The sequence below is a fragment of the Bacillus cereus group sp. BfR-BA-01408 genome (assembly GCF_022663305.1).
Lineage (GTDB): Bacteria > Bacillota > Bacilli > Bacillales > Bacillaceae_G > Bacillus_A > Bacillus_A pacificus.
In genome coordinates, this window is the sequence record NZ_JAKUFF010000008.1 from 1 (window position 1) to 57,671 (window position 57,671).

A 57,671-nucleotide genomic window follows, 5' to 3' on the forward strand; every position below is an offset into this window, starting at 1 on the left:
CATACGATTGTTCCCATTTTTCATTTCCCCCTAAGTTTATAATCCCAAAAACTTTTTGTAACCGCTTAACTTTCTGTCTTTATTTTAATATGTTATACTTTTTACGTCAATAGGTTTTTAGTATAACACATTAAATATTTTTATTTTAAATTAGTATGCGATATTCAAACAAAAAAAACAGCCATATTTATACGTACGACTGTTTTACATTATTTATTCTTCGTATTCCGCATGCAAAGATGTAGATGGAACTAGAAATGAGAAAAACTGAGCTAACTCAGCTGCTTCCTCTTCTGAACCTAATTTGAACACTTCCTGCAAATGTTGAACATTCTCTACATCATCTCGTCCAAGTAAAGTAGACCTTCCTGTTTGCATGCAAACAATAAGTGGCTTTCCAAAAAACATATTTGTATAAATAACACCAAAATCATAACGAGTATCATGTGTCATAAACCCCAAAAATCGTACCTTCACACTTTCATGCTCATCATACAATTTTTCAAACATCGGTTTCCACCTTTCTACATCACCTTTCATTAGTATATTAAACAAAAAAAGGAATACTCCTTTTAATTGTCAAAAAATTCAGTAGGATGTAGAATGAGAGTATTCTACTAAGTTAGGGGGAACTTATATGCAACATGCCTTTATTACGCTTGTACCTAAATCCAATCAACAATCTGTTTCAATAGATGATATAAAACAACTTTTTCATTATTATAAAACAGTTACTTCCAAAACTGGTGTTCAAATTAATTACGCTTATACAAATACCGCTTTTCCGTATGAAATTTTAGATACATCAGCAACAACATTCAAACTACAATCTACGCACGATCGATATGACTCCATTTATGTTGGTGTCGGTATAGAAAAGGAACAAACTTATATTCAAGTTTCTTTACCACCTAATGCAACATTTGGTGATAAAGGAAAAGCAAATGAATTTTGCCGTTTTCTAGCGAAGAAATTAGAAGGAGAGTTGAAATTATTTAATGGAAGAACAATGTATTTCTATAAACGTTAATTTAAAAAATAGAAAATATAATTAAGAAAAGTATGCAATTTGAACACGTAAGGAATAATGCCTGCTTTCTAATTTGCAATACAAAATATGCGATCACATATGCTAAATAAAGAAATACAAAAAATAGAATGACTTTATAATGCAACTTATCACCATTTGACAATGATAATACAACAGAAAAACCACTCCATAATAAAAAATGATAAAATATAACATGTAATATTTTCATGGAACCTTCTCCTTTGACATGCTCTATTTTATTAATATATGGTATTAAGTTTGAATCAATTACATATTACACGAAAGCATATATACGGCTTTTGGATTTATATATGTTTTAACAATTCAATTAAATTATTATATATTCATTCGACAAGTACGTATAAAGACCTTGCAAGCCACTTTTATTATAAAATAAAAAATAGCCCATCTCTTTAAATAAGAGATGGGCTATTTTCATTACTTAAATTATTTTACAATGTGAATTGGCATTCCAAGAGCAACTTCAGCTGCTTCCATTGTGATTTCACCTAATGTTGGGTGAGCGTGGATTGTTTGAGCGATATCTTCTGCTGTCATTCCAGCTTCGATAGCTAAACCAATCTCAGAAATAATATCAGAAGCGCCTGCACCTGCAACTTGAGCACCTACAAGAAGACCATCTTCTTTACGTGTTACAAGTTGTAAGAAACCGTCAGTGCTGTTTAATGATAATGCACGACCGTTAGCAGCGAATGGGAACTTAGATACAGTTACAGTCATTCCAGCTTCTTCAGCTTGTTTCTTAGTGTAACCAACAGATGCTAATTCTGGATCAGTGAAGCATACTGCAGGAATTCCGATGTAATCGATAGCTGACGCATGGCCACTAATTGCTTCTACAGCTACTTTACCTTCGTAAGAAGCTTTGTGAGCTAATGGTGGTCCAGGAACGATATCACCGATTGCATAGATGTTTGGTACATTTGTACGACATTGCTCATCGATTTCGATGATGCCGCGGTCAGTCATTTTAACTCCAACTTGCTCAAGACCGATTTCTTGAGTGTTTGGACGACGACCTACAGTTACTAATACGTAATCTGCTTCTACAGTTTGGATTTCACCTTTAACTTCGAAGCTAACTTTTACGCCAGTTTCTGTTTCTTCAACGCCTTTAGCCATAGCTTTTGTATGGATTGTTACGTTACCTTTTTTCTGTAGAGCACGTTTAACAACAGAGCTCATAGCTTTTTCGAAACCAGCTAAGATTTCGTCGCCCGCTTCTACTACAGTAACTTCTGTACCGAAGTTAGCATATGCAGTACCTAATTCCATACCGATGTAACCGCCGCCGATTACAACAAGTTTTTTAGGAATTTCAGGTAAGCTTAAAGCACCTGTAGAGTTGATAACACGTTTAGAGTATTTGAATCCTGGAATTTCGATTGGTGTAGAACCAGTTGCAAGAACAGCATTTTTAAACGTATAAGTTTGAGCTGCATCTTCAGTCATTACGCGTAATGTGTTAGCATCTACGAAGTAAGCTTCACCGCGAATGATTTCAACTTTGTTACCTTTAAGAAGGCCTTCAACACCGCCAGTTAATTTCTTAACTACGCCGTTTTTCCATTCTTGAACTTTTGTAAAGTCAACTTTTACGTTCTCTGCAGTGATACCCATGTCATCAGAATGCATTGCATTCTCATAACGATGACCTGCATTGATTAACGCTTTTGAAGGAATACATCCAACGTTTAAGCATACGCCACCAAGGTTAGCTTTTTCAATGATCGCTACCTTTTGACCTAATTGTGCTGCACGAATTGCCGCAACGTATCCACCAGGACCTGCACCAACAACGACTGTATCTAATTCAATTGGGAAATCTCCTACTACCATTGTTATTACGCCTCCATTACTAATAATTGTGGGTCATTCAATAGACGTTTAATTTGGTTTAATGCTTTTTGAGCAGTTGCGCCGTCAATTAAACGATGGTCAAAGCTTAGAGATAATGCTAATACTGGAGCTGCAACGATCTCACCGTTTTTCACAACTGGTTTCTCAGCGATACGGCCGATACCAAGGATTGCTACTTCTGGGTGGTTGATAACTGGAGTGAACCATTGTCCACCTGCAGAACCAATGTTTGTAATTGTGCAAGAAGCGCCTTTCATTTCAGCAGGAGCTAAACGACCTTCACGTGCTTTACCAGCAAGATCATTGATCTCGTTAGAAATTGTGAAGATAGACTTGCGATCTGTATCTTTAACAACTGGTACTAATAGACCTTTGTCTGTATCAGCTGCGATACCGATGTTGAAGTAATGTTTATGAACTACTTCTTGAGAAGCATCATCTAAAGAAGTGTTTAACATTGGATATTCACGTAATGCAGATGTTAAAGCTTTAACAACGTATGGAAGGTAAGTTAATTTAATACCTTTGTCAGCTGCAACAGCTTTGAACTTCTTACGGTGAGCAACAAGTTCAGTTACATCTACTTCATCCATTAATGTTACGTGAGGAGCTGTATGTTTAGAGTTAACCATTGCTTTCGCAATTGCTTTACGGATACCACTCATTTTCTCACGAGTTTCTGGATATTCACCAGCTGGGATTGGTTGTGCTTTTGGTGCTTCTTCTTTCGCTGCTGCTGGAGTAGCTTCTACTGCTGCTGGAGCCTCAGTTGTTGCTACCGCTTGTCCACCATTTGCAAATGCATCGATGTCAGCTTTTACGATACGACCGTTCTTACCAGAACCAGCTACTTTATGAATGTCTACGCCGTTTTCACGAGCATATTTACGAACAGATGGCATAGCGATTACGCGCTCATTTACTACTTCTGCAGTTGCTGCTGGAGTAGCTTCAGCTTTAGGAGCTTCTTCTTTTGCTTCTTCAGCTTTAGGAGCTTCGTCATGATCGTCGCCTTTAAATTTAAGGTTTTCGTATCCAGGAGCATCAAATTTAATTAATGTATCTCCAACTACTGCAACCGTACCTTCTTCTACAAGTACTTCAAGTACTTTACCTTTAACAGGAGAAGGAATTTCTACTACTGCTTTATCATTTTGTACTTCAAGAAGTACGTCGTCTTCGTTTACTTCGTCGCCTGGTTTAATAAACCATTTTACGATTTCACCTTCGTGGATACCTTCACCGATATCTGGTAGTTTAAATTCAAATGCCACGGAATTCAGCCCCCTGATTCATTTCTTTATTATGGAATATGGCAAAAGAAATCAGCATGTGCTGATTTCTTTTGCACATGAATAAGTAAAAATTAGAAGTTCATTACTTTGTTAACAGCTTCAACAATATCTTTGTGGTTTGGTAACCATACGCTCTCAGCTTGAGAGAATGGGAATACTGTATCAGCAGCTGCAACACGTACAACTGGAGCTTCTAAGTTTAAGATTGCACGGTCGTTAATTTCCGCTACAACGTTAGCTGCAATACCAGCTTGTTTTTGAGCTTCTTGAACTACAACTACGCGGCCTGTTTTTTCAACAGAAGCGATGATTGTTTCGATATCTAATGGTTGAACTGTACGTAAGTCAACAACTTCTAAAGAGATACCTTCTTTTTCAAGTTCTTCAGCAGCTTTTAATGCAGCGTGAACCATAGCACCGTAAGCGATAACAGATACATCTGTACCTTCACGTTTGATGTCAGCTTTGCCTAAATCAATTGTGTATTCGCCTTCTGGTACATCTTGACGGAATGAACGGTATAATTTCATATGCTCTAAGTAGATAACTGGATCGTTGTCACGAATCGCAGAGATTAAAAGACCTTTTGCATCGTATGGAGTAGATGGAATAACAACTTTTAGACCAGGTTGTTGAGCCACTAAACCTTCTAAGCTATCAGCATGTAGTTCAGGAGTATGAACACCACCACCGAATGGAGAACGAACTGTTACTGGAGCAGTCCAACGTCCACCAGAACGGTAACGCATACGAGCTAATTGACCAGAAATTGAATCCATTACTTCATAAACGAAACCGAAGAATTGGATTTCTGGAACTGGACGGAATCCTTCAAGTGCAAGTCCAACTGCAAGTCCACCAATACCAGACTCTGCAAGTGGAGTATCCATTACACGGTCTTCACCGAATTCAGCTTGTAAACCTTCAGTAGCACGGAATACACCGCCGTTTACACCAACGTCTTCACCAAACACAAGTACGTTAGGGTCATTTTTCATTTCAACGCGTAAAGCATCAGTGATTGCTTGAATCATTGTCATTTGAGCCATGGCTTACTTCGACTCCTTTTCTTTGTAAATTTCATATTGTTCAGCTAAGTTGTAAGGCATTTTTTCGTACATGATTTCCATTAAATCAGTAACTTTTTGTTTTGGAGCTTGGTCAGCCTTAGCAATTGCTTGTTTGATATCTTCTTTTGCTTCTTCGATTACTTTCTCTTCAACTTCTTGAGACCATAGGCCTTTGTTTTCTAAGAATGCACGGAAGCGTACGATTGGATCTTTTTGTTCCCATTCGTTCTCGATATCTTTTGTACGGTAACGAGTTGGGTCATCACCAGCCATTGTATGTGGACCGTAACGGAATGTTAAAGTCTCGATTAAAGTAGGACCTTCGCCATTTACTGCACGCTCACGAGCGAAAGCAGTTGCTGCGTATACAGCTAATGGATCCATACCGTCTACTTGAATTCCGTAAATACCTGCTGCTACTGCTTTTTGTGCTACAGTTTTAGCTGCAGATTGCTTTTCTACTGGAGTAGAGATTGCATAACGGTTGTTTTGTACAACGAAGATTGCTGGAGCTTTGAATGCGCCCGCAAAGTTCATACCTTCGTAGAAGTCACCTTGTGAAGCACCACCGTCACCAGTGTAAGTAATTGCAACAGATTTTTTACCACGTAATTTCATACCTAACGCAACACCAGCAGTTTGGATGATTTGCGCACCGATGATGATTTGTGGAGCAAGTGCATTTACGTTCTCAGGCATTTGGTTACCCATGAAATGTCCACGAGAGAATAAGAATGCTTGGTATAATGGTAAACCGTGCCATACTAATTGTGGCACATCACGATATCCTGGTAAGATGAAATCTTCTGCTTCAAGTGCGAAATGACTTGCTAATTGAGAAGCCTCTTGTCCAGCTGTTGGTGCGTAGAAACCTAAACGTCCTTGACGGTTTAAAGAAATAGAACGTTGATCTAGTACGCGAGTATACACCATACGGCGCATTAATTCTTTTAATTGATCATCAGATAATTCAGGCATAGCTGCTTCATTCACAACTTCGCCTTTTTCATTTAAAATTTGTAATGTTTCAAATTGAGCTGCGATAGCTTTCATTTGCTCATCAACATTAAATAGGGTCTTTTTTGTTTTAGTACCCATTCCGTTCACCTCTTCCTCTCTTGAACCATATTCTGAAACGCTTTCACTATCTATTAGCTAGATGGAAACCGCAACAATGTAAACCAACAAATTTATTTGTCGGTTGAGAATAATTTTGTGTACCTAACAATCTGTACTAATGTTTTTTCAGAAACATATTAATACAATCTTGATCACGTTTTTTAGTTTACAACTATTCTAATTACGATGTCAATTACTTTGAATACGTTTTTTTATAAATAATCTGCAGGTTTCTCCTACACAAACGTGTTTTTATTTTTCACATCTGTATTAGTAAGCATTAACCTACTGTTATATTATTCCCTTTTTAACTTGTTTTTTCTCTTAGAATAATATGTAAACGATTTAATTCCCTTTAGTTTTTCTCTCTTCTTAGCAAAAATATACAAACTCTTCTTCCTTTTATAGGTAATTACCCATACATTTCTACTCTTCCTTCCATACATTATAGTAACCGCAGTATTAGCGGGAAATGATAAAGGAGGTCATCTCATGTACGGATATTCATATTGCTATCCAACTTGTTCATATCCTTCCTACGGTTATGGCGGTTCTTGTGGTGGGTCTGGACGCGGCTTCGCCTTAATCGTTGTGTTGTTTATTCTTTTAATTATCGTTGGTGCTGCTTGCATTCGCTAATGTAAAATGAAACAACTATGGAAAGAAAGAGACGGCTCTGCCGTCTCTTTCTTTTTATTCCTACATAACCGATCTATCTTCCCCTTACTTGCCGATGACTTTTTCCATCTCCTTTGGTAGACTAAAAGGGAAAGGAGAGATTACATATGCTTACAATGAAAGATGTAATTCGCGAAGGAGATCCTATTTTGCAAAACGTTGCAGAAGAGGTAGTACTACCAGCGAGCGAAGAAGATACAAATACTCTTAAAGAAATGATTGAATTTGTAATAAATAGCCAAGATCCTGAAATGGCTGAAAAATATAGTTTACGCCCTGGAATCGGATTAGCGGCTCCACAAATCGGTATTTCAAAAAGAATGATTGCGGTTCATGTAACAGATACGGACGGTACGTTATATAGTCATGCATTATTCAATCCAAAAATCATTAGCCATTCTGTTGAACGTACATATTTACAAAGTGGTGAAGGCTGTCTATCAGTAGACCGTGAAGTACCTGGTTATGTCCCTCGTTATACAAGAATTACAGTGAAAGCAACTTCTATTAACGGCGAAGAAGTAAAATTACGTTTAAAAGGGTTACCAGCAATTGTATTTCAACATGAAATTGACCATTTAAATGGTGTTATGTTCTATGACCACATTAATAAAGAAAATCCATTTGCCGCTCCTGACGATTCAAAACCTCTGGAGCGATAGTAAAAAAGGCGGAATACACTCTTCCGCCTTTTTACTATATGAAATAGATTCCATATTCACTTATAGCAATCCAGCCCATTTTAAACCGTGATATATACCGTCTTCACTAACATCCTTTGTCACATGATTCGCAAGTTTTTTCAAGTCTTCATGACCATTCCCCATCACAATACCTGTCCCAACTGCTTCAATCATTTCTAAATCATTTAAGCCATCCCCAAATGCATACACTTGTTCACGGTTAAATCCTAATTTTTCAATAAATTTCTCAATCCCTTTTGCCTTAGAACCACCATTTGGAATAATATCCATTGAATACGCATGCCAGCGAATAAAATGAAAGTCTGGGTATTGATTTATAAACTTTTCTTCTTCATTTACTTCACAGAAAAGAAGTGTTTGATAAATATTACGCTTCTCATAAAAATCAGGTTCATATGCCGGATGCTCAAAATGTAAACTGCCAAACCCTTCTTTCACATAATCATGATATTCCACTGATGCTCTCATTTCTTGATGATCAAGATATACAAGCGGATATCCTTCTTGTTTTGCAAACTGAGTAAACTTATGTAGAGCATCTGGATGTAATGGGTTATTAAATACTACCTCATCTTCAAATACAACGTACTGTCCATTAAAGCTAACATAATTGTGGATATTCAGTTCCTTACGAATATCTTCAAACATAAATGGTGCACGTCCTGTCGCAATTGCTACATGCACGCCTTTTTCTTGTAACTGTCTTACTGCATCTCGTGTAGATTGCGGAATCTTCTTATCATGATCTAATAATGTTCCATCAATATCAAAAAAGACAATTTTATCATTCATTTGTCAAAATCCTTTCTGTTACTCTATATTCCTATTTTGATTATCGCTTTTCAAATGCTAAAAAAAAGTATAACATATTAAACATCTGTGAAGAAAGCGTTCACTTTCTGACCTTATTTATGAAACCTGCATATATATATTAGTAAAAAATGTGGATACTTGTTCGTATGAATTTTCTTTTCTATTCTTTCTCATACTATATCTATAACTAACGGCTACTAATCGTTACTATAGAATAACTTTCTCTGTATGAGAAAAGACAAGATTCAACATTCACTTTTGTCCTCTTTCTTATATCAGAGACGGCATTTTCACTAGTAATATGCATGTTTAAAATAAGGAAAGGAAGGAGTAATCATGCTGAAGAAGCTGAAGAAAAAGCTGAAGCGTTATTTAAAAGATCTAGTCCGTAAAAAGACGATCGCTTAAATTGTGCCCATTTCGGGCTTTTTCTTCATTCTCATTCGAAAAAACATGAAAATCGTGACTGTTTGCTTTATAATAAGTAACAGATAATGCAAAACATAGACAAGGAGAGGTTTTCCAAATGATTTTTAAAGTATTTTATCAAGAAAAAATGACTGAGGTTCCAGTACGTGAAAATACAAAAGTTTTATATTTAGAGGCTACGTCTGAAAAGGATGTTCGTACAAAATTAAATAAGTTCGCATATAATATCGAATTCGTTCAGTCTGTGACTGGCAATCATCTTGAATATGAAAAAGAAAACGCTGATTTAACATTAGCGGAAATCGTATAGTCATATGAAATTTCTAAAGAATGATCAAGCAGCCGTTTTTGCTTTAGGTGGTCTTGGTGAAATCGGTAAAAATACATATGCTGTTCAATTTCAAGATGAAATTATTATAATTGACGCTGGAATTAAGTTTCCAGAAGACGAACTCCTCGGAATCGATTATGTAATACCAGATTACACTTATTTTGTGCGAAACGAAGATAAAATTAAAGGGTTATTCATTACACATGGTCACGAAGATCATATCGGTGGAATTCCTTACTTATTACGTCAAGTGAACATTCCGATTTATGGCGGAAAATTAGCAATTGCACTAATCAAAAACAAATTAGAAGAGCACGGATTACTTCGTAAAGCAAAGCTTTATGAAATTCAAGAAGATGATGTTATTAAATTTAAAAAGACATCTGTTTCCTTCTTCCGTACAACTCACAGTATCCCAGATTCATACGGAGTTGTTGTGAAAACACCTCAAGGACAAGTGGTTCATACTGGAGATTTCAAATTTGACTTCACACCGGTTGGTGAACCAGCGGACTTAACAAAAATGGCTGAAATCGGAAAAGACGGTGTACTTTGTCTCTTATCTGACAGTACAAACAGTGAAGTTCCAAACTTTACAATGTCTGAGCGCCGTGTTGGTGATAGTATTCAAGATATTTTCCGCAAAGTAGAAGGTCGTATTATCTTCGCAACCTTTGCATCAAATATCCATCGCTTGCAACAAGTCGTTGAAGCGGCTGTTGAAAACAATCGTAAAGTGGCTGTATTTGGCCGAAGTATGGAGGCAGCGATTGAAATCGGACAAAACCTCGGTTATATTCGCTGTCCGAAAGATACATTTATAGATGCATCTCAATTAAATCGTCTACCGGCTAATAAAGTTGTTATTTTATGTACAGGTAGTCAAGGAGAGCCAATGGCAGCACTTTCACGTATTGCTAATGGTACCCATCGTCAAATTCAAATTATTCCTGGCGACACAGTTGTGTTCTCTTCTTCACCAATCCCTGGTAATACAGTTAGTGTAAGCCGTACAATTAATATGTTGTACCGTGCTGGTGCTGATGTAATCCACGGAAAACTGTCAAACATTCATACGAGTGGACACGGTGGACAAGAAGAACAAAAACTAATGCTTCGTCTAATTAAACCGAAGTATTTCATGCCAATTCATGGTGAATATCGTATGCAACGTATGCATATGAAATTAGCAAATGATTGTGGTATTCCAGAAGAAAACTGTTTCATTATGGATAATGGTGATGTTCTTGCCTTACGTTCAGATGAAGCAAGTGTAGCTGGTAAAATACCATCTGGATCTGTTTATATTGACGGAAATGGTATTGGAGATATCGGTAATATCGTATTACGCGATCGTCGTATCCTTTCTGAAGAAGGACTTGTTATTGTCGTCGTAAGCATTGATATGAAAGAATTTAAAGTTGCAGCAGGGCCTGATATTATCTCACGTGGTTTCGTTTATATGCGCGAAAGTAGTGATTTAATTAATGATGCTCAAACATTAATTACAACTCATTTAGAAAAAGTAATGGAACGTAAAACAACGCAATGGTCTGAAATTAAAAATGAAATTACAGATACATTAGCACCATTCCTATATGAGAAAACGAAACGTCGCCCAATGATTTTACCAATCATTATGGAGATATAAGAAAAAAGGACAATACCTTTATGGTATTGTCCTTTTCTCTTATCTTAAAAAGTGCTTGAAACGATCTACTTCATCGTCATGACCAATTACAATTAATATATCTCCCGCTTGAATATTTTCCGTAGCTCGAGGGGATACAATAACTTCTTTACCACGTTTAATCGCTACAATATTCAATCCAAACTTCGCACGAATATCTAATTCGATTAAAGAATGACCATCAATTTTTTTATTTGCAATAATCTCTACAATGCTATGCTCATCTGAAAGCTCAAGATAGTCTAGCACATTACTTGATGCAATATTATTAGCAATCCTTTTTCCCATATCACGCTCTGGGTGCACAATGTGATCTGCTCCTATTTTACTTAATACTTTTTCATGGTAATCATTTTGAGCTTTTACAGTAATATTTTTTACACCTAACTCTTTCAGAATTAATGTTGTTAAAATACTTGAATTTAAATTGTCTCCAATCGCAACGACTACATGATCAAAATTACGAATACCAAGACTTTTTAATACCATCTCATCTGTTGAATCTGCAATTACAGCATGTGAAGCTATATTTGCAAACTCATTAATTTTATCCTCATCTGAGTCAATTGCCATTACTTCCATACCTAATTGAGCAAGTTCCCGACAAATACTTCCACCAAAACGCCCAAGCCCAATGACAGCAAATTCTTTCTCTTTTTCACCCACAGAAATTCCTCCAATAACATCGAATACTATGTATTTTTATTGTAACATACTTTAGATTTGCTACAAAAACCTGTATATCATTCTTTATTTTTGTTTTTGCATATAAAAATACTGTTGTAAATAAAATGCGATACTGAAAATTAACATACCAAATACAAATATGTTTCCAAATGAACTAAACGTTTCAAAAACGAATAATAACGTTTCTTGTCCGAAGAAAGCAAATAATAGTTGTGTGAATGCGAATAGCAATGCCAATATGTAATGGTGTTGATGGAATAAATAATGCGTTGCACCTAAAAAAGCGATAAACGAAAGAATGAAAATCCACCAATTTTCTAAAAACAGTTGCCAATTCGTAAATTGATACCCATTTACTAATATCGCAATAATTGCTATAACCGCCATCGTTGGCACACTCCATAACAATGCACGCCCTCTAAAGAAATGCGTACCTTTTACATCTCCCTTTTCATTTGCAATGTATGTTAGCACGACAGTACTTATATACAACACAGAGAGAATTGTTAAAACAATTATGAGCCAAAAATGCAACTGATAATATTCATGTTCTATATTCGTCACGATAGCAGCTAGCATACACGGTATTAGCATTCCCGTCCAACCATCTACTTTTCTCTCATTCCAAAATACCGTATTACCAATACGAATTCCTAATAGCATAAAAATAATGATACCTAGTACAAATAATGTAGTCTTATTTCCTACTAAGCTCGTTGAAAAAGCAATTAATCCAATAAATAAAAAAAGAACAAACCCATTCATAATTTCTAGTACAGGTGATAAATACCTTTTCACCCAGTTGTATGTCTCTTCATATTCATGATTATTCGCTAAACGGTAGGCATAAAAACTTATCCCAAAATAAACCGCCGCAATAATAACATATGTATATAAAACAAAACATAAAATCGCACTGCTAATCTGCACGTAATTCCCCACCCTTTTTTCTACGTTTCACCTTGATTTTACACACTCTCCACACGAATTGTAAACATATATAAGCTAGTTAACTAATCATCTTCTCAATAAGTGATAATGAATAATGAGCAGCGGCTCAAAACCACTGCTCATTATTTTATCCATTTGTATGCCGATGTGTATCCAAAACAGATATAAAAGATGTTTTCACCTTGGAACTAACGAATACCCACCAAGTTGGCGAGCAAATTTACTTTCTAGTTCCCTTCCACTTTACATATTGATCTAAAAATACAATAGCTTTCTCAATAGCCTCTTCATCTGGCTTTAATTTTGCATGATGTAAACCATATTCTGAATTTACTCCAAGCCAAAACATAAATCCAGGAATCTCTTGAAGCATATAACCAAAATCTTCACCTGTCATTGCCTCAGTACATGTAATTACTTTCATATCAGTTTGTTCACTTACAAATTGCATAAACTCTCTCGTTAATGCTTCATGGTTATATACTTGGTGATACATCGCTCCGTAGTCAATAACCGCTTCACATTGGAAGGAAGCTTCTATACCTGCAACAATTGCCTCAATCCTACTTTTAACACGACTCATTGATTCCACTGATAACGTTCGAATCGTTCCTTCTAACCGAGACTTTTCTGCTATGATATTTTGAACTGTACCGCCTGTTATTTTTCCGATTGTAATTACTGCACTATCAAGTGGGTTTACATTACGACTAATAACAGACTGAAGCTGTGTAACAAGGTGACTAGCTGCGACAATCATATCATTTGCAGTATGAGGATAAGCTGCATGTCCACCTTTCCCCTTTAAATCAACATATAACTCTGATGTATTTGCAAATAATAGCCCCTCTTTTGTAGCAATTGTTCCTACAGGGTATTCAGGTGCAATATGAAGGCCGAGAATAATATTCGGCTTCCATTCTTTTAACTCTTCACTCTCTAACATAGGAAGAGCCCCTCCAGGCCCTTCTTCAGCTGGTTGGAATAGAAATACAAGGTCATCATCTATTCTTTCTGTTACAGCTGCTGTTAGGAGGCCTAAACCGATTGTCGTATGTAAGTCATGTCCACATGCATGCATCATTCCTTCATGAACAGAAGCGAACTCATATCCAGTTTCCTCTGTAATTGGTAAACCGTCTATATCTGCGCGATAACCTATAACTTTTTCTGGATTTCTTCCCTTTACTTTAACAATGACACCTGTTCTCCATACTTTCACTTCCACATGTTCATTCGAAAGCGTTCCTATGTAATCTAAAATATACTGTTGTGTTTTCCACTCTTTAAATCCAATTTCCGGTATTTTGTGTAAGTCTCTACGAATTTGAACGAATTTGCTTACTACCATTTTTGCACCTCTATCTATAAAAAGCGTAAGAGCCTGTTTATGCTCTTACGCTTTTTTGTTTTTATTTCTCTGGGTTTAATTGACGAAGCTCTTGTTTAATTTCAGTTTTTGCTTTTGTCTTCTCATCAATCTCTTTAATTACACGTGCTGGAGTACCTGCTACAACTGTATATGGAGGTACATCTTCTGTTACAACAGCTCCTGCTGCTACAACTGCACCTTTACCTACTGTAACTCCCTCTAACACAACTACGTTAGCACCAATAACAACATCGTCTTCAACGATAACTGGTTTTGCTGAAGGTGGCTCAATAACACCTGCAAGTACTGCGCCTGCACCTACGTGACAGTTCTTACCAACAGTTGCACGTCCACCAAGTACCGCGTTCATGTCGATCATAGACCCTTCACCAATTACAGCACCGATATTAATTGTTGCATTCATCATAATAACAGCGTTGTCGCCGATTTCAACGTGGTCACGAATAATCGCACCTGGCTCAATACGAGCTTTAATACCTTTTAAATCAAGCATTGGAATTGCAGAATTACGACGGTCATTTTCAACAACGTAATCAACAATGTACTTACTATTTTCATCTAGAATTGTCTTAATTTCAGACCATTCTCCAAATAATACACCAGACTTTTTATTTACAAATGCTTGTACCGTTTCAGGGAATGTTACTTCTTTTAAATCCCCTTTTATGTATACCTTTACAGGAGTTTTCTTTTCACTTTTTTGAATAAACGAAATAATTTCGTTAGCGTCCATCATTTTCATTCTTGTTGCCTCCTAAATCCATTTATAATGTTACTCTACCAAACGATAGGGCGAGTAGCAAGATAATAATCCTATTTTTCCATTTGAATTTCTTCTATAATTTCTAAAAATGCTTGTACTTGCTTCAATTGTCTAGCTGATTCACTCGTCAATAACCATGTTTCTCTCGTTAATTGGACAGGTGTTTTATACATATTTTCCTGTACTTCTTTTAAAACAGTAGAAGGTAAAAGAGCATAACCTATACCATTTAAAACGAGTTGTTTGCAAGTCTCAATTTGATCAACGACAATTGTTCTCTTAGGTGGATTAGAAAATAAACCATACCACCAATTTTGTATTTGTCCATAATAAGTCGAATCACTTTTAAATTGAATAAATGGTCTATTTGTTTCTTTTAACATCGAAATATCTTTTATTTCTTTATCCACTAAATAAAGTTCATCTTCAAATAATTGTTGCTTCTGGCCTTTATATTCTTGTGTTCCTCTCAATATAGCAACATGAACGTCTCCTTCATAAAATTGCTTTTGCACTTCACTACTCCAGCCAGTAAACAGCGATATTTTCACAGAAGGATATTTATGTACAAACTTCTTCAAAACAGGAGGAAGCCAATATTGACCAATAACTGATGCGACAGCTATTTTTAACGTCCCATGAGTTTCTGTTCTAAAAACAGCTAGCTCACTTTTAATATCCTCTTCCCTTTGTAGCATTTCTTTTGCGTAATTTGCGACTTTTTCCCCTTCAGGTGTAATTGTCAATCCTTTTTGCGAGCGAATAAAAAACTTCATTCCCCATTGTTTCTCCATAGATTGTAATCGTTGACTAAGCGCAGGTTGTGAAACAAATAAACGTTCCGCCGCTTTTCTCATATTTGATTCCTGTGCTAACACAACCATCATTTGAAAATCATCAATTTGCAACTTTCTCCCTCTTTCCTTAGCTTCCATACACCTTATCTCAATAAGCTTTTCATCCTTAATTTAACTACATACGCTTATATTTTTTATCTTTTTAAATATAATACATACACAACTGATATGCACGAAAAAAAAGTGACTTCTTCGGTTCTATGAAGTCACTTTTCTCACATTATCGATTATGTTGCCTTACTTTTTTATTCAACAATTTTAAAATCGCTCGACGTGTTAAAATCCCCTCAAAATACCCATCTTCATTGACAGCGCAAATAAATGGATGATCAATAGTCATTTCTAATGCTTTTGCAAATGAATCTTCTAACTTAAGAACCGGAATATCTTTCTTCATTACTTGCTCTACTTTCATTTCGTCAAGTCTTTCAAACTCAATGCGTTCTAGCCCTAACATACCGTCTAAAATCATAGCAGTACTAATTAACCCATGCAATTTGTACATCGGGTCCAAAACAGGTATCGCCGAATATCCAGATTTCACAAGTACGAGTAAAGCATGCTCTAAACCATTCCCTATTTGGACGTGTGCTACTTTTTCTGATGAAATCATTAAATCTTTTACAAAAATTTGTTGAAACTCGTCTTTTGGAATACTAATCATATTACATCCCCCATTTTCCCTTTTTCCTGCTTATAATTACCGGCTCTATTCACATTTTATGACAGCGTTTTCACATTATTATTTTGTCCTTACATTCTTTCAGTAAAAAACAAAATTACACAGCTATTTTAGCATATAACACAAAAAAAAGACTACCATTCCGGTAGCGCTTAATACCCTTTATTTTTTAATCTGTAAAATAACCTTGTGATTTTTTTATATTGCATCACGTCTGTCTTTTTTAAACCATTCTCGATATCTGTAAGTTCCACAGCTAAAATTTCACTCGCATAATTTTGCTGAAATAAAATATCTAGTAACAAACTTTCCTCTTCTTCCGTTAAAACAAATTCCCTTTTCATATACCCCTCTCCTTATACTCGCATCGTTACCATTATTATATAAAATTTTCAGCCTATTTAATAGATGTAATATTCAGTTTTTAGTGAAAGAAATATATAAATTGTTTTTATTTCGTATATCGATTTGCATAACTAAACGCCGCATAAGCATCTGGCTTAATTTTTGCAGTTAATCCCATCGCTTGAATTTTCGCTGTCATATCTAGAATAAATTCTTTTGTTAAACCATCATTTCCGATATCTAAGTGAATCTCCATTATAAAACCAGCACCATCTTGAGCATATGGATGCAATAAATCCCATATTGTTTGTATATGATTTGGAGTAAATAGGCATGCAATTTCTTGACTAAACTGCGTCTCTAAATATATTTTCTCACGTAAAGTTGCTGGCTTATCTTTTACTGATTGATGGTGTAAACACCCCCAGGCTCCTTTTCCAACGCGATGAATATGAATTGCCGTAATAAACCTCGTATCCTTTTGATGTGCTTGTGAGTCTGTCCCAATGGATAAACGATATAAATTTCGCGGATCCTTTTCAATGAAATTACAAATACGGGTAAAGACCATATCAAAATTTAAATGTCTCTCTGAAACATTATAAAATTTATGTTCACCGGCCACATAGTCACGTCCTTTCAATTAGACAGACTTTTCGTATTCTCATTGTATGGGACAAAAACAAAAATTATAACTCCCTACCCTTTATTCGTTTCAATATTCCGAATTACATAATGGCAAACTTGGCACGTATAAATTACGTTTTGATTCGATTGAGCCGTTAGTACATGAATAATCTCAGCAGAATTGTGACAATTAGGACAAATCACAACTGGTAAACGTTCCATATAACACACCTCCTCACTATTTTCATCCCGCTATTTACTATCCGTCCTCAATTGGTGATGGATAATAAGCTGTATAGGACGAAGAAACCCTACTAATTACACTTTCACTTTATTACCATTGTAGGAAAAATGAAAAATCCTTATACATATATACTAAAAGTAATAGAACTAAAAAAGGTGTTGCCCTATGGCAACACCTTTTTTATATGTATCAAGAAATGATATCGTAAATCTCAATTGCAACCATGTCGATATTATCGAATTGATACACTTGAGGTTTTTCACCTTGTTGATACACTTCTAACTCATACATTTCACTTTTATCGAAAAATTTCACGCTACATTTGCGCTCACCGTTCACTTCAAAATAGCGTTGTGCTACTTCACCGCTTTCAGCTTGTTCTTGTAGACTAACAAGTCGAGTTAAAATTCCTTGGAGTAGAGACATGAAATCTCTCCTTTCTCTGATCTTCCTACCAATAGGTTTTACAGCTATACTCATTCTATCCGTCATAACAGAAAAAATGTTCCACACTCTAGGATAAAGGTTATTGGCCAGAAACTCAACTAAAAATTTGTCGAAATACGAAGGAAAAAACAGAAAGAACATCTTTTCCCTTCTTTATTGCGATTTTTATACTGGAAGAATATAATAAAAAACAGTAAAAAGGAGGAATTGCAATGAAAAAAATTGAGGTTTACACACAACCTGATTGTCCGCCATGTGTTATTGTGAAAGAATTTTTAAAGCATAATAACGTTGTATACGAAGAATTTGACGTAAAAAAAGACGCCGCTGCTCGCAATCGTCTTTTATATGACTATGATTCTTATTCAACTCCGACGGTTGTAATTGATGGAGAAGTTGTTGCTGGTTTTCAAATTGAAAAATTACAACAACTTCTTAATATAGAATAGGAATAGGTAAAGACCTATTCCTATTTTTATCCCGCTATATTTTGGAAGTATGCATCTGATTGTGGCAAGTTCATATTAAACAGGATATGCCCTGATTAAAGTTTCACTTTATAATTGTTGTAACCTTTTTATTTCAGTTAAAAGTTCTTGGCTTTCATGATATCCGGCCAATTTCCATTTCCCTTGATCTCTTTGCAATGTTACAATTTGATATTGTCCACTTTTCGCCCGCTCATAAACATATAAAATTTTATGCTCTTCATCATATGACATTTTCGTTTCTGAATTAAAAGAAAATGGCGCTTCTTTTGCTGGAAGTAAATATTCACCACTTTGTTTATCACTTCTACTATTTTCATCTGTAAATACTTGAAGGAAATTCTCTGTAAAATATGGTGATAACGTTTCTATCATCTTATTCATCGGCAAACGCTTCCCACGAATTGAAAATTGGCTTTCATAGCCTTTTTGTATCGTTACAAACACTTCTTTCCGATCGACTTTCACTTCCTCTTTTCCTAAAACAGTTGTAACACTATAACCAACTAGAAAGGCAACACATACAAATAGAACTAACCATATTCCATATTTCCTCATTTTTTCACCTTCCTTTTTAGAAAACTTGTCTTTGTAGTATTCATTGTAACAATGATTATGCAAAGAAAGGGCTGGTTTCGTTCGTAAAATCTTTACAACGATAGACAGCATTTTCGGCACCATTTTCACTATTACCAATTTATGATAAAAACAAACAAAAAATGCACGAATCTCTTCGTGCATTAAAATAAAACATCTTCTTCATATAAATATTCATACGATAAATCTATAAATAAAAAGTTTTCATCATCAATCGGGAAAGAAAATGTTCGTACCATCTCACCGGTTTCAATATCAGCATATAAATCTGAAAGTCTTGCCTTATTCTCAAAACGCATTTTCATAATATTCTCTAGAAAATACGGGCGCCAACTCCAGTTCTTCATGTAATACTCAGGCATCACAATCCATTCCCCATCTTTTTTCATAACGTTTCCTGATTGTTGGAAACCATCTTCGTTACAAATAAATATACGAAAACTACATTGTGATACACTTTGGCTAAATTGTAATAACCAATCATTTATATCTTCATTCTTTTTCTGTTTGGCTAAAACATCGCCAATTCGATCACGTAACATTTCTGTTAAATTATAAATCTTTTGTAGTTTTTTCTTCTCATGTTGAATAAATTGATGACACTCATTACCAAGTCGTTCTTTCAAAACGTTCGTTTCAATAAAATCAGGTAAGCATTCTTTCAAATAATTCCCTTGATAGTACCTACCACCGTTTTTCCATGCATATTGTAATTGATAAAAAGCATCTATTTCTTCATATAACAATGTCGCACCAATTCTTCTAGCAAGTAATGATAAAGAATATAAAATATCTTGATAAGATTGTAAAAGTGCAGTTTGCCTTAAATTTGTTAAATCTACTTTTAAAATATCAGGTGCTAACACGCTAATACGTTCTAAATTACTTGTACCTGTTCCGACTTTATTAATCGAAATTTGAATACCATATGTACGATAATACATAAGCAAATGATTAAATTGCTCTATATCTTCTTTACATTCATGTTCTGTAATTTCTAAAACAATGTTTTTCAAATTTAAACCTTGTTTTTCATACATCAATAAAAGTTGAAGCAAACTTTCATCATCATCGTTCATCAATACGTTAGCATTCCGATGTATAAATAATAATAGTTTTTGATCACTTTCTAAATAACGATTTAAAGCTTTTTCTACTATAATGTTATCCGCTTCTAGTTGAAACTCACTTGGAATAGAGTCATCATGAAAGAAAGAAGCTAAACTTTGTATGCCCTCTTCTGTTTGAATACGCCCTACTACTTCATATCCAATTACAGTATGTTCATCAGCACTAAAAATTGCTTGATAATAAGGAAGGACTTTATCCAAGTTACTCATTACATCTAATGCATCTATCAACGTGCTTCCCTCCCTTTACTTTTCAAAAATTATAACATGATATTTACGGAAAAATAATAAAAAATCCCTTCAGTTTTCCTGAAGGGATTAGAGGGGTAAAATGCTAAGGGGAATTAGCAATTCTACTATGAAGAAAAAAGAGGTCTTAAATATAACGTATATATGACCTCTTGTAAACACTTTTCTTTCATATGTCACAATTCCGTCACATTTTCCTTATCCCTTTTAAAATGGATATTGATGTAAATGTTGTCCTCCATCCATTGTCATACAAGTTCCATTTATGTACGCAGCTTCATCTGAACATAAATAATAAGCTAGACCTGCAATTTCTTCTGGCGTACCCAGTCTTCCAAGCGGAACACTTTGTATCGTACGCTTAGCCATTTCTTCTGAAATCCATAATTTATCAGCACCGCCCGTACGTTCAATTGGTCCTGGCGCAATAGCGTTAACTCGGATTCCATATTTACGTCCCCACTCAACAGCGAGTGTCTTCGTCATTGCTAATACTCCAGCCTTCGCTGCAGCCGAATGAATAACTCCCGGACCTGCATCCCACGCATATGTTGCTACCATGTTAATGATATTTCCTTTTATACCTTTTTCAATCCAATATTTTCCGACAGCCTGGCTACAGTAAAATGTACCGTTTAACACAATATTAATAACCGAATTCCAGCCGTTCACAGATAAATCTTCTGCTGGACAAATAAAGTTTCCAGCTGCATTATTGATTAAAATATCAATTCGTCCAAACTTCTCATCAATCTGTTCAATCATTTTCTGAATATCATCCGTATTTCTTACATCCATTTGTACCGGTAATATTTGTCCTGGAAATTGTTCAATTTCCAATTTTGTTTCCTCTAGTTTTTCCTTTGTACGTCCTGTAATAACAACTCGTGCCCCTTCTTTTGCAAAGCGAGTCGCCATTCCTTTTCCCATTCCGCTCGATCCACCTGTTACAATAACTACTTTTTCTTTCATATATATCCCCCTCCAAAAAATGAATACACATTCATTTTATCATTTTATTTAATAGAAATCTTTATATTTTTAAACTTTTCTGATATTTTAACGTAAAGAGATTTCTTTTTATTCACTTTTTCGTTATCTATACTACTTTTACATGATTTAAAATATATTAAAAAAAACGAAAGGAGATTTGAGTAACCTGTAAATGTAACGAACACATGTAATATAAACTAATTAGGTATACTCATATTTTTATGAAGAAAATTACGAGAAGAGATTTTTTAAAAACTGGAATGCGTACTTGCCTATATTCATTTATAACGACTAGTATCGGATACTATTACGCTAAATATATTGAGCCTCATCTGCTCTCTTTTACAGAACATACATTGAAATCACAACTCATACCAAAAAGCTTTCACGGTATGAAGATTCTTCAATTTAGTGATTTACATCTCGGATACTATTTCTCTCTCCAACATTTATCTCAAATCGTTTCTAAAATTAATGCTGTAAAACCCGACATTGTTCTCTTTACTGGTGATCTCATTGATAATTATCAAACATATACTGACACTCCTTTCGTTGCATCTATTTTAAAAAATATACAAGCACCCTTCGGTAAATTTTCTATTTATGGTAACCATGATCACGGCGGATATGGAACGGAATACTACGAACACATCATGCGTGAATCTGGATTTGAACTGTTACTAAACAGTGAAAAGAGAATCCGTCTACTGGATAATAGTGAAATTTCAATTTTCGGTCTTGATGATATACTATTAGGCAAACCAAAAATAAAGGAGACGCTACAGCGCGCTCGGAAAAACATTTATAACATTGTTCTTGTTCACGAACCAGATATTGCACCGCAAATTGCTACATATCCGGTTAACTTACAACTTTCTGGTCATAGCCATGGCGGACAAGTACAAATCCCTTTTTTAGGCGCTATTATTACCCCAGCACTTGCTAAAAATTATGTAGAAGGTTTCTATACGATCCAAGATTTAGCTCTCTATGTCAATCGCGGCCTTGGCAGAACACGTGTCCCATTCCGATTTATGGCAAAACCTGAGATAACAATTTTTACACTCCAACATTCGTAATCATTCGCCTATTTTCTTACATATCCTTTCTTGTACGCGCTCATCCATGTTTCATTTACCATATGATAACAGTGAGTCCAATAAAGGAGGTTTGTTCATGTATCCATATTATCAACCAATCCCAGTCCGTTCAGCACCTATTGGTCCAGTAGGCGACTCACGCTTCTTTCCGTTTTTTGGCGTCCCATTTCTAGCTGGTATTGCTGGTGGACTGCTTGGCGGAGCATTAGCTTTCGGTCCTAGACCGTATTACCCACCATATCCACCACCTTTCCCACCGCCGACACCTTATCCTTGTTATGGCGGACCTTGTCAACAACCATTCTATTATTAATGTACCGCAACAATTCTACTAATGTTATTTCCTTTCTTAACCGATTCATAATCCATTAACATGCTTATAATAAAAAGTATTCTCTCTACGCATCCTTTATAATAAGTAGAGAACAAAGTAAAAAACCTCTTAAAAAAGAGGTTTTTTACTTTGTTCTCATTATTCAGCATCTGTGTTTTGATACGCCATCTTAAATAACTTCACTTGGCTATCAATCTCTTCTGCCCCATTATTAATAACATAATAATATTCACCGTCTTTATTTTGTTCACGTGTTTTCACATTATCAGCTAAAGTAAGCTGTAAAATCGCCTTAATTCGTGCCTTCATTTCAATATCTAATATCGGGAAAGATATTTCTACACGTTTCTCCATATTTCTTGTCATCCAGTCAGCTGAAGATAAATATATTTTCTCTTCTCCATTATGATGGAAATAATAAATACGGCTATGTTCTAAATATCTCCCGACAACACTAACTACCCGAATATTTTCACTTACATTTGGAATACCAGGTCGTAGGCAGCATGTTCCTCGAACGATGAGCTCTACCTTTACTCCAGCTTGTGATGCTTCATACATTTTTTTAATAAGTGGTTTATCAGTTAATGAATTCATTTTAGCAATGATATATCCATTTCCATATTGCCTATGATAACGAATTTCTTCATCTATTAAATCGATAAATTGCTCTCTTATATCAAATGGTGCAACCGATAAATGATGAAAATGCGGCTTTGTTGTATAACCACTCAAATAATTAAAGAAATTTGTTGCATCGACCCCAAAGTCTTTTCGTGATGTAATATAGCCAAAATCAGTATATAGCTTTGCGGTTGCATCATTGTAATTTCCGGTTCCAAGATGTACGAACCTTTCAATTTTTCCGTTTTTTCTTCTTACAACTAGCGTAATTTTACTATGTGTTTTCAAATGACTTACACCGTAAATCACATGACAACCCGCCTGTTCTAATTCTTTAGCCCAATGCACATTATTTTCTTCATCAAACCTTGCCTTTAACTCAACTAATACCGTCACTTGTTTCCCTTTTTCAGCCGCTACCTTTAGCGCCTGAATAATTGGAGAATCACCACTTACTCGATATAATGTTTGTTTGATCGCAAGTACATTCGGGTCGTCTGCTGCATCACGAACAAAATCAACTACTGGCTGAAACGATTCAAACGGATGATGTAATAAAATATCATGCTCAATTGCTTTTTCAAATACATCTTCCGCATCCCCTAAATCTTGAGGTCGTTGCGGAATAAGAGCCGGATATACTAAATGTTCATATAAAGGCGCTAGTTTTTTATATAAAGAAAATAGACATGTTAAATCTAACGGTCCATCCATTATATACACATCTTCATCTTTTACTTCCAACACTTCATATAATAACGCTAATACTCTTTCATCAATGTGTTCTTTGCCAACTTCTAAACGTACAGCAGCTCCCCACTTACGCTTTTTTAATTCTTTTTCAATTACTTTTAATAAATCTCTCGCACCTTCTTCATGAATCGTTAAATCCGCATTGCGTGTAATACGGAAACGAGTAACAGATGATACTTTATATCCAGTGAATAATTTATGAGTAAAACCACTAATTACATCTTCTAATAAAATAAATTTATGCTTTTGCCCTTCACTCGGTAAAAATATGAAACGTTCAAGTAATGAAGGAACTTGTACAATTCCTAACTTCGTGCGGTTTTCTTCCTCCACTTGTTTCTCATCATATAAAAGAGTAGCTAAATTCAAACTTTTATTTAATAACATAGGAAATGGACGATACGCATCGATAGCTACAGGTGTTAAGACTGGGAAAATTTGCTCATCAAAATACTCTTCTATAAATTCTCTTTGTTCTTTCGTCAAATCATGGAATGTTAAACGCTCAATCCCCTCTAACTCCAACGCTGGCAACACATAATTTTTAAACGTATCATATTGTACAGTCATTAATTCATGGGCCTTTATCGCAATTTTATTTAATTGCTTTTTTGGTGTTAAGCCAGCCTTATTTTCTGGTTGGTTAAACCCAGCGCTCACTTGATCCTTCAATCCTGCTACACGTACCATAAAGAATTCATCTAAATTGGAGCTAAAAATGCTAATAAACTTTAATCTTTCTAAAAGCGGATTCATCTCATCCTGTGCTTCTTGTAGTACACGTTCATTAAATGCTAACCAACTTAGTTCTCTATTGTTGTAATAAGCTGTATCATTTAAATTGACTATATTCCCCTTCAACATTTCCATCCTCTTCACACTTCCCTTGAAACTTTTTTACTATAATTTAGTTACTTTCATTTTAACAAATTACAATATTCCAAAGTGTTAATTTTTTGTAAAGACATCCGTACAACTTAGTGTTTTGATTCGAAGAATAAGTTAATATTCGTTTTCAATACTCTTTCCAGCTGCTTTTTTTGCTTTTCAGCTTGCACTTTTTCCGCTAATGCCGATTGCTCACATACAATTTTAAATGTTAATCCTTCTTTACTTTCTGTTATAGATATCGATTCAACAAGCGATCTTTGTCTTATATTTAGAGCTGCTGAAAATTGTAAAACAGCCCCTAATAGGCGGATTTTTTTTTGTTCGTTTTTATCAAACCATCCTTCAAACGGAGACAGATGTTGTTTGAATAACATTTTTGATTTATAAGACGCAATCAGCGCTAATCTAACTCGCTCTTTATGCATCATACCATCAATTGTTTTATTTGCTAATAAATAAAACGTATGTAAGCGGCTCGCTTCTTCGTCTATATATTTGCCTATATTAAATACTTTCGCTGCTTGATGGAACACTTCCCAGTCTTTTACTGACATAGAAATCAGCCCTGTTTCTTCAAGCTGTTGACAAATTAATCTTCCATGTTTAATAAGCTGCATTACAAATTCCATGTCCATTTCATATTCATGTGATAATAAATACAAACTTTCTTCGACTACGTTCGGATAATATGAAATCCCCAAATCTTTTGTCAACTCTTCATAGAAAACACCTTCTCTTAATCCTTTTCTACTTAATACAAATGCTGGTGCCTCTATAACATTAACAAGCGTATGAAATACTTCGACTGCGGGAACAATTGTATCCGCTCGATCTTTTGCCAATCCTTCCAATTTTTGAAGTTCTATGAACGACAAGCCTTCCAATTCTTCTTTCACATTTTTAATATCTTCTTCTTTCATCTTGTATAAATGTACTCCTGCTATAGGATAACAAATTAAATTTTGATGAATTTTCACTAAGTTCCTCGCACTACCACCAATTGCAATAAGGGGTAATTTCTTATCAATTAACCATGGTAATGTTCGAAATTGATATTCTAGGTACGTTTGAAGCTTGTCCAACTCTTCTTCAGTAGGTATATCCTCTTTAATAAATTGTTGCTTTAAAGAAAGTGCCCCAAAAGGAAAGCTATGATACTCTAAAATCTCTCTATTTCGAAAGTATGTAACTTCCGTACTTCCTCCACCAATATCTACTGTAATCCCTTCCGAGAACGAAGTTGAATTCATAACCGCTAAATAGCCGTAACGTGCTTCTTCATATTCTGATAATACTCTAAGAGTAAAGTCTGTTTGTCCTTCAACAAGTTTTTTAATTTCCTCTTGATTCTCAGCCTGCCTAATTGTTGCTGTTGCAACACAAAGTACATGGCGCAACTGATGGAATCGTGTACTTTCTTGAAATTGAAATAATGTTTGTAACAATACCTCTATTCCTTCTTCAATCAACACACCATCGACTAAGTAATTCCTTAACCTTGCAACCACTTTCGTATTTTCAATCTCTTTATAAAAACCTCCGTTTTGCTTTTCATAAATAACTAAACGCATTGTATTAGATCCAATATCTATAATGGCATATTGCTGTTTTAATATTTCTTTCAAACTTCTCACTCTTTCATTATCAAATTTCTAAAACACATTCTATTACTATTATACAAAATAGTTGTTTTTTGTAACAATATTGCTTTAATATTGAAAATATATACAATCACTTTTTGCATATAATAAAAATCACTTTTACTTATGGTATAATAATGAAAAATTGAAAGGAGATTTAATATGAAACCTTCACAACCACAATCTCAATTACAAAACCAACATTCTATTAATCGACTAGCTCAATCTATTTTCGTTGTGAATCGTCATGCTAAAGCTGCAACTAATCCGAAGTATTTATACTGGTTAAAAAAGACAGCTTTAGAACGCTTAATTACTGAAAAAAAAGCTATTAAAGAAGGATTACATTTCTCTAGAAATCCACGTTTTAGCCAACAACAATCTGATGTTCTTATACGTTTAGGTGATTACTTTTTCCATATTCCTCCTACAAAAGAAGATTTTCGAATCCTACCACATCTCGGTCATCTTGAATCCTCCTATCGAAATCCGAAAACAACCTTATCTTTAACAGTAGCAAAAAAAACACTTCAAGATTATATTGGTCCTGAAGCGCTAAAACAAGAAAAAAAATTAAGTGAACCTGTCCCATGGTATAGTCGTACCTATACAAAAAAATAAAACAGTTTGGCCAATTGTAGGCCAAACTGTTTTATTTTTTCTCTTCTTTAATTTTAATATTTGCTTGTTTATAAAAAGCTATTTTTTCTGTATTATAAGATTTCGTAAATTCATTAAACTTGTCTTTTTCTGATTCAATATCTTTATAAGACTGATTTACTACTTTTACTTTTTCACTAATATCTTTTAATTTTGTACCTTTATCTTGTAGCATTGTATATAATTCTTTTTCTTGTTTTAACGATTTATTATAGCTGTCATACATTTTGTTAAATGAATCATGTCGTTTCTCATATGTGCTTTTCACTTTATCTGCTTGATCTTTCAATTTCTTATCTTCAATTTTCTTCACATATTTATCTACCGATTTCACTTCTTCTTGTGCCTTATTTAAAGATTCTTTTTCTTTTTTAAGCACTTTTTCTCGTTCATCTGTATTTTTCACTGCTTGGTTTAGTTTTTCCTTAACAGTTTGATTATTATCTTTTCCTTCTTGAACAATCTGGTTATATAATTCTTGTCCCTCTTTCTCTAAAGTTTCAAGTTTTTTTGCATCTTCAAACATTGTTTTTTCTTGCTTTGCAGCATTTTCAAATGCAACATATAATTCCTCTTCTGGTTTCGGCCCGAAACACCCCGCTAGTAAAGTCATTGATAATGCAGTTACAATTGCTAATTTACTATATTTCAACATCTTTTTCCTCCTACTTATATACGATCATCGTGTAAAAAGCTATGAAATTATATAACCTTCTATAAACTCCACACTCGCACCTTTTTCACGAAAATCATTCATATTGTTTATAATGCTTGTACAAATTGTATTACTTGAAATTACATTTTCCATTTTTGAACTAAATAGCAGTTTCATATCCATCTTTTACTTGGCACTTTTTAAAACCTATTCATACTATGTATTACATAAAAGTACAACGGAATTCATCACAACCATACTAATTTGAAGAACAACAGTAATCATTCACCTGATAAAAGATGTTCGTTGTTCTCTCACGTCTATCATTCTATCATTCCCTTTCCCGCTTTCTATCAAATAATCTCTTTGTTCATTTTACACAGTATAAATGCTATCTTGCAACTATTCCCTAAAAAGGAAAAGTGTAGAGTATGCTTTCCTCTACACTTTTTAAAGTGAAACACATTGTGCAAAATGCATTGACACATCCATCATAATTATATGCCTATTTCATATATTTTTAAAGACTTTTATTACAAAAAAAGTCCTTTTTGTAATAAAAGTCAAAAAAATGTTACATTCAAAACTTCTTCATATCATATTTCTTTACATCAAAGTTTTACTTATTTTTTTACGAATTTCTATGCTGGTACAATTGATTTTGTGCCTTTCTTAACAATTCTTCAAACGTTTTTCCTTCTATTGGATAACTAGCAGCCCCAAATAATAGAGTCATACTTAACAAGCCATTTTCTATTTCACTTTCAATATTTTTCATTAATCGGTTTGTTATTGTCGATTTTTCATGTCCGTTATCGATCGCCACAATAACATACTTATTTTCATCCCACTTCGTAACGACATCGCCTTTACGAATTGTCTTTACAATCGTACTCTCCAACTTTTGTACTAACACCTCCAATTTTTTTTCTTGCACTGTTTCTTTTAGTCCTTTCCATTCTTTCACAGAAAGAATGTACACTGTAATATTATGAGAATCTCGTTCTGATAAAGCAGCTACTTTCTCAAAAAAATCAACTACAAAATCATTACTTGCCATTCCTCCTACTTCCGTATCCATACGCCCACTCGCTCTTTTATCATACCAATGTCCAAAATAATAGCTGAGTATCATTTGCAATATATAAATAATAAAGACGGTATAAAATGATCGCGAATCCAGTTTTGTAATTACATCCTGAAGCGCAATCCATTCTGTAACTGCCACTGTATTCCCAAGTAATAATCCACTAATTTTCCCTTTATGTTTCATACTTCGCCTCCCTTCTATACCAATATATGTTTCTATAACAATTATGTTTTTCTACAAAATAAAAAATGTACATATTGAGTGTACATTTCCGCTTAAGCTTGTCTACCATTTCTATTCTATTTCATATATACCATACATCATTTTAGAAATATGGTGACCTACATGCTACAAAAGAAAAATCTATCAGATATTATACGTTTACTATCGGGGTTTCTGTTGTCGCTAAAATTACTATTTAATTCTTTCGGAGTAAACTTCATTACATATAATCAAATTGACGCTATTGTAAATATGGATCGAACAAAAAAGGAACCTTTCATACAGGTTCCTTTTTATCATTGCCGTACAACAACTTCATTTGTTTGCAGCGGACCATATGATACTCCGTTATATTGAAATGTATATGTAGCCTGAAATAGTGTGTTTTTGAGTTCTTTATCTTTATTTGCTTTTATTTTACAAATTAATTCTACCTTCTCATTTGGTAATAAATTATCGATTCTCCACCTTACAAGCTGGAACAGAAACTCGCTCATTCCCTTATCAGCCTTTAATGAATTTGGAATATATGCAAAATAATCTCGAATCATATGACTTACTACAACTCGTGAAATCATTTTCATTCCTTTATTTTCAACTTCAATTCGAATAATAAGTATGTCGTTTACATCACAGGTCAGTTCATATGAAAATTTTTCTTTATACATACTACGGATTTGTAATGTAACTGCTACGTTAGGACATTCGTTTTCCTTTTTTGAGCCATCAATCCATAATACCGGTTGTAGCGGTATTGAACGCCTTCCTTGATCCGGAATTCGTTTCCATATTTTCATAATAATATTCACCCCATTTCAGATGCATCATATCCATACGACCTTATTCTGCCTCTCTACACAATATTAATAAAGCTCGTTACAAACGATATATAGTTATTACTCTTCCTTTTATCCTATTCGACAAAGTCAAGAAAAAACCATTTTTCATCTGTTAACAGCAGGTATTCTTACTGAAATATTTTTTTACAATTTCCTTCATTGACTTTTTACCAATACTAAGTATTACTCACTCTTTCGCTGTCCATACAACAGAATATTTTGACGGAAGAAAAAGTTTGCCTTTTAGTCAAATTTGACTATAATATTCTTTATGGCTTTGTCAGTGCACTTGTGTAAATTGATTTAAAAAAATATATTTATAATTTTTATGCGCTGCACTCAAAACTTAATATAGTTTACTTATTATTAAAGGAGGGTTATCTTTGGAATCTCAATTATCAAAAAAAGACTCCAGCAAGACAAAATTTGTTGTTGCGGGTTTACTACTTGGTATTTTAATGGCTGCAATGGATAATACAATCGTTGCAACAGCAATGGCAACAATCGTTGGAGACCTAGGAGGATTTGACAAGTTCGTTTGGGTCACGTCTGCATATATGGTAGCAACAATGGCAGGGATGCCTATCTTCGGAAAACTTTCTGATATGTATGGACGGAAACGCTTTTATATTGGTGGCCTTATTCTTTTCTTGTTCGGTTCTGCACTTTGTGGAACAGCATCTAGTATTGAGCAATTAAGTATTTATAGAGCAATTCAAGGAATTGGTGGCGGCGCTCTTATGCCTATCGCCTTCACTATTATGTACGACATATTCCCACCAGAAAAGCGCGGAAAAATGACAGGGCTATTCGGTGCTGTTTTCGGAACATCTAGTGTATTCGGCCCTTTATTAGGTGCTTATATTACAGACTATATAAGTTGGCACTGGGTCTTCTATATTAATATTCCATTAGGACTTATTTCCTTCTTCTTCATTACGAAATATTATAGTGAATCTCTAGAATTTAGAAAACAAAAAATTGATTGGGCTGGCGCTATTACACTTGTTATTAGTATCGTTTGCTTAATGTTCGCCTTAGAACTTGGTGGTAAAGAATACGCATGGAATTCCACTGTGATTATCGGCTTATTTACAACAGTTGTTATTATGCTTATTATTTTCTTCTTCGTAGAACGAAAAGCAACCGAGCCTATCATTTCTTTCCATCTATTTAAAAAACCTTTATTCGCAGCTAGCCAAGGTGTTGCCTTTTTCTATGGTGCCGCTTTTATCATCTGTACAGTTTATATCCCAATCTTCGTTCAAGGTGTTCTCGGTGGTTCAGCCTCAAATGCTGGGTTAATTTTAACACCTATGATGATTGGCTCTGTAATTGGAAGTCAAACGGGTGGACAGTTAGCTTCTCGAACAAGTTATCGTAACATTATGATGGCATCTGGAGTTTTCTTCGTTCTTGGCATTTATTTACTAAGCACTTTAACAATGGATACACCTCGCCTACTCGTAACACTATTTATGGTTCTCGCTGGACTTGGTGTTGGTTTCTCATTCTCAGTTTTAAGTATGTCTTCGATTCACAAATTAGAAATGAGAGACCGTGGTTCTGCTACATCAACAAACTCATTTTTCCGTTCACTCGGTATGACTCTTGGTGTAACAATTTTCGGTACAATTCAAAATCATATTTTTACAGATAAACTAAACACTCTCTTCCCACCTGAACTAGCAAAATTAGCTCCAAAGGGTGGAGACACAAGTTTCTTATTATCACCAGGTGCTACCGATAAAATACCAGCTGAAATATTAACTGGTATTAAAGAAGCTCTAGCTACATCTATTGCCAGTACATTCTTCTGGGCACTGATCCCGGCTGTACTAAGTATTATTTGCATTTTACTTATGGGAAATGAGCGTCTTTTTACAGGACCAAAAACGAAACAAAAACAAAAGCAAGTAAGCTAATATAACGGCATATCCCTTTATGAAAACGGATATGCCGTTTATAATATGTATAAAGTTTATATATATAGGGGTTGAGACAGCATGAGCATGAAATTAGTCATTCTCGGCTTGCTACTCGAAGGGGATAAACATCCATATGAAGTGCAGCACATAATGAAAGAACGACAAATGGACTGTTATATTAAATATGCAAAAGGATCACTTTACTATGCCTTTGAGCAATTAGAAAAACAAGGGGCAATTCGTGTTACAACTATTGTTCGAGATACAAATAGACCAGATAAAACAATTTTTCATATAACAAACGAAGGTAAACGTTTATTTCACACATTACTATTAAAACAATTCGAGGCAAAAAATCAAATATATAAACCAATTTATTCGGCACTCTCTTTCGCTCATTTTGGTGATGATCAAGAGTTAATTCCTATTTTAGAAAAAAAGAAAAATGATACCGTTCAATATTTACATAACATGCAAACTATTTATGACTGTAGCAAAGGAAAAATCCCACGCGCACAACTATATATTTTGCAAAGCGTTATTGAACATATTACAGTTGAATTGCAATGGTTAAACACCCTTCTTGCAGATGCTGTTGCCGGGCGACTTTCAGAAATTGATATAGATGCGGATTAAACTTTCAAAATAGAAACTGTAAAATGACAATATAGTTATTTTATTTCAAATTCTAAAACAAATATAACTCCATTCTAATTTAGGATGGGGTTATGCTTGTTTAATTTTCTATATAAGATAAACCAATTATTTAATAACATAACTGGCATCTTATGTATGTATAGGTACCCATTTCTTTATAAATTTAATCGCACTTTATTTCAATTCTCCTCATGTTTCTCCACTCTAAAAAATCAGAAAAATACAAATAATTAAAATACAAAACTTTAGAATTTTCTTATTTCAAAACAGTAGACAAAATTCCAAAAATTGTGTTAGAATTTGTTTCAATATCATATCGCTTGTTAAATTCCTTTCAAAAGGAAAATGGGTACACGAACAGTTTGTTTCGTGTTTAAAAGGGAAGCTTGGTGAAACTCCAACACGGTCCCGCCACTGTAAATGCTGAGATTTCTTTTTAATGCCACTGTGAAAACGGGAAGGCGAAAGAAATCATATGAAGCATAAGTCAGGAGACCTGCCTGTTTTAACAACACTGATAGATTCACGGATGATGATGAGGTGTTAAAACAAAAAGGAAGGCTTATTTTCTATGCCTTTATGCTTTTTGTTATAGGTATTTCCTAGTAAACGGAAATGCTTACTTTCAATTGGGGAGGAATTTGAAATGGCAATTCAAACAAGTAACTTAGGTTATCCACGTATCGGACTACAACGAGAGTGGAAAAAAACATTGGAAGCTTTTTGGTCTAATAAAATTGATGAAGAACAATTTTTAACAACAATGAAAGAAATTCGTCTTCAACACGTTAAAGCACAGCAAGAAAAAGGGATTGAACTTATTCCAATTGGCGACTTTACATATTACGATCACGTTTTGGATACTGCTTATATGCTAGGATTTATCCCATCACGTTTTTCTGAGTTTACATCTTACCTTGATGTATATTTCGCAATGGCGCGTGGCTCTAAAGATCACGTAGCTTCCGAAATGACAAAATGGTTTAACACAAACTATCATTATATCGTTCCAGAATATGAAGAGGGATTACAAATCTCTTTAAAAGATAATCGTCCACTTCGCTTATACGAAGAGGCAAAACAAGAATTAGGAATAGATGGAAAACCTGTTATTTTAGGACCATATACTTTCTTGAAATTAGCTAAAGGCTATACACAAGAACAATTTGCTACTATTTTAAAACAGTTAGTTGCACCCTACGTACAACTGCTTTCAGAACTACATGCAGCTGGTGTACAAATCATTCAAGTTGATGAACCGATTTTCGCTTCTTTAACGAAAGAAGAAGTTCAACAAGCAAAAGAAATTTATGAAGCTATTCGTAAAGAAGTTCCAAATGCGAATCTTCTTTTACAAACATATTTTGATAGTGTAGAAGAAAACTATGAAGAAATTATTACATTCCCAGTATCAAGTATTGGATTAGATTTCGTTCATGGTAAAGAAGGTAATCTACATGCTATTTCAAAATATGGATTCCCAGCTGATAAAACTTTAGCTGTTGGTTGTATAGATGGCCGTAACATTTGGAGAGCCGATCTTGATGAAGTTCTTACGTTATTTACAACGTTACAAAAACAAGTCCAAACGAAAGATTTCATCGTTCAGCCTTCTTGTAGCTTATTGCATACGCCAATCGATAAAACAGAAGAAACTCACTTATCGACTGAGCTATTTGATGCGTTGGCATTTGCAAATCAAAAATTAGAAGAGTTAGTTCTTATTCATTCCGCTCTAACTCAAGGTACAGAAAGCATTCATAATGAGCTGGAAACATATCGAAATGTACATCATACAATTCGTTCATCTGCTGCACGTAACCGAGAAGATGTCAAAGCAGCACGAACAGCATTAAAAGAAGAAGATTTTTCACGTCCTCTTCCATTTGAAAAACGATATGAATTACAACAAGTTGCCCTGAAGTTACCGTTGTTACCAACAACAACTATCGGTAGCTTCCCGCAAACAACTGAAGTTCGCCAAACGCGAAAAGAATGGCGTAACGGTGCTATTTCAAATGAACAATATGAACAATTTATTGAAAAAGAGACAGAAAAATGGATTCGTTACCAAGAAGAAATTGGTCTTGATGTTCTTGTACATGGTGAATTTGAAAGAACTGACATGGTCGAATATTTTGGTGAACGCCTTGCTGGTTTCTCATTCACTAAAAACGGTTGGGTGCAATCATACGGTTCCCGCTGCGTAAAACCACCTGTTATTTATGGTGATGTAGCCTTTATTAACGGAATGACTATTAAGGAAACTGTGTATGCACAAAGCTTAACAGAGAAAGTTGTAAAAGGAATGTTAACTGGACCTGTTACGATTTTAAATTGGTCCTTCGTTCGAAATGACATTCCAAGAAAAGAAGTTTCATATCAAATTGCATTAGCTCTTCGTCATGAAATTGAACTACTTGAATCTTCCGGAATTCGAGTAATTCAAGTCGATGAGCCAGCACTTCGTGAAGGAATGCCACTAAAAGAAAAAGATTGGGACGCTTATATTACATGGGCAGTACAATCCTTCCTTTTAGCAACTTCATCTGTAGCAAATGAAACACAAATTCATACTCATATGTGTTACAGTAACTTCGAAGATATCGTTGATGCGATTCGCGCATTAGATGCAGATGTGATTTCTATCGAAACATCAAGAAGTCACGGTGAATTTATTGATACATTAAAACATACAACATATGAAAAAGGCATCGGTCTAGGTGTATATGATATTCATAGCCCACGTGTACCAAGTAAAGATGAAATGTATAAAATCGTAGAACAATCTTTAAAAGTATGCGATCCTAAATATTTCTGGATTAATCCTGATTGTGGTTTGAAAACGAGAAGAACAGAAGAAGTTATTCCAGCTTTAGAGCACATGGTGCAAGCGGCAAAAGACGCTCGTTCCTTGCTAAAAACAAACGCATAATAAAAATGAGGTATCCTTTTTGAGGATACCTCATTTTTTATTCTTTACTTTCAAAAAAGAATTCATATTGTATTTTATATAATTCATCATCCGTTGGTTCTTCAAGAGGTGTTGCTTGTAATACAACCGTATACTCACCATTTGGAATAGGAATTTGAAATTTATTTGAAAGAATACTTGCTACAACGATACATTCATTTTCAACTGTAAAAGGAACTGTAACCGTTCTAATTACTTCTTCTTTCTCAATATGTTTCCCTAGGGTCACTTTTACTTCACAAGTATAATCAGAAAGTGCTTCAAAAATAACAGTTCCATCTGCCTTCGCATAACCTCTTTCAAAATCTTCATCCGTCCAGTCAACGTAAGGTTGATCACCGTCATAGTTCATCAACATTAATTGCGAATACGAAATTGTTAACTCCATCGTTCCCTTCTCCTTCATTATGAAATATGCAACTACTACTTTACGTCAAATTTCACACGCGTACCATCTGGGTATTTATCTAACTTATTTCCTACCCAAGAGCCTGCTCCGCGGTTATCGGCTGGACTTATATATTCAATATGCGCTCCTTTTCCGCCTTCTTTACACATCGCCATTGGCCATTCATCACGATCATACCCTTTTTTTGATGGGTATGGAGCTAACGATAATTTTCTTCTATCCGCAGCACCACCACGGTCGATTGTACAAACTTCTGAATGTCCTTCTTTTATAGCATCCGTAATATGTTTCCCTGTCTCTGGATATCGATCTTTCGGAAATTCTAGAACTTGATCATACGCATTTGTTTTTTTAATACTTGTTTCCTCTGGAACAAGCACTTCATACACCGCTACTACAATAGAAAGAATTGCAATAATTGAAATGATAATACCTTTTAATTGTTTCATGTATACCTCCGTGATTCTACCTGTTTCTTTTCCTCAGTTATCACGCATTAACGAGCAGTAAGACCCCCACCTCAAAATTCAGCGAAAGCAAAGAAGTTAGGTGGGGGATTAACTGTCCGTAAAAGCCCGATTGGTGAGGGCTGATAATCAGTGGTGGATGAACAAAACCCCCACTGATTAAAGTTTCACTTTATTATAACAAACTTATCCTGTATATGTTTTCAGACATTATTTTAGCTCTTCTTCGCCATTCCGCCAAAAACTCTCATTTTTCTTCATCTTTTCACTAATGCTGTAGAAAACTAATAGCCTTCCGACATTCTTTTTCAAAGGAAGTCCTCATAAAAGATTGAAATGATATATACGATACTTTTTGGGGAGGAAATATCATGGAAGCTACCTATAAAACGAAAGATGTGACGAATAAAACAGGCATCCCAAAACATATAGTCCGCAAATATAGTCAACTGTTAGAGGAACATGGTTATATAATTTCCAAAACAGCTGATGCTCGTATTTATAAACTTGATGATTTAAAACTATTGAAATCTATACATGAAAGAGCTGCTACATTGCAGGAAGATATTTCAGAAACGATACCAATTATTTTAAAAGAAAAAGAGGCCCCACCTGTACCAGTTATACAAGATACGCAAGAAATACAACCGAAAGAAAAAGAAGATGGGCGTAACTTCGAGGAGTTCATGTTAAAACTTGAAATGCTCGCTCAACTAAATGAAGCCATTATTCATCAAAATTCTACCCTTATTACCCAAAATCGTTTAAAAGATGAAAAGCTAGATGAGTTGATGCAACAAGTTTATGTAAAAGAAGGATCTCAAGAAAAAATGCTACAAGAGTTAGTGGATCATGCCGCTCAAACAGATGCTCTGCAAAAAGAAAAGATGGACTTATTAATGAATCATATGTATAAACGAGAATCTAAACAAGAAGAAAAAATGAATAAACTCGTAAATCAAATTTATAATAAAGATAGCAACCGTGATGCACAATTTATGCAAGTAATTCGCGAAATTCAAGAAACAAAAAGATTAGTCGCCGCCTCAAAAGAACAAAGCTTTTTCCAATCATTTAGAAGTTTATTTAGCCGAACAAAACAAGAAAAAACAACTGAATAGCATAATATATTTTTTCTAATATAAAATAAAAAGTTACCTTCTATCGGTAACTTTTATTCCTTATTTCTTACAGCTGGCAATATAATAATTGCTTCAGTCCCTTTCCCACTTTCGCTTTTATATTCCAGCGTACCATTATGCGCTTGTAAAATACTAAATGTTACCATTAGTCCTAATCCTGTCCCTTTTTCTTTTAAAGAATAATACGGTTGTCCGAGCCTTGCTAATTGTTCTTTCGTCATCCCAACACCACTGTCTTTAACTCTTATTACAATCGTTTCATCTTTTTGCATAGCCGTTACTTTTAAATATCCTTTATTTCCTTGAATTGCTTCAATACCATTTTTAACAACATTCATAATAGCTTGCTTCAATTTCGTTTTATCACCGATCGTATAAAGACTTTCAGAAATCTCAACTTGCAAATATACACCTTGCATCGCTGCAAATGATGACATAAGAGTTGTCATTTCTATTAATTGAGCGGATAAGCAAATATGTTCTTTTTTCTCAATTTGTGGTCTTGCTAAATTTAAATAATCTGAAATAATTTGTTCTGCCCGGTCCAATTCAGCTAATACGAGACGCATATAATCCTTATTCTTCACATCTTCCGTACTTTCTAGCAATTGAATAAAACCACGAACAACAGTGAGTGGATTTCGAACCTCATGTGCAACACTTGCTGCTAACTCACTTACAATATTAAGTTTCTCTGACTTTTGCATCTCTGTACGTAGTATTGCATTTTCATTTAAATATTCTGTTAAGTACACCTGAAATACCATTGTCATAACCATAATAAGCGAAGCAAATATATATCCGCTATATAAGTGCGAAACATATGGTGTAAATCCCGTTTCTAACAGAACGTTAATCATACCAATCACTAAAGAAACAAGTACGTACAATGATGAAATCATAAATGCTAAAATTAGCTTCTTATCCCTTGAAAATAGAGACCATTTCTTTGATAAAAATAATGGAACTATCAATAGAAATATTACTTCTATGACTGGAAGAAGGTTTATGCCCTTTAGCACCCATTCATAGACAACAAAAATAACGGCCGGGATTAAACCAACAATCCCACCATATAAAAAACCACTAACAATTGGGATTGGGTGAAAGTTATACCCGCAAACGTCCCCAAAACAAATAGAGTATGTCATAGAGAGAACGAGTGTAATGCTAGATAAAAACATAATAAAGTAGCGGTTCGGCTTCGGAGGCATTTCTTGATAACGATTTAAACGAATCGCTTCGTATAAAAATAGTGGCAAAATAATGATGGCAATTTGGATCATTAAATCACGGATAAGCTCCATAGCCTCTCATCCCCTATATGTATTTTGATATGATTATATCATTTTACAGGTTTGTTTGTTTTAAAATTTTGATTTTTCTTAACATATTTGTTAATTCTTTGTTAACAACACATAATAATTGTTACAGATTTTCGAAATGAATGTAAACCCTGTACCAAATTTCTGCCCGGCAGTATACAATGAATACGGATTACAAAGAAAATAAAAAATACTTCATAAGACGGACAACTATAGCAAAATACAGCATATAATCCATACTATCTATGTTTACAAATAAGTGATCATTATTTTAGTAGGAGGAAGATAAATATGGCGGGTACTACGCTTGTTTTAAAAGAAGAAAATTTGGTCGTTCTAGAAAACGTTGAAAAATCAGTGTATGAAGAGTTACAGCATAAAACAGGAGAAGAAAATTGCACATGCGCTGTGAATGAATCAGTTGTTCACCTTGGCAAAGTATCCTCTGTACTTTGGAATGAAGATGAAATAGATTGGGAATACGGATATTAAAAAGTCGCTTACAGCGGCTTTTTTTCTATTATCCCTCTCTTTCTACATACCATATACGCAAGCGAAATGATAGAAAATATGTTAAAATGAACTTAATTTTCAAACGGAAGAAAGGGAGATACAATGGAACAATTCATTAACCCTAGAGTAAAGGACATCCAAATTTCTGGAATCCGTCAATTCTCTAACATGATTCAAAACTATGATAATCTTATCTCTTTAACAATTGGACAACCTGATTTTCCTACACCTTCTCTCGTAAAAGAAGCGGCAAAACGGGCTATTACAGAAAATTATACAAGCTATACACATAACGCTGGTTTACTAGAATTACGCAAGGCAGCTTGTAACTTTGTAAAAGATAACTACGATTTACATTATTTACCTGAAAACGAAACCATCGTTACAATCGGTGCTAGTGAAGCAATTGATGTTGCATTTCGAACGATTTTAGAGCCAGGAACAGAAGTCATCTTACCTGCCCCTATTTATCCAGGGTACGAGCCGATTATTCGATTATGCGGTGCAACCCCTGTATTTATAGATGTTCGTGAAACTGGCTTCCGTTTAACAGCCGATGCACTAAAAAATGCCATTACAGAAAAAACAAGATGCGTCGTACTGCCGTATCCTTCTAATCCAACTGGTGTAACTTTATCAAAAGAAGAACTACAGGATATTGTAAATGTTTTAAAAGATAAAAATATTTTCGTCCTTTCTGATGAAATTTATAGCGAACTTGTATATGAACAAACACATACATCGATCGCTCATTTCCCAGAAATGCGCGAAAAGACTATCGTCATTAACGGTTTATCAAAATCACATTCTATGACTGGCTGGCGTATCGGTCTATTATTCGCACCAAACTATTTAGCTGGGCATATATTAAAAGTTCATCAATACAACGTAACGTGCGCTACTTCAATCGCTCAATATGCTGCAATTGAAGCATTAACAGCTGCTAAAGATGCACCAAAAATGATGCGTCATCAATACAAAAAACGCCGTGATTACGTATATAATAGACTCACTCAAATGGGCTTAACAGTTGAAAAACCAACAGGTGCATTTTACTTATTCCCATATGTTGGTCATTTAACATCTTCATCATTTGATTTTGCACTTGATCTTGTGAAAGAAGCTGGAATTGCCGTCGTTCCCGGAACAGCATTCTCTGAATATGGGGAAGGCTACCTTCGCTTGTCCTATGCGTATAGTATTGAAACTTTAAAAGAAGGCTGTGACCGTTTAGAAGCCTTTCTACAAAAAAAAGCTAAGAGTTAAACTCTTAGCTTTTTTTTGCATAATGATCGCAAGTTTGACGCTTCAATAATTTATGCGGAATAATGATACACTTTGCAGTAGACTCCGCATTCTCAACTTTATCAACTAAAGCTTTTGCTGCCTCATATCCTAGCTGGTATATATTCACATCAACTGTCGAAAGTGGCGGACTCGCAATTTCTGATAATAAAGCATTATTAAAGCTTACAATTGAAACATCCTTCGGTACAACGAATCCTTTTTTAGAAAGTGCACTTAGCACACCAAGTCCAATCAAGTCATCCGTTGCCATAATTGCTGTCGGTGGTTGCTTTAGCGCCATTAATTCCTCCACAGCTTGTTGACCACTCTCTCTTGAGAAATCAAAATGTAAAATATACTCTTTCGGTAATACAATATCTGCTAATTTTAAAGCATCACTCATACCAGCCAAACGATCTCTCGTTACAAGTAAATCTGATCCACCGCCGATGAACGCGATTTGTTTATGACCTAATGAAATCAAATATTCTGCTACTTCTCTTGCAGCTGTATAATTGTCATTATCTACATATGTAATTTCTTCTTTACGATCATATGGTTTCCCGATTAATACGAACGGGAAATTTTGTTTATGTAAATATTGAATAATCCGATCATTCTCTCTTGAATATAAAAGAATAATACCACCAATTTGGCGCCCCTGCACCATCTTTACAACACCATTAAAAATTTCATCTTCCGTTTCACCTGTCGACATATAAAGTGCATACCCTTCCACATGTGCAAACGAACTAATCCCTCTTATAACTTCTGGGAAAAACGGATTTTGAAAAGCTTTACTTGCAGAACTTGGCATAACAAGGCCAAGTGTTTTTGTTGTTTGGTTAGCTAGGTTTCTTGCGTTTAAATTAGGATGATACCCTAGTTCACTCATTACTTTCCGAACACGACGCTTTGTTTTTTCACTTATACTTGGATTATCAGCAATTACACGAGAAACGGTAGATGGTGCTACATTCGCTTTCTTCGCCACATCTTTAATTGTAACTGTCATAAAAATCCCCCTCCTTTCACTTCTCTGCCATTTTATATATTTTCATCTTGCACCCGTTGCAAGTAATAGGGGAAGTCATAAACTTTCATTGATTCTATCTTGTAAAACCTATCATATTCTCCCTCTTCATGTATTGTAAGGGATAGAGCTCTTTTTTCCTATACTATAATATACTATTTATTTCACTTCTTTTCATATGGGATGTCAAATCTCTTTTCATCTCCCTATAAAATGTTTTATAGGAAGATGAAAAGAAAAATGGGACATAATGTCCCATTTTTCATCCTTTCGTACCTCCAGCAGTTAAACCAGAGATAAAGTATTTTTGTAGTGATAGGAATAAAATTGAAATTGGGATTGCAATCAATACGGAACCCGCTGCGAACGTTGTAAATTCATTCCCAAATTTCTTCGCCACCATTTCATATAATCCAACTGCTAACGTATAATTTTCTGGTGTGCGCAAAATAATACTCGCTAAAATAAAATCTGTAAATGGGCCGATGAAAGTAAATAACGCTACAACCGCTACGATTGGCTTTGCAAGTGGCATAATGATTTGCCAAAAAATACGGAAATGTCCTGCTCCATCCATACGAGCTGACTCATCCAATTCTTTCGGGATCGTATCAAAATACCCTTTCATAAGCCATGTATTCATTGGAATTGCCCCGCCTACATAAATTAAAATTAACGCAAGGTGCGTATCAATTAATCCTGTTAACTGTGCTAATACGTATAAAGCGATTAACGCTGCAAAGTTTGGAATCATTTGCAAAATTAAAAATGTTAACAAACCATTTTTTCTTCCAACAAAACGGTATCTCGAAAATGCATAAGCAGTAAAACTAATTGCTAACACTGAAAAAATCATCGTTAAAACACTTACTTTTAATGTGTTTTTATACCATAGTAAATAATTACTATTCTCTAAATCTAATAACTTACGATAATGATCTAGCGTTGCATTTTGCGGAATAATACTTGATCCAGATAAACTATCACCCGGATTAAACGATGAGCCAATAATCCATAATAATGGATAGAAAATGATGGCACACATTACGAAAATAACGAGATAACTTAATGAGAGACGTAACATCTTTTGTCTTTTAATATTCATTTACATCATATCCTCTTCTTGGAATGATTTTGTTCTCTTAAATTGCCATAACGCAACTGTAATAACGATTAACGATAAGATCATTGTAAGAGCTGCTGCTTTTCCGTACTGCGCGGAAGTCATCGTTAACTTATAAATCCATGAAATTAAAATATCTGTTCCACCTGCGTCTTGTCCAGCTACAGCAGGACCTCCGCCGTTAAATAGATAGATGATACTAAAGTTATTAAAGTTAAACGTATATTGCGTAATTAATATTGGTGCTGTTGCATATAGAACAAGTGGCAATGTAATTTTACGAAACTGTTGCCAAGCTGTAGCTCCATCTACTGTAGCCGCTTCGTATAATTCTCCTGGAATCGATTGCAGTATACCTGTTGTCATTGCAAAGACGAACGGGAATCCAAGCCACGTTTGAATCATAATTAAAGCAATCTTCGCCCAAAATGGATCTGTCATCCAAGCAATCTTTTCAATTCCGAATAAAGCTAATACTTGATTGTTAATTGCTCCAAATGTTTCATTAAACATACCAGAGAAAACAAGAATAGATACGAATGCTGGGACCGCCCACGGTAAAATGAAGATTGTTCGAATAATCGCCTTCCCTTTAATACCAGGCTGATTTACGATAATCGCTAAGAAAATACCAAGCGCAACTTGTAATGTCGTTGCAACGAATGTCCAAATGACAGTCCAAGAAAATACACTTAAAAAAGTTTCTCTCCACATCGGTAATGTAAAGATATCAATAAAGTTTTTAAACCCTACCCAATCTACTAATTTAGCTGGAGGAGAATGATATAAATCATAGTTCGTAAATCCAATTAAAATTACGAAAATGATTGGAAATACAACGACAAAGATAAGTAATAAAAACCCTGGTGAAACCATTAAATACGGAAAACCTTGGTCTAGTAAATTACGGTATTGCTCTTTTACAGAGTTTAACGGTGTTCCTATATCCCGTTTCTTTCCATTTTGGTATGCATCATATAAATTAAATGCATATATTCCGAGTCCAAACACGATGACAATGAGTGCCAAGATTCCTTCTACTAATAGAAAGACAGAATGGTCACGTGGAACTTCTGTACCAAGCGTTACAATTCCCCATAATCCCATATTTAATAAATCCGCAAAGGCTACAATAAATGAACCTGTTAATACTAGAAAAATAAGACCTTTTACAAATTGTTTATTATACATTTGGCCCACGCCTGGAATGATTGATAACATGGTTGCCATTTTCCTATGTTTTGAACCTTTTAAGCCGTTTGCTGGTTCCATAGATGTTTGCATGTTCCTTCCCCCTTTTTTCTTGGGAGAGAATTCGTGCCCCTCATATTAGAGACACGAATTTCACCTTATTTTTTCTTACTATGATTTGCCTCAATATTACCTTTAATTTGCTTCACTGCATTATCAAGTGCTGCCTTTGGTGCCTCTTTATCCGTAACAACTAATTGAAGCGCATCTCCAGCTGGTTTCCACACTTCTTGCATTTCTGGAATGTTTGGCATTGGAATTCCATTTTCAGATTGTGTTGCAACTGCTTTTGCAGCTTCGTTATCTTTAATAATTGGATCTTCCATTACTGCTTTTACTGGAGGAATTTCTTTCGTCTTCTCAAATCGAATTTTTGCGTTTTCTTCATTCGTTACCCATTCAGTGAACTTTGTAGCTAAATCATTTTGTTTAGAGAAACTTGTTACATGCCATCCTTTAACCCCAACAAACGTTTTCATTGGTTGACCATTTGGTAATTTCGGCATTGGAGCAACGCCATAATCAATTCCGTTCTTTTCCATTGCTTGGAACGCCCAAGGTCCGTTCATGATAGATGCTGCTTTTCCTTCATTAAATAGCCCATCAGCAGCAGGTCCACCAGATTCACCGATAATACCTTTCGGGAATAACTTTTCTTTGTACCATTTTTGAAGATACTCAGCACCTTGTACTGCTCCGCTATTATTTAATCCAACATCACTTGCATTTGGCTTTCCATCTTTTTCACCAAACACATAACCACCCATACCTGCCATGAATGCATTAGCAAAGTAGAAGTTATCTCCTAATGCTAAAAATCCGTACTTGCCATCTTTCGTAAATTCTTTTGAGAAGTTAAACAGCTCGTCCATCGTTTCTGGTGCTTTTGGCATTAGTTTTTTATTGTAAATAAAGACTGGTGTCTCAATTGCTTTTGGTAAACCATATAATTTTCCGTTATATGTCTGTGCTTCTATTGATGAATCAGTAAATTTACTCTTTATAGAATCATCAGCTTTCACTTCAGAAAGTAAACCTTCTGTTACTGCATTTCCGATTTGATCATGTGGCAATGTTACAACATCTGGTCCCGTCCCCGCTGGTCCATCAAGGCGTAACTTCTTCACTTGATCTGTCATTTGCATTTCAACAACTTTTACTTTTACTTTATATTTTTCCTCAAAGCTTTTCACTGCTGGTTCCAAACCAACACCTTTTTTATCATCTTCCCAAACGAGTAGATCGTAATCTTTCTTTGCTTTACTTTCTTCTTTTTCCCCTGAATCTTTCGGTCCACATGCAGATAACATACCAATTGATAATGCTGAAACCGTTAATAATGATAATGCTTTCTTCATCCCAAAAACCTCCCTGAATTGTATATGTACCTTACTAATTGAAAACGTTTGCATTGAATAGTTTAATAGAAGCGCAAACAATATCTCAATCTATGAAAACGTTTGCGCTATTTGTCTATCATTATACATTCTTTTATTCATTTTGCAAATATTAATTTTAAAATATTATTGCTACACTCTTTATAGATTGACTTTATACGAAATGAATACTACTCTTATAAGCAATATTAAAGCTATGCAAAAAGCAATCGTTTGCAACATATGCTTTATTATTATACTTAAGGGAACAATATGCATAGAGATAGTAAAGGGGGATTTTTTATATGCTTAAAGACGCCATCTATCATAGGCCAAAAGATAATTACGCATACGCTTACGATGAAAAAACGATTCACATCCGAATACGTACGAAAAGAGACGATGTTCAAAGTACCACTCTTATTTATGGTGATCCTTATGAATGGACAGACGGGAAGTGGATTTCTTCAAGTGCACCGATGAAAAAAACTGGTTCTACTGCATTATTTGATTATTGGTCCATTTCCATCGAACCAAAATTTAAGCGCTTACGTTACGGATTTGAATTAAAAGCGGAGACAGAAACACTTATTTATGCAGAACGTGGATTTTTTTCCAACATTCCAAATGATGATGTTGGTAACTTTTTCTGTTTTCCATTTATTCATGCAAATGATGTATTCAAAGCACCTTCCTGGATTAAAGATACTGTTTGGTATCAAATTTTCCCAGAACGGTTCGCTAATGGAGATCGTACGCTGAATCCAGAAAACACCCTTCCTTGGGGAAGCGCTGAACCAACTCCAACTAATTTTTTCGGCGGAGATTTTGCTGGTATTATTCAAAACCTCGATTACCTTGTTAAGCTTGGAATTTCGGGAATATATTTCACACCTATTTTCAAAGCACATTCAAATCATAAATATGACACAATTGACTACATGGAAATCGATCCGCAATTTGGCACAAAAGAAACATTCAAAGAACTCGTTCAAGCATGTCATACACATGGTATAAAAGTAATGCTCGATGCCGTATTCAATCACAGTGGATACTTTTTCGATAAATTTCAAGACGTACTAGAAAATGGTGAACAGTCAGCATATAAAGAATGGTTTCATATTCATGAGTTCCCAATTAAAACTGAGCCACTTCCGAATTATGATACTTTCGCGTTTACACCGTATATGCCGAAATTAAACACTGCACACCCGGATGTAAAAGAATACTTACTTGAAGTAGGGCGTTATTGGGTAAAAGAATTCAATATAGACGGGTGGCGCCTTGATGTAGCAAATGAAGTCGACCATAACTTTTGGAGAGAATTCCGAAGGGAGATAAAAGCATTAAATTCTGAAGTATATATTTTAGGAGAAATTTGGCACGATGCACTTCCTTGGCTACAAGGAGATCAATTTGATGCTGTAATGAGCTATCCGGTTACAAACGCTCTACTGTCTTACTTTGCTAACGATTCCATTAAGGCAAATGAATTCATGAAACAAATTATAGAATCTCTACATTCCTACTCTATGAATGTAAATGAAGCAGCATTTCATTTATTAGACAGCCATGATACACCAAGAATATTGACAACATGTAACGGAGATAAAAATAAGTTAAAGTTACTTTATGTATTCCACCTTTCTTTCATCGGCTCTCCTTGTATTTATTATGGAGACGAAATTGGTATGGACGGCGGTATGGACCCAGATTGCCGCAAATGTATGGTTTGGGATACGAAAGAACAAGATCATCTATTATTTACACATGTACAAACATTAATTTCGTTACGAAAGCAATATAAAGCATTTGGAGGACATGGTACTTTCCAATTCATTGAAGCAAATGATGAACATAATTATATTTCTTATACAAAAACATATAAAGATGAAACTATCTTTTTCGTTTTAAATCCGACTAATAGTGATATTACAGCTTCACTGCCTCTCCATGTTACTGGAAAGAAAATCATTAATATTTATACAAACGAAGAATTTTCAGCGGAAGCAAGTGTATTACAAGTTACACTTCCTCCATATGGATTCTCCATATTAAAATGGTAATCAAAAAAATCCTTATACCAAAGTGGTATAAGGATTTTTCTTATTTCAATTTGAACACCATTGCTTCATACGGACGTAATGGTATGTTTTCTATCGGTCCATTCTCTACGTCGTAATTGTGTATAAATAACTCTGCTTCACTATAAGTAATGTCCTCAGGCAATTCAAATACACATTCTTCTGCAGTAAAGTTTGCAATAACAAGAAGTTTTTCTTCCCCATACGTTCTTACATATGCAAAAATAGATGGATTATTCTCCAATATTAAATCATATGATCCATACACAACTATTTCATTATTTTTACGTAACTCAATTAATTTTTTATAATAATAAAAAATTGAATCTTTATTTTGGATCGCTTGTTTCACATTAATTTCTTTGTAGTTAGGGTTTACTGTAATCCAAGGTTCACCTGTTGTAAATCCAGCGTGATCTTTATCATCCCACTGCATCGGAGTTCTAGCATTATCACGACCCTTTATATAAATAGATTCCATTATTTTTTCTATATCTTCACCACGGTCTATCACTTTTTCTTTATACATATTTAACGTTTCAATATCTCGATATTCATCAATCGACTCAAATCGGACGTTTGTCATTCCAATTTCTTCTCCTTGATAAATATACGGTGTTCCTTTCATCATATGAAGCACCGTCGCTAACATTTTCGCAGATTCAATGCGATACATTCCATCATTACCAAAACGAGATACAACGCGAGGCTGATCATGGTTATTCCAATACAGGCTATTCCAGCCTGTATGTTCTAATGCTTTTTGCCACTTCGTTAAATTCTCTTTTAAAGTAAGGAGTGAACATAGTTTTACATCCCATTTTCCGCCTTCTCCTGAGTCTAAATCCATATGTTCAAATTGGAATACCATCTGCAGTTCTTTTCGTTCTTCCCCGGTATACAATTTCGCTTCTTCTGTCGTTACACCAGGCATTTCACCAACCGTCATAATATCATAATGAGACAATACTTCTTCATTCATTTCATGTAAATATTTATGAATGTTTGGACCGTTCATAAAATGCTTATGACCTGAAACATACCCCTCTTCTTCTGTTTCAACAGCTGGTAATCCCTCTTCTTTAGAAATAAAATTAATAACATCCATACGGAAGCCATCAATTCCTTTTTCTAACCAAAACTTCATCATTTCATAAACATCTTGCCTTACCTTTTCATTATCCCAATTTAAATCTGGCTGTTTTTTAGAAAACAGATGTAAATAATATTCATCTGTCATTTCATCATACTGCCATGCTGATCCACTAAACGCTGCTCCCCAGTTATTCGGCTCTTTTCCTTCTTTTCCAGGGCGCCATATATAGTAATCTCTATATTTATTATCTTTTGATTTACGTGATTCAATAAACCAATTATGTTCATCAGAAGTATGATTCACAACTAAGTCCATCATAAGTTTCATATTACGTTCATGCATTTCATGTAATAGCTCATCCCAATCTTCCATTGTTCCGAACTCATTCATAATTTTACAATAATCACTTATATCATAACCATTATCATCATTTGGAGATTCATAGACTGGTGATAACCAAATTACATCAATCCCTAATTCTTTTAAGTAATCTAACTTTGAAATAATACCGCGAAGATCCCCGATACCATCACCGTTGCTATCCATAAAGCTACGAGGATAAATTTGATATACTACACTTTCTTTCCACCACTGTTTTTCCATTATGCTACCCCATTTCATTCATAATTCGATTTTCTCTTTTTTAAGGCGCAAACGTTTTCATTAATGAATGATAACAGATTCTATCTTAATTTAAAATAGCGCTTACAACTTTTATTCTTATTTTTCTAAGAAAACATACGAAATTTACTAATATTCTTCCAATTTATGAAAACGTTTTATTTTTTTGTTTATTTTTTGAATCTATTCGTTTATAATGAACTCAAAGAAAACGTTTGCATAATTATTTCTAGGGGGAAATACCATGGCAGAACTGAAATTAGAAAACATTTATAAAATATATGATAATAACGTAACAGCTGTAACAGACTTCAATTTACACATTCAAGATAAAGAATTTATCGTATTTGTCGGTCCTTCTGGATGCGGAAAATCTACAACATTGCGAATGGTGGCTGGACTTGAAGACATTTCAAAAGGAGAGTTTTCAATTGATGGTAAGCTAATGAATGATGTCCCTCCAAAAGATCGCGATATCGCAATGGTCTTCCAAAACTATGCTCTATATCCACATATGAGTGTATATGATAATATGGCATTTGGATTAAAACTTAGAAAAATACCAAAAGATGAAATTGATCGTCGTGTGAAAGATGCAGCAAAAATTTTAGGACTGGAACAATATTTAGATAGAAAACCGAAAGCATTATCTGGTGGACAACGTCAACGTGTTGCGTTAGGGAGAGCAATCGTTCGAGACGCGAAAGTGTTCTTAATGGATGAGCCATTATCTAACTTAGACGCTAAATTACGTGTTGCAATGCGCTCAGAAATTTCTAAGTTACACCACCGCCTTGGAACAACAACAATTTATGTAACGCATGATCAAACTGAAGCGATGACAATGGCTTCTCGTCTTGTTGTTATGAAAGACGGAAAAATTCAACAAATCGGTACTCCAAAAGAAGTATATGAAACACCTGAAAACATTTTTGTTGGTGGATTTATCGGCTCTCCAGCGATGAATTTCTTCCGTGGTAAATTAACTGAAACCGATTTCGTTATAGACAATGCTGCAAAAATTAAAGTAACTGAAGGAAAAATGAAGATATTACGTGAACAAGGCTATGTAAATAAAGACATTGTTTTAGGTATTCGTCCTGAGGACATTCATGATGAACTATTATTTTTAGAAGCTTCACAATCTACTGCCTTCACAACAAAAATTGAAGTTGCTGAGTTATTAGGTGCTGAATCTATTTTATATATGAAACTTGGAAATCAAGATTTTGCAGCACGTGTTGATGCAAGACATACATTTTCACCTGGTGACCAAATTAAACTAGCATTTGATATGAATAAAGCGCATTTCTTTGATAGTCAAACCGAACAACGCATTCGTTAAAAAATAATTTTCATACAAAAAAACCGTCCACATATATTGAGGGCGGTTTTCACTATTATACGAGGGCTTCTACTGTATGAAATGATTGTCCTTTCGTGCTAATAATACCGAAAATCGGTAAGTCACTTAGCACCACTTCTTCTTGCTGTTTCATAAAAGATGACGTTAATTGTTTTATCTCTATCCATACGTCATTAATACAAAGTACATTGGAATCGTTCTCTTGTTGGCGTGAAAATATAGAATCTATTTTATATAAACCAGCATTTTGAAAAAGCATATCAATGCGACTGAATGCATTCAAAGTAATGCTGATTACGCGTTGCCAATCTCCTTGTTTTTCCATATCATAGGATACAAAAAGTGCTTCTCCGCCTAGATTCGTAATTTCCTCCACTGTTGCTTGTCCACTTTCTTGATCGATGTCCGTCACAATTACTTTTGCGCCTTGTTTAGCCAACAAAAGAGCTGTATTACGTCCAATACCGATGCCACCGCCAGTTACGATAGCAACTTTTCCTGCAAGCTTCATTTTCATTACCCCTTCTATAAGTCTTACCGTCATTCAGTATACTCCTTTATGAGATTAGTCTGCAAGCAAGAAAAGTTGCTTATTCATTTGTAAGCGGTTACTTTTTTACTCCTTCTTTTTTCTTACTATTACGCTGATCGAAAACTAAACCGATGAAAATTAAAATCCCCCAAAAGATTACGCTACCTCCAGTCATTTCAATTTCCCCCTTATTATATAAACATATTATTTTAATCATTATAACATTTTCTTAATTTTCAATCTATTAAATTCGAAAATGATATAGATTAACTTTTCCCTATTATATATCCATTAAAATATATTTGTATAACAAAAAGAGACCTTTTTATATAAAAAGGTCTCTTTTTGTTATACAAGACTTATCACTTTCGTTTTTGTAATTAAATCCTGAAAACCACAATTATCTTTGCGGAATAACATCATATATACGTTACATAATATCGGAATTCCAAGTAGTAATATGTTCGGTAATAACAATACAAAAAATCGAATCGTTAATGTTTGTAATGTTAACTTTTCACTCTTCAATGAAATTAATTTTATTCTCGTTACCTTTTTACCAAGTGTTACACCGTTCCAAATAAAGGGTAGCAAAATAAAATATATCGCCATTAATATAAAAACTACTGCAAGATCATATCTATAATCGCCAAAACTAATATTAAAGCGATTAAAAATAGCACTATAATTTCCAGTCATAACAGCTACTACTGCACCATACATAACCGAGATTAAAAACATGTCAATTAGGGAAGCACCTATGCGATTCATTACAAGCGCTGGACGATGCATCTTTAACTTCATTTTTATGTCGACTCCTTCATATCCTTCTTTACCCGTCTCATCGTACCACTTCTAAAAAACATTGTAAACTAGCGTTTCTCCTACTTTTCTTGTACAATGTGTTACAACAGCATTGTAAAGGAGGTTCCCATATTGAAAAAATGGATAATCCTATTCGTCGCATTCCTATTAGCCGGTTGTGCTGGAAATACAAATCATATAACATATACGATTAACGATGAATACGAACTCATACGTACTTCTGGAAATGCATTTGAACTTTTCCCCACGCAAGATGCTGTATACGCCACACAATACATTCCTGCAAAAATTACAGACATAGCCTGGGATGATAAATACATTATTGCAAAACAAACTGAGGAAAAGTCAGATCCGAATAATCCTGACGCAGCAATTGCAAATAAAAAAAGCGAGCATTATTGGATTATTGACGTAAAGCATAATAAACGTTTTGGCCCCTATAATGAAAAGCAATTTAATGAGCAAAAAGATGCGTTTAAAATTAAGGTGCCTTTTCAAAGTGTAGATTCATACATAAAAGAACAGAAAAAACAGTCAGCATAATAGTTTGAGCGCTGACTGTTTTTTCTTGCATATATTTAAAAACAACTTACTCAGAAAGTGAGATGTTAAAAGTTTGTGGCTCTTTTACAACATCTTGCGTTTCTGTATCTGCTGCAATTACATTATCTGTTGTAAATTTAATATCCTTTACCTTTTCTTTTCCATCATCAAGTATTAGGCCGATAATACCATCTCTTGTTTCACCAGGCTTATAGTCTTCCCTTGATACATTTTTTGTACCAACGAGCGTATCTTCATCATATAAAAAGTTTTGCGTTGCTACTTTAAAATGTTGTTTATCATTAATCGCAACATCATTCATAGAGAAAAATTGTATATTTTTATTCCCGCTATTTTCCACCTTATATGTAATTTCAACGTAACGAATCGTATCACTAATCTCTGTACCACTTAGCGATGCATATAACTCCGCATCTTCTTGACTGACTTTATCTCCTAATCTACGCTTTACTTCTTCAGGAGTTAATGCCGTATATACTTTTAATGTATTTTTTGCATCTTTACTCATCTGCGATAAAGAGATTACTTTCACATCTTGTACGTGAATTTTCATTGGTGCTACTTCAAATGTTTGATTCACAGAATGAATTTGTTCTAATTTAAAAGTACCCCATCCTGTTTCTTTCACTTTTTGTCCTACTTTTTTCAGCTCACGCCCACCATATTCTTTTGTTTCAGGAATAGATTCTTTCTTCTTCGGTTCAGCTTTCTTTTCTTCTTGATGGAAGCAACCACTTAACATAAGAAGAAAACTACATAAAACAAAAATACTTTTCCATGCTTTCATCATATAATTTCTCCTAACACTATCATTCATTAATATTAATTAGTCCTTTGCTTTGTAAACTATAGAAACAATGAGAAGTCCACAAAACGAACTTGTCAGTCCAGATACTATTATACCCCCTATTTGGAAAATATGAAAATAGGGATCTACGAAAGCGTGAACGACAAATATAAGAACTGCCACAATGATTGCCGAAATCCAATACTTTCTTTTTTCTGAAGCTATCATCATATCTTTTCCTGTTTCATCTTTATACTTCCATAGTACGTACAATAGCAATAATAAACCGACACATGTACTCCCGTGTTGCATATATTTATACACTGGAATACCATGTAATTCTCTTTGTAAAAATGGTATTTTCATAACGAAGTAGCCTGTATGATGAGTAAACGCATCCCAAACGACATGCGTGAGCATACCAAATAAAGCGGAATAGCAAAATACAAAGAAATCTTTCCATGTATGAAGCCCCCACCTCTCCTCTACTACATAAATATAGTAGCCAGCAAATGGCTTAGGTAAATGCGTTATAAACGGCTTTTTTAAAATGTAATGATACATATATGCGAGCAGAAATACAAGTGGTAAATTTAAATATAAGAACCCAAGCCATGTATGGCCAATAATACCATACGGTCTAAAGTGTAAAAAATATTCAAAATCAGGCGCCATACTCCCTAATATAAGAGCCGTTACTGAAATATGTTTAGAATGCTTTTTCGCAAAAGGAAGAACTGCTGCTGGATGTGCAAATGTAAACGGCATTTTTTAGCTCCTTTTCAGAATTACAATAGATTACATACTATCATAACGACATGAATAATCTCCATGCAATATTTATTTTCACATTGGAATATGATAGTTTAAATGATATAATCCACATGAAATATTCAGAAAATAAGGAGGGGTTCATGTGTCATTAACACTTGTCTTTTTTCTTGTTCTCTTTACCTTGTTTTTAAGTACATACATTGGATTTTTTCTATGGAATCATTTAAAAATTATAAAATACACACCCGCTTTCGTTGACTTTATGAGCGTTCTTTTCATTTTTATATGGAAGAGGATGACTTTCGGTTGGGAAGGTCTCGGTTTTGGCGCACTTCAGTATACAATTTTCACCACAAGCTGTCTTACACTTGTATTGGCTTCCTTTTTAGAATCAAAATCTGTTATGAATTGAGGTTTATATATTGATTGACGTACCCTTTTTAAAAAATGTCACATTAAAAAAAGAAAATATCCCTAGTTTTTCCGTATATCCTTACTGTCTACCCGCTATCCGGACATTACAATCACTAGCTTTCCATCCAAATGTAACATTCATTATTGGAGAAAACGGAACGGGTAAGTCAACATTACTCGAAGCGATTGCAATTGCTTTAGGATTTAATGCCGAAGGTGGAACGAAAAACTTCCGATTTAGTACAAACGATTCACATTCGTCTTTACATGAATACCTTCGAATTTCCAAAAGTTTCAATACACCAAACGACGGTTTCTTTCTTCGTGCTGAATCATTTTATAACGTTGCTTCTTATATTGATGAAATAGATGCTATAAAATCTTATGGCGGTGTTTCACTTCATGAACAATCCCATGGTGAATCATTCTTCTCCTTATTTATGAATCGTTTTTCAGGACAAGGTTTATACATTTTAGATGAGCCCGAGGCCGCCCTATCACCAATGAGACAACTTTCTATGCTCATTCGAATGCACGAACTAGCGGAACAAGGTTCACAATTTGTTATTGCGACGCATTCTCCTATTTTAATGGCTTATCCTGAATCCACTATATACTCTTTAACACAAGAAGGAATTCACGAATCCGCCTTAGAAGACACCGAGCATTACCAAACGACGAAACTTTTCTTTGAAAATCGCGATCGATTATTCCATCATCTATTTGAGTCGTAAAAAAAGAAGCAGCAATAGCTGCTTCTTTTTTATAGTGCTTCTATAAATAATGCTACTCCAATACCGCCGCCGACGCATAGAGAGGCAATTCCTTTTTCTAATCCGCGTCTCTTTAATTCATGAATTAAGCTTACAGTAATACGAGCTCCTGTACAACCGATTGGATGTCCAAGTCCTACACCACTACCGTTTACATTCACTTTTTCACGATCTAAACCTAATTCTTTCTCTACAGCTAAGTATTGCGCAGCGAAAGCTTCATTAATTTCCAGTAAATCTGCATCTTCTAATGACCAATCTACTTTTTCTAATCCTTTACGAATTGCTGGTGCTGGTCCAATACCCATAATTTTCGGATCTACTCCAGCTACTGAATACCCAACAATTCTAGCTAACGGTTGTAAGCCTTTTTCTTTCGCTTTTTCTTCGCTCATTAATACTAAAACCGCGCTTCCGTCATTCAGGCCAGATGCATTCCCTGCAGTTACTGAACCGTCTTTACGGAAAGCTGGTTTTAATCCAGCTAATTTTTCTGCTGTAATATCAGCACGTGGATGTTCATCTTTTGAAAATACTACTTCTTTTCTACGTTCTTTTATCGTAATAGGAACAATTTGATCGTCAAAGTATCCAGACTCAATTGCCTTTAGCGCCAATGTATGACTGCGAAGCGCAACTTCATCTTGTTCCTCTCTTGTAATTTCATATTGTTCAACTAAATTTTCCGCTGTTTCCCCCATCATAATATGATGAATCGGATCTTCTAACACTTCCCACACCGTATCACGAATTTCTCCGTGTTGTAGACGTTGTCCCCAGCGGTGTTGTTTCAATGCATAAGGGCTTGAACTCATTGCTTCTACTCCACCTGCAACGACAACTTCACTTACACCTAATTGAATTTGCATTGCAGCGGACATAATTGCTTGCATACCTGAAGAACATTGGCGTTGGATTGTATAGCCCGTAACTGTGTCAGGAAATCCTGCCGCTAATGCAGCCGTTCTCGCCGTATTTGCTTCATCAGTTCTTTGAATACAATGACCTAAAATCACTTCATCAACTTCGTGTGGTTCTACCCCGCCTCGTTTTACAGCTTCCTGAAGTACAGGAACAGCTAATTCTACTGGCGTTACATTTTTTAGCGCTCCCCCAAAAGTTCCAATTGGCGAACGAACTGCAGCTGTAATAACAACATTATGCATTTTGCACTTGCCCCTCTCTTATGTACCCTAGTCAGTTTTTAGGTGAAATTCCATAAGATGTATGTCTACACCTATCATACTATAAACATACTAAAAAATCAAAATATTTAATATAATAAAAATAGAAGGAATTAACCTTCTATTCTGTTAATGCATATAGAAATTTTTGTAAAATCTTCTCTGTTGTTTTATTCAAATTCGGTAACTTATCTACCGGAAAATATTGAAGCTGTAACCCTTCATGGTCAAGCCTTAATTCTCCACTCACATGATGCCCCTGATACAGATGTATGACATTAAAAATTTCATCTCCATTTGGATATTGGAAGTACACTTCTTTTCCCGAAAGAACCCCGATAAATTGCATAATTTTCGCATTTAGTCCCGTCTCTTCAAACAGTTCTCTGCGAGCAGTTTCTTCTGTCGTTTCTCCTAGCTCCATCGCCCCGCCAGGTACACCCCAATCATATGTATCTGAACGATATTGAAGCAATACTTCTTGATTATCATTTAAGATAATAATTGCTGACCCTACTAGAATAAGCGGCCTTGTACCAACGACTTTACGTAACTCTTCAATATACCCCAATATGTAAACTCTCCTTTCCTCACCCTTCCTTATCATAACAAAATTTTTCTCCTTTTGTTGATGTAATTTTAAAGAAAAAAAAGGAAGCTTTCGCCTCCTTTTTTTCACCTTTATTTCTTAAAACTTTCATATTTTACAGCTTCAAAAGCTTCTTCAATTTCATCATTACGATAATGGACATATGTAAAACGTCCTAATTCTACTAATCTTGCTATTTCTTGTAACGCTTTCTGTTGCTCATATGTTTCTTCCAGCTTAATATGTACATAAAAT

The 57,671-nt window shown here is 34.7% G+C and carries 62 protein-coding genes and 1 riboswitch (1 of these 63 running past the window's edge); of the genes, 21 read left to right on the forward strand and 41 right to left on the reverse strand.

The genetic code is table 11. The annotated features are described in order from the left end of the window. Window positions 1-213: 213 nt before the first annotated feature. Window positions 214-510: a DUF3055 domain-containing protein gene (locus MR083_RS06315; protein ID WP_011040622.1), complete on the reverse strand. Its 297-nt coding sequence runs from the start codon at window positions 508-510 to the stop codon at window positions 214-216. A 127-nt stretch (window positions 511-637) separates the two neighbouring features. Here MR083_RS06315 and MR083_RS06320 point away from each other — a divergent pair, with 127 nt between their 5' ends. Continuing rightward, window positions 638-1,030 (forward strand): DUF1885 family protein, encoded by a 393-nt coding sequence (locus MR083_RS06320; protein ID WP_001163309.1) that lies wholly within the window; start codon window positions 638-640, stop codon window positions 1,028-1,030. Between the two features lies 1 nt (window position 1,031). On the opposite strand, the gene MR083_RS06325 is transcribed toward MR083_RS06320, so the two are convergent. From MR083_RS06325 to pdhA, 5 genes are all read right to left on the reverse strand, one after another. After that, complete coding sequence (locus MR083_RS06325) at window positions 1,032-1,259, reverse strand: hypothetical protein (protein WP_000697468.1); 228 nt, start codon at window positions 1,257-1,259, stop codon at window positions 1,032-1,034. Window positions 1,260-1,498: 239 nt separating this feature from the next. Then, the gene (gene lpdA / locus MR083_RS06330; RefSeq protein WP_000260111.1) at window positions 1,499-2,911 is read right to left on the reverse strand and encodes a dihydrolipoyl dehydrogenase; all 1,413 of its coding nucleotides are present in this window, start codon (window positions 2,909-2,911) and stop codon (window positions 1,499-1,501) included. A gap of 5 nt (window positions 2,912-2,916) precedes the next feature. Continuing rightward, window positions 2,917-4,206, reverse strand: coding sequence for a pyruvate dehydrogenase complex dihydrolipoyllysine-residue acetyltransferase (pdhC, locus tag MR083_RS06335; RefSeq protein ID WP_242268740.1), 1,290 nt, complete (start codon window positions 4,204-4,206; stop codon window positions 2,917-2,919). Window positions 4,207-4,298: 92 nt separating this feature from the next. Continuing rightward, window positions 4,299-5,276, reverse strand: coding sequence for a pyruvate dehydrogenase complex E1 component subunit beta (gene pdhB, locus MR083_RS06340; protein WP_000068166.1), 978 nt, complete (start codon window positions 5,274-5,276; stop codon window positions 4,299-4,301). A 3-nt stretch (window positions 5,277-5,279) separates the two neighbouring features. Further along, window positions 5,280-6,395, reverse strand: coding sequence for a pyruvate dehydrogenase E1 component subunit alpha (gene pdhA / locus MR083_RS06345; protein WP_000536893.1), 1,116 nt, complete (start codon window positions 6,393-6,395; stop codon window positions 5,280-5,282). Between the two features lie 513 nt (window positions 6,396-6,908). Between pdhA and MR083_RS06350 the strand changes: the two genes are divergently transcribed. Both MR083_RS06350 and def read left to right on the forward strand, forming a co-directional pair. Then, complete coding sequence (locus MR083_RS06350; RefSeq protein WP_000274562.1) at window positions 6,909-7,055, forward strand: YjcZ family sporulation protein; 147 nt, start codon at window positions 6,909-6,911, stop codon at window positions 7,053-7,055. A gap of 146 nt (window positions 7,056-7,201) precedes the next feature. Further along, window positions 7,202-7,756 (forward strand): peptide deformylase, encoded by a 555-nt coding sequence (def, locus tag MR083_RS06355; protein WP_242268742.1) that lies wholly within the window; start codon window positions 7,202-7,204, stop codon window positions 7,754-7,756. A gap of 60 nt (window positions 7,757-7,816) precedes the next feature. Here def and MR083_RS06360 read toward each other — a convergent pair whose 3' ends face one another. Beyond that, window positions 7,817-8,590, reverse strand: coding sequence for a Cof-type HAD-IIB family hydrolase (locus tag MR083_RS06360; RefSeq protein WP_242268744.1), 774 nt, complete (start codon window positions 8,588-8,590; stop codon window positions 7,817-7,819). A gap of 547 nt (window positions 8,591-9,137) precedes the next feature. On the opposite strand from MR083_RS06360, the gene MR083_RS06365 reads away from it, so the two are divergent. Both MR083_RS06365 and rnjA read left to right on the forward strand, forming a co-directional pair. Next, window positions 9,138-9,350 carry a DNA-dependent RNA polymerase subunit epsilon gene (locus MR083_RS06365; protein ID WP_000576444.1) on the forward strand — a complete coding sequence of 71 codons (213 nt, stop codon included), beginning with the start codon at window positions 9,138-9,140 and terminating at the stop codon, window positions 9,348-9,350. A 4-nt stretch (window positions 9,351-9,354) separates the two neighbouring features. Further along, window positions 9,355-11,022, forward strand: a complete 1,668-nt coding sequence (gene rnjA / locus MR083_RS06370; protein ID WP_000670369.1) for a ribonuclease J1 — start codon at window positions 9,355-9,357, stop codon at window positions 11,020-11,022. 39 nt (window positions 11,023-11,061) lie between these two features. On the opposite strand, the gene MR083_RS06375 is transcribed toward rnjA, so the two are convergent. The 10 genes from MR083_RS06375 to MR083_RS06420 all read right to left on the reverse strand — a co-directional run bounded on the left by MR083_RS06375 (window position 11,062) and on the right by MR083_RS06420 (window position 18,036). Continuing rightward, complete coding sequence (locus tag MR083_RS06375) at window positions 11,062-11,727, reverse strand: potassium channel family protein (RefSeq protein WP_000504032.1); 666 nt, start codon at window positions 11,725-11,727, stop codon at window positions 11,062-11,064. 84 nt (window positions 11,728-11,811) lie between these two features. Beyond that, complete coding sequence (locus MR083_RS06380; RefSeq protein WP_001167328.1) at window positions 11,812-12,678, reverse strand: hypothetical protein; 867 nt, start codon at window positions 12,676-12,678, stop codon at window positions 11,812-11,814. 241 nt (window positions 12,679-12,919) lie between these two features. Continuing rightward, on the reverse strand, window positions 12,920-14,050 hold the full coding sequence (locus MR083_RS06385) for an N-acetyldiaminopimelate deacetylase (RefSeq protein ID WP_000261645.1): 1,131 nt from the start codon (window positions 14,048-14,050) through the stop codon (window positions 12,920-12,922). A 61-nt stretch (window positions 14,051-14,111) separates the two neighbouring features. Beyond that, window positions 14,112-14,834, reverse strand: coding sequence for a 2,3,4,5-tetrahydropyridine-2,6-dicarboxylate N-acetyltransferase (dapD, locus tag MR083_RS06390; RefSeq protein ID WP_000783248.1), 723 nt, complete (start codon window positions 14,832-14,834; stop codon window positions 14,112-14,114). A 71-nt stretch (window positions 14,835-14,905) separates the two neighbouring features. Beyond that, complete coding sequence (locus MR083_RS06395) at window positions 14,906-15,790, reverse strand: LysR family transcriptional regulator (RefSeq protein ID WP_001984809.1); 885 nt, start codon at window positions 15,788-15,790, stop codon at window positions 14,906-14,908. A gap of 142 nt (window positions 15,791-15,932) precedes the next feature. After that, window positions 15,933-16,376 (reverse strand): cyclic-di-AMP-binding protein CbpB, encoded by a 444-nt coding sequence (gene cbpB / locus MR083_RS06400; RefSeq protein WP_000623566.1) that lies wholly within the window; start codon window positions 16,374-16,376, stop codon window positions 15,933-15,935. Between the two features lie 170 nt (window positions 16,377-16,546). Continuing rightward, window positions 16,547-16,738 (reverse strand): antirepressor AbbA, encoded by a 192-nt coding sequence (gene abbA / locus MR083_RS06405; protein ID WP_000817794.1) that lies wholly within the window; start codon window positions 16,736-16,738, stop codon window positions 16,547-16,549. A gap of 107 nt (window positions 16,739-16,845) precedes the next feature. Continuing rightward, window positions 16,846-17,364, reverse strand: coding sequence for a ribonuclease H-like YkuK family protein (locus MR083_RS06410; protein ID WP_000896650.1), 519 nt, complete (start codon window positions 17,362-17,364; stop codon window positions 16,846-16,848). Window positions 17,365-17,438: 74 nt separating this feature from the next. Continuing rightward, entirely contained in the window at window positions 17,439-17,588 is a 150-nt protein-coding gene (locus MR083_RS06415; protein WP_000440537.1) for a hypothetical protein, read from the reverse strand. A 211-nt stretch (window positions 17,589-17,799) separates the two neighbouring features. Beyond that, entirely contained in the window at window positions 17,800-18,036 is a 237-nt protein-coding gene (locus MR083_RS06420; RefSeq protein WP_000055151.1) for a YkuJ family protein, read from the reverse strand. Window positions 18,037-18,269: 233 nt separating this feature from the next. On the opposite strand from MR083_RS06420, the gene MR083_RS06425 reads away from it, so the two are divergent. Then, a complete protein-coding gene (locus MR083_RS06425) occupies window positions 18,270-18,506 on the forward strand; it encodes a glutaredoxin family protein (RefSeq protein WP_000717880.1) in 237 nt (78 codons plus the stop codon). A gap of 108 nt (window positions 18,507-18,614) precedes the next feature. Here MR083_RS06425 and MR083_RS06430 read toward each other — a convergent pair whose 3' ends face one another. From MR083_RS06430 to fadH, 3 genes are all read right to left on the reverse strand, one after another. Then, window positions 18,615-19,103, reverse strand: a complete 489-nt coding sequence (locus MR083_RS06430; protein ID WP_001233820.1) for a DUF3993 domain-containing protein — start codon at window positions 19,101-19,103, stop codon at window positions 18,615-18,617. Window positions 19,104-19,285: 182 nt separating this feature from the next. Next, window positions 19,286-20,503: an EAL domain-containing protein gene (locus tag MR083_RS06435; RefSeq protein WP_000564304.1), complete on the reverse strand. Its 1,218-nt coding sequence runs from the start codon at window positions 20,501-20,503 to the stop codon at window positions 19,286-19,288. Between the two features lie 225 nt (window positions 20,504-20,728). Continuing rightward, window positions 20,729-21,493, reverse strand: coding sequence for a 2,4-dienoyl-CoA reductase (gene fadH, locus MR083_RS06440; RefSeq protein ID WP_000660918.1), 765 nt, complete (start codon window positions 21,491-21,493; stop codon window positions 20,729-20,731). A gap of 242 nt (window positions 21,494-21,735) precedes the next feature. Between fadH and MR083_RS06445 the strand changes: the two genes are divergently transcribed. Next, window positions 21,736-22,593: a metallophosphoesterase gene (locus MR083_RS06445; protein ID WP_000724516.1), complete on the forward strand. Its 858-nt coding sequence runs from the start codon at window positions 21,736-21,738 to the stop codon at window positions 22,591-22,593. A 97-nt stretch (window positions 22,594-22,690) separates the two neighbouring features. Then, entirely contained in the window at window positions 22,691-22,927 is a 237-nt protein-coding gene (locus MR083_RS06450; protein ID WP_000283744.1) for a hypothetical protein, read from the forward strand. A 159-nt stretch (window positions 22,928-23,086) separates the two neighbouring features. On the opposite strand, the gene MR083_RS06455 is transcribed toward MR083_RS06450, so the two are convergent. Beyond that, on the reverse strand, window positions 23,087-25,195 hold the full coding sequence (locus MR083_RS06455; RefSeq protein ID WP_014893533.1) for a polyphosphate kinase: 2,109 nt from the start codon (window positions 25,193-25,195) through the stop codon (window positions 23,087-23,089). Between the two features lie 107 nt (window positions 25,196-25,302). Next, on the reverse strand, window positions 25,303-26,841 hold the full coding sequence (gene ppx / locus MR083_RS06460) for an exopolyphosphatase (protein ID WP_000658869.1): 1,539 nt from the start codon (window positions 26,839-26,841) through the stop codon (window positions 25,303-25,305). Between the two features lie 177 nt (window positions 26,842-27,018). Here ppx and MR083_RS06465 point away from each other — a divergent pair, with 177 nt between their 5' ends. Then, entirely contained in the window at window positions 27,019-27,477 is a 459-nt protein-coding gene (locus tag MR083_RS06465; RefSeq protein WP_000804868.1) for a YkyB family protein, read from the forward strand. 31 nt (window positions 27,478-27,508) lie between these two features. Here the strand turns inward: MR083_RS06465 and MR083_RS06470 are convergent, their stop codons facing one another. Both MR083_RS06470 and MR083_RS06475 read right to left on the reverse strand, forming a co-directional pair. Beyond that, window positions 27,509-28,171 (reverse strand): YkyA family protein, encoded by a 663-nt coding sequence (locus tag MR083_RS06470; protein WP_000922494.1) that lies wholly within the window; start codon window positions 28,169-28,171, stop codon window positions 27,509-27,511. 631 nt (window positions 28,172-28,802) lie between these two features. Beyond that, on the reverse strand, window positions 28,803-29,444 hold the full coding sequence (locus tag MR083_RS06475) for a diguanylate cyclase domain-containing protein (RefSeq protein WP_000680842.1): 642 nt from the start codon (window positions 29,442-29,444) through the stop codon (window positions 28,803-28,805). Window positions 29,445-29,606: 162 nt separating this feature from the next. Between MR083_RS06475 and MR083_RS28145 the strand changes: the two genes are divergently transcribed. Then, window positions 29,607-29,840, forward strand: coding sequence for a hypothetical protein (locus MR083_RS28145; protein WP_041184695.1), 234 nt, complete (start codon window positions 29,607-29,609; stop codon window positions 29,838-29,840). Here MR083_RS28145 and MR083_RS06485 read toward each other — a convergent pair. Further along, complete coding sequence (locus MR083_RS06485; protein ID WP_000708167.1) at window positions 29,780-30,280, reverse strand: hypothetical protein; 501 nt, start codon at window positions 30,278-30,280, stop codon at window positions 29,780-29,782. The genes MR083_RS28145 and MR083_RS06485 overlap by 61 nt on opposite strands. Before the next feature lie 425 nt (window positions 30,281-30,705). On the opposite strand from MR083_RS06485, the gene MR083_RS06490 reads away from it, so the two are divergent. From MR083_RS06490 to metE, 3 genes are all read left to right on the forward strand, one after another. Beyond that, window positions 30,706-32,247, forward strand: coding sequence for an MDR family MFS transporter (locus MR083_RS06490; protein ID WP_000445752.1), 1,542 nt, complete (start codon window positions 30,706-30,708; stop codon window positions 32,245-32,247). An 81-nt stretch (window positions 32,248-32,328) separates the two neighbouring features. Next, window positions 32,329-32,886, forward strand: a complete 558-nt coding sequence (locus MR083_RS06495; protein WP_000062077.1) for a PadR family transcriptional regulator — start codon at window positions 32,329-32,331, stop codon at window positions 32,884-32,886. A gap of 351 nt (window positions 32,887-33,237) precedes the next feature. Then, a riboswitch (cobalamin riboswitch) is annotated at window positions 33,238-33,425 on the forward strand. Window positions 33,426-33,553: 128 nt separating this feature from the next. After that, window positions 33,554-35,842: a 5-methyltetrahydropteroyltriglutamate--homocysteine S-methyltransferase gene (gene metE, locus MR083_RS06500; RefSeq protein ID WP_242268745.1), complete on the forward strand. Its 2,289-nt coding sequence runs from the start codon at window positions 33,554-33,556 to the stop codon at window positions 35,840-35,842. A gap of 37 nt (window positions 35,843-35,879) precedes the next feature. On the opposite strand, the gene comJ is transcribed toward metE, so the two are convergent. Further along, complete coding sequence (gene comJ / locus MR083_RS06505) at window positions 35,880-36,269, reverse strand: competence protein ComJ (RefSeq protein WP_000424014.1); 390 nt, start codon at window positions 36,267-36,269, stop codon at window positions 35,880-35,882. A 35-nt stretch (window positions 36,270-36,304) separates the two neighbouring features. After that, entirely contained in the window at window positions 36,305-36,739 is a 435-nt protein-coding gene (gene nucA / locus MR083_RS06510) for a DNA-entry nuclease (protein WP_000811499.1), read from the reverse strand. Window positions 36,740-37,128: 389 nt separating this feature from the next. Here nucA and MR083_RS06515 point away from each other — a divergent pair, with 389 nt between their 5' ends. Beyond that, entirely contained in the window at window positions 37,129-37,878 is a 750-nt protein-coding gene (locus MR083_RS06515; RefSeq protein WP_242268746.1) for a DUF3967 domain-containing protein, read from the forward strand. 53 nt (window positions 37,879-37,931) lie between these two features. Here the strand turns inward: MR083_RS06515 and kinB are convergent, their stop codons facing one another. Continuing rightward, a complete protein-coding gene (gene kinB / locus MR083_RS06520; RefSeq protein WP_000420388.1) occupies window positions 37,932-39,206 on the reverse strand; it encodes a sporulation sensor histidine kinase KinB in 1,275 nt (424 codons plus the stop codon). A gap of 309 nt (window positions 39,207-39,515) precedes the next feature. On the opposite strand from kinB, the gene MR083_RS06525 reads away from it, so the two are divergent. After that, on the forward strand, window positions 39,516-39,716 hold the full coding sequence (locus MR083_RS06525) for a hypothetical protein (RefSeq protein ID WP_000929285.1): 201 nt from the start codon (window positions 39,516-39,518) through the stop codon (window positions 39,714-39,716). A 123-nt stretch (window positions 39,717-39,839) separates the two neighbouring features. Next, a complete protein-coding gene (locus MR083_RS06530) occupies window positions 39,840-41,003 on the forward strand; it encodes an aminotransferase A (RefSeq protein ID WP_242268748.1) in 1,164 nt (387 codons plus the stop codon). A gap of 4 nt (window positions 41,004-41,007) precedes the next feature. Here the strand turns inward: MR083_RS06530 and malR are convergent, their stop codons facing one another. The 4 genes from malR to MR083_RS06550 form a co-directional block, all read right to left on the reverse strand. Next, window positions 41,008-42,039: a maltose operon transcriptional repressor MalR gene (gene malR, locus MR083_RS06535; RefSeq protein WP_000219039.1), complete on the reverse strand. Its 1,032-nt coding sequence runs from the start codon at window positions 42,037-42,039 to the stop codon at window positions 41,008-41,010. Window positions 42,040-42,319: 280 nt separating this feature from the next. Next, window positions 42,320-43,162 (reverse strand): maltosaccharide ABC transporter permease MalD, encoded by an 843-nt coding sequence (malD, locus tag MR083_RS06540; protein ID WP_001022608.1) that lies wholly within the window; start codon window positions 43,160-43,162, stop codon window positions 42,320-42,322. Further along, window positions 43,163-44,464 (reverse strand): maltosaccharide ABC transporter permease MalC, encoded by a 1,302-nt coding sequence (gene malC, locus MR083_RS06545; protein WP_242268750.1) that lies wholly within the window; start codon window positions 44,462-44,464, stop codon window positions 43,163-43,165. Between the two features lie 65 nt (window positions 44,465-44,529). Further along, window positions 44,530-45,789 (reverse strand): extracellular solute-binding protein, encoded by a 1,260-nt coding sequence (locus MR083_RS06550; RefSeq protein ID WP_242268752.1) that lies wholly within the window; start codon window positions 45,787-45,789, stop codon window positions 44,530-44,532. A gap of 323 nt (window positions 45,790-46,112) precedes the next feature. On the opposite strand from MR083_RS06550, the gene MR083_RS06555 reads away from it, so the two are divergent. Next, the gene (locus MR083_RS06555; RefSeq protein WP_242268754.1) at window positions 46,113-47,873 is read left to right on the forward strand and encodes an alpha-glycosidase; all 1,761 of its coding nucleotides are present in this window, start codon (window positions 46,113-46,115) and stop codon (window positions 47,871-47,873) included. A gap of 40 nt (window positions 47,874-47,913) precedes the next feature. Here the strand turns inward: MR083_RS06555 and malL are convergent, their stop codons facing one another. After that, the gene (gene malL, locus MR083_RS06560) at window positions 47,914-49,590 is read right to left on the reverse strand and encodes an oligo-1,6-glucosidase (protein ID WP_242268756.1); all 1,677 of its coding nucleotides are present in this window, start codon (window positions 49,588-49,590) and stop codon (window positions 47,914-47,916) included. Between the two features lie 262 nt (window positions 49,591-49,852). On the opposite strand from malL, the gene MR083_RS06565 reads away from it, so the two are divergent. Then, window positions 49,853-50,953: an ABC transporter ATP-binding protein gene (locus MR083_RS06565; protein ID WP_000818924.1), complete on the forward strand. Its 1,101-nt coding sequence runs from the start codon at window positions 49,853-49,855 to the stop codon at window positions 50,951-50,953. A gap of 55 nt (window positions 50,954-51,008) precedes the next feature. Here MR083_RS06565 and MR083_RS06570 read toward each other — a convergent pair whose 3' ends face one another. From MR083_RS06570 to MR083_RS06580, 3 genes are all read right to left on the reverse strand, one after another. After that, window positions 51,009-51,518 (reverse strand): SDR family NAD(P)-dependent oxidoreductase, encoded by a 510-nt coding sequence (locus tag MR083_RS06570; RefSeq protein ID WP_000218418.1) that lies wholly within the window; start codon window positions 51,516-51,518, stop codon window positions 51,009-51,011. A gap of 64 nt (window positions 51,519-51,582) precedes the next feature. Continuing rightward, window positions 51,583-51,681 (reverse strand): hypothetical protein, encoded by a 99-nt coding sequence (locus MR083_RS06575; RefSeq protein ID WP_000145657.1) that lies wholly within the window; start codon window positions 51,679-51,681, stop codon window positions 51,583-51,585. Between the two features lie 173 nt (window positions 51,682-51,854). Further along, the gene (locus tag MR083_RS06580) at window positions 51,855-52,310 is read right to left on the reverse strand and encodes an RDD family protein (RefSeq protein ID WP_000769088.1); all 456 of its coding nucleotides are present in this window, start codon (window positions 52,308-52,310) and stop codon (window positions 51,855-51,857) included. Between the two features lie 132 nt (window positions 52,311-52,442). Here MR083_RS06580 and MR083_RS06585 point away from each other — a divergent pair, with 132 nt between their 5' ends. Then, window positions 52,443-52,874, forward strand: coding sequence for a DUF3997 domain-containing protein (locus MR083_RS06585; RefSeq protein WP_000758784.1), 432 nt, complete (start codon window positions 52,443-52,445; stop codon window positions 52,872-52,874). A gap of 46 nt (window positions 52,875-52,920) precedes the next feature. Here MR083_RS06585 and MR083_RS06590 read toward each other — a convergent pair whose 3' ends face one another. Together MR083_RS06590 and MR083_RS06595 are read right to left on the reverse strand one after the other, a co-directional pair. After that, window positions 52,921-53,685, reverse strand: a complete 765-nt coding sequence (locus tag MR083_RS06590; protein WP_000973891.1) for a hypothetical protein — start codon at window positions 53,683-53,685, stop codon at window positions 52,921-52,923. Window positions 53,686-53,721: 36 nt separating this feature from the next. Beyond that, the gene (locus tag MR083_RS06595) at window positions 53,722-54,450 is read right to left on the reverse strand and encodes a DUF4184 family protein (RefSeq protein ID WP_242268758.1); all 729 of its coding nucleotides are present in this window, start codon (window positions 54,448-54,450) and stop codon (window positions 53,722-53,724) included. A 148-nt stretch (window positions 54,451-54,598) separates the two neighbouring features. On the opposite strand from MR083_RS06595, the gene MR083_RS27995 reads away from it, so the two are divergent. Both MR083_RS27995 and MR083_RS06605 read left to right on the forward strand, forming a co-directional pair. Beyond that, window positions 54,599-54,868, forward strand: coding sequence for a hypothetical protein (locus MR083_RS27995; protein ID WP_000059967.1), 270 nt, complete (start codon window positions 54,599-54,601; stop codon window positions 54,866-54,868). A 10-nt stretch (window positions 54,869-54,878) separates the two neighbouring features. Further along, entirely contained in the window at window positions 54,879-55,604 is a 726-nt protein-coding gene (locus tag MR083_RS06605) for an AAA family ATPase (RefSeq protein WP_000567988.1), read from the forward strand. A gap of 29 nt (window positions 55,605-55,633) precedes the next feature. Here the strand turns inward: MR083_RS06605 and MR083_RS06610 are convergent, their stop codons facing one another. The 3 genes from MR083_RS06610 to MR083_RS06620 form a co-directional block, all read right to left on the reverse strand. Next, window positions 55,634-56,809 (reverse strand): acetyl-CoA C-acetyltransferase, encoded by a 1,176-nt coding sequence (locus MR083_RS06610; protein ID WP_000552083.1) that lies wholly within the window; start codon window positions 56,807-56,809, stop codon window positions 55,634-55,636. Window positions 56,810-56,948: 139 nt separating this feature from the next. Then, complete coding sequence (locus tag MR083_RS06615; protein WP_000540524.1) at window positions 56,949-57,398, reverse strand: NUDIX hydrolase; 450 nt, start codon at window positions 57,396-57,398, stop codon at window positions 56,949-56,951. A gap of 110 nt (window positions 57,399-57,508) precedes the next feature. Next, window positions 57,509-57,671, reverse strand: the 3' portion of a protein-coding gene (locus MR083_RS06620) for a DUF3928 family protein (RefSeq protein ID WP_000288328.1). 131 nt of this gene lie beyond the right edge of the window; the window shows 163 of its 294 coding nt (coding positions 132-294); its start codon lies beyond the right edge, outside the window — the gene reads right to left on this strand; the stop codon is at window positions 57,509-57,511.

What these genes read in the sequence shown, in the direction of transcription:
- malR (WP_000219039.1), bottom strand. Translation starts at nt 42,039, where the DNA reads ATGACAGTTACAATTAAAGATGTGGCGAAGAAAGCGAATGTAGCACCA.
- comJ (WP_000424014.1), bottom strand. Translation starts at nt 36,269, where the DNA reads ATGGAGTTAACAATTTCGTATTCGCAATTAATGTTGATGAACTATGAC.
- malL (WP_242268756.1), bottom strand. Translation starts at nt 49,590, where the DNA reads ATGGAAAAACAGTGGTGGAAAGAAAGTGTAGTATATCAAATTTATCCT.
- MR083_RS06425 (WP_000717880.1), top strand. Translation starts at nt 18,270, where the DNA reads ATGAAAAAAATTGAGGTTTACACACAACCTGATTGTCCGCCATGTGTT.
- MR083_RS06595 (WP_242268758.1), bottom strand. Translation starts at nt 54,450, where the DNA reads ATGCCGTTTACATTTGCACATCCAGCAGCAGTTCTTCCTTTTGCGAAA.
- MR083_RS06430 (WP_001233820.1), bottom strand. Translation starts at nt 19,103, where the DNA reads ATGAGGAAATATGGAATATGGTTAGTTCTATTTGTATGTGTTGCCTTT.
- MR083_RS06590 (WP_000973891.1), bottom strand. Translation starts at nt 53,685, where the DNA reads ATGATGAAAGCATGGAAAAGTATTTTTGTTTTATGTAGTTTTCTTCTT.
- rnjA (WP_000670369.1), top strand. Translation starts at nt 9,355, where the DNA reads ATGAAATTTCTAAAGAATGATCAAGCAGCCGTTTTTGCTTTAGGTGGT.
- MR083_RS06450 (WP_000283744.1), top strand. Translation starts at nt 22,691, where the DNA reads ATGTATCCATATTATCAACCAATCCCAGTCCGTTCAGCACCTATTGGT.
- pdhA (WP_000536893.1), bottom strand. Translation starts at nt 6,395, where the DNA reads ATGGGTACTAAAACAAAAAAGACCCTATTTAATGTTGATGAGCAAATG.
- MR083_RS06465 (WP_000804868.1), top strand. Translation starts at nt 27,019, where the DNA reads ATGAAACCTTCACAACCACAATCTCAATTACAAAACCAACATTCTATT.
- MR083_RS06455 (WP_014893533.1), bottom strand. Translation starts at nt 25,195, where the DNA reads ATGGAAATGTTGAAGGGGAATATAGTCAATTTAAATGATACAGCTTAT.
- nucA (WP_000811499.1), bottom strand. Translation starts at nt 36,739, where the DNA reads ATGAAACAATTAAAAGGTATTATCATTTCAATTATTGCAATTCTTTCT.
- MR083_RS06315 (WP_011040622.1), bottom strand. Translation starts at nt 510, where the DNA reads ATGTTTGAAAAATTGTATGATGAGCATGAAAGTGTGAAGGTACGATTT.
- MR083_RS06320 (WP_001163309.1), top strand. Translation starts at nt 638, where the DNA reads ATGCAACATGCCTTTATTACGCTTGTACCTAAATCCAATCAACAATCT.
- MR083_RS06445 (WP_000724516.1), top strand. Translation starts at nt 21,736, where the DNA reads ATGAAGAAAATTACGAGAAGAGATTTTTTAAAAACTGGAATGCGTACT.
- metE (WP_242268745.1), top strand. Translation starts at nt 33,554, where the DNA reads ATGGCAATTCAAACAAGTAACTTAGGTTATCCACGTATCGGACTACAA.
- MR083_RS06550 (WP_242268752.1), bottom strand. Translation starts at nt 45,789, where the DNA reads ATGAAGAAAGCATTATCATTATTAACGGTTTCAGCATTATCAATTGGT.
- pdhB (WP_000068166.1), bottom strand. Translation starts at nt 5,276, where the DNA reads ATGGCTCAAATGACAATGATTCAAGCAATCACTGATGCTTTACGCGTT.
- MR083_RS28145 (WP_041184695.1), top strand. Translation starts at nt 29,607, where the DNA reads ATGCTACAAAAGAAAAATCTATCAGATATTATACGTTTACTATCGGGG.
- cbpB (WP_000623566.1), bottom strand. Translation starts at nt 16,376, where the DNA reads ATGATTAGTATTCCAAAAGACGAGTTTCAACAAATTTTTGTAAAAGAT.
- abbA (WP_000817794.1), bottom strand. Translation starts at nt 16,738, where the DNA reads ATGAAAAGGGAATTTGTTTTAACGGAAGAAGAGGAAAGTTTGTTACTA.
- lpdA (WP_000260111.1), bottom strand. Translation starts at nt 2,911, where the DNA reads ATGGTAGTAGGAGATTTCCCAATTGAATTAGATACAGTCGTTGTTGGT.
- MR083_RS06395 (WP_001984809.1), bottom strand. Translation starts at nt 15,790, where the DNA reads ATGGAAGCTAAGGAAAGAGGGAGAAAGTTGCAAATTGATGATTTTCAA.
- MR083_RS06360 (WP_242268744.1), bottom strand. Translation starts at nt 8,590, where the DNA reads ATGAATGATAAAATTGTCTTTTTTGATATTGATGGAACATTATTAGAT.
- MR083_RS06350 (WP_000274562.1), top strand. Translation starts at nt 6,909, where the DNA reads ATGTACGGATATTCATATTGCTATCCAACTTGTTCATATCCTTCCTAC.
- MR083_RS06415 (WP_000440537.1), bottom strand. Translation starts at nt 17,588, where the DNA reads ATGGAACGTTTACCAGTTGTGATTTGTCCTAATTGTCACAATTCTGCT.
- fadH (WP_000660918.1), bottom strand. Translation starts at nt 21,493, where the DNA reads ATGAAAGAAAAAGTAGTTATTGTAACAGGTGGATCGAGCGGAATGGGA.
- MR083_RS06530 (WP_242268748.1), top strand. Translation starts at nt 39,840, where the DNA reads ATGGAACAATTCATTAACCCTAGAGTAAAGGACATCCAAATTTCTGGA.
- MR083_RS06515 (WP_242268746.1), top strand. Translation starts at nt 37,129, where the DNA reads ATGGAAGCTACCTATAAAACGAAAGATGTGACGAATAAAACAGGCATC.
- MR083_RS06570 (WP_000218418.1), bottom strand. Translation starts at nt 51,518, where the DNA reads ATGACGGTAAGACTTATAGAAGGGGTAATGAAAATGAAGCTTGCAGGA.
- MR083_RS06365 (WP_000576444.1), top strand. Translation starts at nt 9,138, where the DNA reads ATGATTTTTAAAGTATTTTATCAAGAAAAAATGACTGAGGTTCCAGTA.
- malC (WP_242268750.1), bottom strand. Translation starts at nt 44,464, where the DNA reads ATGCAAACATCTATGGAACCAGCAAACGGCTTAAAAGGTTCAAAACAT.
- MR083_RS06525 (WP_000929285.1), top strand. Translation starts at nt 39,516, where the DNA reads ATGGCGGGTACTACGCTTGTTTTAAAAGAAGAAAATTTGGTCGTTCTA.
- MR083_RS06385 (WP_000261645.1), bottom strand. Translation starts at nt 14,050, where the DNA reads ATGGTAGTAAGCAAATTCGTTCAAATTCGTAGAGACTTACACAAAATA.
- dapD (WP_000783248.1), bottom strand. Translation starts at nt 14,834, where the DNA reads ATGAAAATGATGGACGCTAACGAAATTATTTCGTTTATTCAAAAAAGT.
- MR083_RS06580 (WP_000769088.1), bottom strand. Translation starts at nt 52,310, where the DNA reads ATGAAGTTAAAGATGCATCGTCCAGCGCTTGTAATGAATCGCATAGGT.
- MR083_RS06495 (WP_000062077.1), top strand. Translation starts at nt 32,329, where the DNA reads ATGAGCATGAAATTAGTCATTCTCGGCTTGCTACTCGAAGGGGATAAA.
- MR083_RS06470 (WP_000922494.1), bottom strand. Translation starts at nt 28,171, where the DNA reads ATGTTGAAATATAGTAAATTAGCAATTGTAACTGCATTATCAATGACT.
- def (WP_242268742.1), top strand. Translation starts at nt 7,202, where the DNA reads ATGCTTACAATGAAAGATGTAATTCGCGAAGGAGATCCTATTTTGCAA.
- MR083_RS06575 (WP_000145657.1), bottom strand. Translation starts at nt 51,681, where the DNA reads ATGACTGGAGGTAGCGTAATCTTTTGGGGGATTTTAATTTTCATCGGT.
- kinB (WP_000420388.1), bottom strand. Translation starts at nt 39,206, where the DNA reads ATGGAGCTTATCCGTGATTTAATGATCCAAATTGCCATCATTATTTTG.
- MR083_RS06420 (WP_000055151.1), bottom strand. Translation starts at nt 18,036, where the DNA reads ATGTCTCTACTCCAAGGAATTTTAACTCGACTTGTTAGTCTACAAGAA.
- MR083_RS06485 (WP_000708167.1), bottom strand. Translation starts at nt 30,280, where the DNA reads ATGAAAATATGGAAACGAATTCCGGATCAAGGAAGGCGTTCAATACCG.
- malD (WP_001022608.1), bottom strand. Translation starts at nt 43,162, where the DNA reads ATGAATATTAAAAGACAAAAGATGTTACGTCTCTCATTAAGTTATCTC.
- MR083_RS06475 (WP_000680842.1), bottom strand. Translation starts at nt 29,444, where the DNA reads ATGAAACATAAAGGGAAAATTAGTGGATTATTACTTGGGAATACAGTG.
- MR083_RS06555 (WP_242268754.1), top strand. Translation starts at nt 46,113, where the DNA reads ATGCTTAAAGACGCCATCTATCATAGGCCAAAAGATAATTACGCATAC.
- MR083_RS06565 (WP_000818924.1), top strand. Translation starts at nt 49,853, where the DNA reads ATGGCAGAACTGAAATTAGAAAACATTTATAAAATATATGATAATAAC.
- MR083_RS06325 (WP_000697468.1), bottom strand. Translation starts at nt 1,259, where the DNA reads ATGAAAATATTACATGTTATATTTTATCATTTTTTATTATGGAGTGGT.
- MR083_RS06610 (WP_000552083.1), bottom strand. Translation starts at nt 56,809, where the DNA reads ATGCATAATGTTGTTATTACAGCTGCAGTTCGTTCGCCAATTGGAACT.